This is a genomic window from Vibrio sp. 10N.261.55.F4 (assembly GCF_041470465.1).
Taxonomy (GTDB): domain Bacteria; phylum Pseudomonadota; class Gammaproteobacteria; order Enterobacterales; family Vibrionaceae; genus Vibrio; species Vibrio crassostreae_C.
In genome coordinates this window covers 1-57671 of sequence record NZ_JBFRMM010000045.1, presented here as the reverse complement: position 1 = coordinate 57671, position 57671 = coordinate 1, and the positions used below count along the sequence as shown (strand labels likewise).

56 protein-coding genes and 3 pseudogenes (1 of these 59 running past the window's edge) are annotated in these 57671 nt (G+C 45.0%); 25 read left to right on the top strand and 34 right to left on the bottom strand.

What is annotated here, in order from left to right; all coding sequences use genetic code 11:
• From AB4249_RS20890 to AB4249_RS20875, 4 genes are all read right to left on the bottom strand, one after another.
• Positions 1-638, bottom strand: partial view of a hypothetical protein gene (locus AB4249_RS20890; RefSeq protein ID WP_372057852.1) — the 5' portion only. Its footprint begins 1594 nt before the window's first position; only the first 638 of its 2232 coding nucleotides appear in the window; the start codon lies at positions 636-638; its stop codon lies beyond the left edge, outside the window.
• Between the two features lie 431 nt (positions 639-1069).
• Complete coding sequence (locus AB4249_RS20885) at positions 1070-1408, bottom strand: hypothetical protein (RefSeq protein WP_017060926.1); 339 nt, start codon at positions 1406-1408, stop codon at positions 1070-1072.
• 199 nt (positions 1409-1607) lie between these two features.
• Entirely contained in the window at positions 1608-2582 is a 975-nt protein-coding gene (locus AB4249_RS20880; protein ID WP_372104630.1) for a Gfo/Idh/MocA family protein, read from the bottom strand.
• A 3-nt stretch (positions 2583-2585) separates the two neighbouring features.
• Positions 2586-2909 carry a putative quinol monooxygenase gene (locus AB4249_RS20875; protein WP_372057854.1) on the bottom strand — a complete coding sequence of 108 codons (324 nt, stop codon included), beginning with the start codon at positions 2907-2909 and terminating at the stop codon, positions 2586-2588.
• Positions 2910-3015: 106 nt separating this feature from the next.
• On the opposite strand from AB4249_RS20875, the gene AB4249_RS20870 reads away from it, so the two are divergent.
• The gene (locus AB4249_RS20870) at positions 3016-3873 is read left to right on the top strand and encodes a LysR substrate-binding domain-containing protein (protein WP_017069718.1); all 858 of its coding nucleotides are present in this window, start codon (positions 3016-3018) and stop codon (positions 3871-3873) included.
• A 28-nt stretch (positions 3874-3901) separates the two neighbouring features.
• Here AB4249_RS20870 and AB4249_RS20865 read toward each other — a convergent pair whose 3' ends face one another.
• The 3 genes from AB4249_RS20865 to AB4249_RS20855 all read right to left on the bottom strand — a co-directional run bounded on the left by AB4249_RS20865 (position 3902) and on the right by AB4249_RS20855 (position 6770).
• Positions 3902-5110 (bottom strand): winged helix-turn-helix domain-containing protein, encoded by a 1209-nt coding sequence (locus AB4249_RS20865; RefSeq protein ID WP_372104627.1) that lies wholly within the window; start codon positions 5108-5110, stop codon positions 3902-3904.
• A 34-nt stretch (positions 5111-5144) separates the two neighbouring features.
• Positions 5145-5792: a DsbA family oxidoreductase gene (locus tag AB4249_RS20860; RefSeq protein WP_017060931.1), complete on the bottom strand. Its 648-nt coding sequence runs from the start codon at positions 5790-5792 to the stop codon at positions 5145-5147.
• 180 nt (positions 5793-5972) lie between these two features.
• Positions 5973-6770, bottom strand: coding sequence for a Cof-type HAD-IIB family hydrolase (locus tag AB4249_RS20855; protein ID WP_017069716.1), 798 nt, complete (start codon positions 6768-6770; stop codon positions 5973-5975).
• A gap of 262 nt (positions 6771-7032) precedes the next feature.
• On the opposite strand from AB4249_RS20855, the gene AB4249_RS20850 reads away from it, so the two are divergent.
• From AB4249_RS20850 to arsB, 5 genes are all read left to right on the top strand, one after another.
• A complete protein-coding gene (locus AB4249_RS20850) occupies positions 7033-8196 on the top strand; it encodes a glycosyltransferase family 2 protein (RefSeq protein WP_017064013.1) in 1164 nt (387 codons plus the stop codon).
• Positions 8193-8855: an START domain-containing protein gene (locus AB4249_RS20845; RefSeq protein ID WP_065583761.1), complete on the top strand. Its 663-nt coding sequence runs from the start codon at positions 8193-8195 to the stop codon at positions 8853-8855. The genes AB4249_RS20850 and AB4249_RS20845 overlap by 4 nt, the downstream gene beginning before the upstream one ends.
• A gap of 31 nt (positions 8856-8886) precedes the next feature.
• Entirely contained in the window at positions 8887-9294 is a 408-nt protein-coding gene (locus AB4249_RS20840; protein ID WP_029235181.1) for a glycine zipper family protein, read from the top strand.
• Positions 9295-9486: 192 nt separating this feature from the next.
• On the top strand, positions 9487-9828 hold the full coding sequence (locus tag AB4249_RS20835; protein WP_017064015.1) for a helix-turn-helix transcriptional regulator: 342 nt from the start codon (positions 9487-9489) through the stop codon (positions 9826-9828).
• Between the two features lie 109 nt (positions 9829-9937).
• Entirely contained in the window at positions 9938-10993 is a 1056-nt protein-coding gene (gene arsB, locus AB4249_RS20830) for an ACR3 family arsenite efflux transporter (RefSeq protein WP_017065681.1), read from the top strand.
• An 89-nt stretch (positions 10994-11082) separates the two neighbouring features.
• Here arsB and AB4249_RS20825 read toward each other — a convergent pair whose 3' ends face one another.
• Positions 11083-11973: a LysR family transcriptional regulator gene (locus AB4249_RS20825; protein ID WP_017066099.1), complete on the bottom strand. Its 891-nt coding sequence runs from the start codon at positions 11971-11973 to the stop codon at positions 11083-11085.
• A 130-nt stretch (positions 11974-12103) separates the two neighbouring features.
• On the opposite strand from AB4249_RS20825, the gene AB4249_RS20820 reads away from it, so the two are divergent.
• From AB4249_RS20820 to glpD, 5 genes are all read left to right on the top strand, one after another.
• Complete coding sequence (locus tag AB4249_RS20820; RefSeq protein ID WP_372104624.1) at positions 12104-12535, top strand: PACE efflux transporter; 432 nt, start codon at positions 12104-12106, stop codon at positions 12533-12535.
• 448 nt (positions 12536-12983) lie between these two features.
• Positions 12984-13838 carry an MIP/aquaporin family protein gene (locus AB4249_RS20815; RefSeq protein WP_229649507.1) on the top strand — a complete coding sequence of 285 codons (855 nt, stop codon included), beginning with the start codon at positions 12984-12986 and terminating at the stop codon, positions 13836-13838.
• A gap of 59 nt (positions 13839-13897) precedes the next feature.
• Positions 13898-15421: a glycerol kinase GlpK gene (glpK, locus tag AB4249_RS20810; RefSeq protein WP_004732235.1), complete on the top strand. Its 1524-nt coding sequence runs from the start codon at positions 13898-13900 to the stop codon at positions 15419-15421.
• A 292-nt stretch (positions 15422-15713) separates the two neighbouring features.
• Entirely contained in the window at positions 15714-16499 is a 786-nt protein-coding gene (locus AB4249_RS20805) for a DeoR/GlpR family transcriptional regulator (RefSeq protein WP_004732237.1), read from the top strand.
• Positions 16500-16766: 267 nt separating this feature from the next.
• Positions 16767-18326 carry a glycerol-3-phosphate dehydrogenase gene (gene glpD / locus AB4249_RS20800; protein ID WP_372104619.1) on the top strand — a complete coding sequence of 520 codons (1560 nt, stop codon included), beginning with the start codon at positions 16767-16769 and terminating at the stop codon, positions 18324-18326.
• A 253-nt stretch (positions 18327-18579) separates the two neighbouring features.
• Here glpD and AB4249_RS20795 read toward each other — a convergent pair whose 3' ends face one another.
• From AB4249_RS20795 to AB4249_RS20765, 7 genes and pseudogenes are all read right to left on the bottom strand, one after another.
• A complete protein-coding gene (locus tag AB4249_RS20795; RefSeq protein ID WP_102428071.1) occupies positions 18580-19476 on the bottom strand; it encodes a LysR family transcriptional regulator in 897 nt (298 codons plus the stop codon).
• Positions 19477-19668: 192 nt separating this feature from the next.
• On the bottom strand, positions 19669-19905 hold the full coding sequence (locus AB4249_RS20790; RefSeq protein ID WP_065606862.1) for a YdcH family protein: 237 nt from the start codon (positions 19903-19905) through the stop codon (positions 19669-19671).
• 267 nt (positions 19906-20172) lie between these two features.
• Complete coding sequence (locus tag AB4249_RS20785) at positions 20173-21045, bottom strand: radical SAM protein (protein WP_372057863.1); 873 nt, start codon at positions 21043-21045, stop codon at positions 20173-20175.
• Positions 21046-21244: 199 nt separating this feature from the next.
• Complete coding sequence (locus AB4249_RS20780; protein ID WP_258182976.1) at positions 21245-21367, bottom strand: hypothetical protein; 123 nt, start codon at positions 21365-21367, stop codon at positions 21245-21247.
• A 223-nt stretch (positions 21368-21590) separates the two neighbouring features.
• Positions 21591-22286: an aspartate/glutamate racemase family protein gene (locus AB4249_RS20775; protein WP_372057865.1), complete on the bottom strand. Its 696-nt coding sequence runs from the start codon at positions 22284-22286 to the stop codon at positions 21591-21593.
• Between the two features lie 208 nt (positions 22287-22494).
• Positions 22495-23369: pseudogene (locus AB4249_RS20770) on the bottom strand (HAD family hydrolase).
• Between the two features lie 236 nt (positions 23370-23605).
• Positions 23606-24850 carry an NADH:flavin oxidoreductase/NADH oxidase family protein gene (locus tag AB4249_RS20765; RefSeq protein WP_372057866.1) on the bottom strand — a complete coding sequence of 415 codons (1245 nt, stop codon included), beginning with the start codon at positions 24848-24850 and terminating at the stop codon, positions 23606-23608.
• Between the two features lie 279 nt (positions 24851-25129).
• Between AB4249_RS20765 and nfsA the strand changes: the two genes are divergently transcribed.
• A complete protein-coding gene (nfsA, locus tag AB4249_RS20760; RefSeq protein WP_108111048.1) occupies positions 25130-25852 on the top strand; it encodes an oxygen-insensitive NADPH nitroreductase in 723 nt (240 codons plus the stop codon).
• A 115-nt stretch (positions 25853-25967) separates the two neighbouring features.
• Here nfsA and AB4249_RS20755 read toward each other — a convergent pair whose 3' ends face one another.
• Both AB4249_RS20755 and AB4249_RS20750 read right to left on the bottom strand, forming a co-directional pair.
• Entirely contained in the window at positions 25968-27500 is a 1533-nt protein-coding gene (locus AB4249_RS20755; protein WP_372104616.1) for a phospholipase D family protein, read from the bottom strand.
• 445 nt (positions 27501-27945) lie between these two features.
• Entirely contained in the window at positions 27946-28827 is an 882-nt protein-coding gene (locus AB4249_RS20750) for a LysR family transcriptional regulator (RefSeq protein ID WP_102428076.1), read from the bottom strand.
• A 281-nt stretch (positions 28828-29108) separates the two neighbouring features.
• Between AB4249_RS20750 and AB4249_RS20745 the strand changes: the two genes are divergently transcribed.
• Positions 29109-30296, top strand: a complete 1188-nt coding sequence (locus AB4249_RS20745; protein WP_017062388.1) for an MFS transporter — start codon at positions 29109-29111, stop codon at positions 30294-30296.
• An 88-nt stretch (positions 30297-30384) separates the two neighbouring features.
• On the opposite strand, the gene AB4249_RS20740 is transcribed toward AB4249_RS20745, so the two are convergent.
• The 5 genes from AB4249_RS20740 to AB4249_RS20720 form a co-directional block, all read right to left on the bottom strand.
• Complete coding sequence (locus AB4249_RS20740) at positions 30385-30945, bottom strand: sugar O-acetyltransferase (protein ID WP_017064028.1); 561 nt, start codon at positions 30943-30945, stop codon at positions 30385-30387.
• A gap of 202 nt (positions 30946-31147) precedes the next feature.
• Positions 31148-32146 (bottom strand): LacI family DNA-binding transcriptional regulator, encoded by a 999-nt coding sequence (locus tag AB4249_RS20735; RefSeq protein WP_372104612.1) that lies wholly within the window; start codon positions 32144-32146, stop codon positions 31148-31150.
• A 99-nt stretch (positions 32147-32245) separates the two neighbouring features.
• Complete coding sequence (locus AB4249_RS20730; protein ID WP_102332355.1) at positions 32246-33685, bottom strand: 6-phospho-beta-glucosidase; 1440 nt, start codon at positions 33683-33685, stop codon at positions 32246-32248.
• 169 nt (positions 33686-33854) lie between these two features.
• A complete protein-coding gene (locus AB4249_RS20725) occupies positions 33855-34379 on the bottom strand; it encodes a hypothetical protein (RefSeq protein WP_102332390.1) in 525 nt (174 codons plus the stop codon).
• Between the two features lie 51 nt (positions 34380-34430).
• Positions 34431-34820 carry a VOC family protein gene (locus AB4249_RS20720; RefSeq protein WP_017064032.1) on the bottom strand — a complete coding sequence of 130 codons (390 nt, stop codon included), beginning with the start codon at positions 34818-34820 and terminating at the stop codon, positions 34431-34433.
• 197 nt (positions 34821-35017) lie between these two features.
• Here AB4249_RS20720 and AB4249_RS20715 point away from each other — a divergent pair, with 197 nt between their 5' ends.
• Positions 35018-35917 (top strand): DMT family transporter, encoded by a 900-nt coding sequence (locus tag AB4249_RS20715; protein WP_372104609.1) that lies wholly within the window; start codon positions 35018-35020, stop codon positions 35915-35917.
• On the opposite strand, the gene AB4249_RS20710 is transcribed toward AB4249_RS20715, so the two are convergent.
• Positions 35914-36816, bottom strand: a complete 903-nt coding sequence (locus AB4249_RS20710; protein WP_017059462.1) for a LysR family transcriptional regulator — start codon at positions 36814-36816, stop codon at positions 35914-35916. The genes AB4249_RS20715 and AB4249_RS20710 overlap by 4 nt on opposite strands.
• A 188-nt stretch (positions 36817-37004) precedes the next feature.
• Between AB4249_RS20710 and AB4249_RS20705 the strand changes: the two genes are divergently transcribed.
• Positions 37005-39098, top strand: coding sequence for an alkyl/aryl-sulfatase (locus AB4249_RS20705; protein ID WP_372104606.1), 2094 nt, complete (start codon positions 37005-37007; stop codon positions 39096-39098).
• Positions 39099-39209: 111 nt separating this feature from the next.
• Here the strand turns inward: AB4249_RS20705 and AB4249_RS20700 are convergent, their stop codons facing one another.
• Positions 39210-39620, bottom strand: a complete 411-nt coding sequence (locus tag AB4249_RS20700) for a LysR family transcriptional regulator (RefSeq protein WP_017059460.1) — start codon at positions 39618-39620, stop codon at positions 39210-39212.
• A 9-nt stretch (positions 39621-39629) separates the two neighbouring features.
• A complete protein-coding gene (locus AB4249_RS20695) occupies positions 39630-41003 on the bottom strand; it encodes an MATE family efflux transporter (RefSeq protein ID WP_372104603.1) in 1374 nt (457 codons plus the stop codon).
• 446 nt (positions 41004-41449) lie between these two features.
• Here AB4249_RS20695 and AB4249_RS20690 point away from each other — a divergent pair.
• The 3 genes and pseudogenes from AB4249_RS20690 to AB4249_RS20680 all read left to right on the top strand — a co-directional run.
• Positions 41450-41608, top strand: a pseudogene (locus AB4249_RS20690) (enoyl-CoA hydratase/isomerase family protein); the annotation flags it as partial.
• 210 nt (positions 41609-41818) lie between these two features.
• Entirely contained in the window at positions 41819-42640 is an 822-nt protein-coding gene (locus AB4249_RS20685; protein ID WP_372104600.1) for an SDR family NAD(P)-dependent oxidoreductase, read from the top strand.
• A 217-nt stretch (positions 42641-42857) separates the two neighbouring features.
• Entirely contained in the window at positions 42858-43733 is an 876-nt protein-coding gene (locus AB4249_RS20680) for a radical SAM protein (protein ID WP_102428081.1), read from the top strand.
• A 90-nt stretch (positions 43734-43823) separates the two neighbouring features.
• Here the strand turns inward: AB4249_RS20680 and AB4249_RS20675 are convergent, their stop codons facing one another.
• From AB4249_RS20675 to ascF, 3 genes are all read right to left on the bottom strand, one after another.
• Positions 43824-44441 carry a bifunctional 4-hydroxy-2-oxoglutarate aldolase/2-dehydro-3-deoxy-phosphogluconate aldolase gene (locus tag AB4249_RS20675; protein ID WP_065583747.1) on the bottom strand — a complete coding sequence of 206 codons (618 nt, stop codon included), beginning with the start codon at positions 44439-44441 and terminating at the stop codon, positions 43824-43826.
• A gap of 31 nt (positions 44442-44472) precedes the next feature.
• Positions 44473-45903 carry a 6-phospho-beta-glucosidase gene (locus AB4249_RS20670; protein WP_017067568.1) on the bottom strand — a complete coding sequence of 477 codons (1431 nt, stop codon included), beginning with the start codon at positions 45901-45903 and terminating at the stop codon, positions 44473-44475.
• Positions 45904-45974: 71 nt separating this feature from the next.
• Positions 45975-47453 (bottom strand): PTS cellobiose/arbutin/salicin transporter subunit IIBC, encoded by a 1479-nt coding sequence (gene ascF / locus AB4249_RS20665; RefSeq protein WP_017064040.1) that lies wholly within the window; start codon positions 47451-47453, stop codon positions 45975-45977.
• 242 nt (positions 47454-47695) lie between these two features.
• Between ascF and AB4249_RS20660 the strand changes: the two genes are divergently transcribed.
• Positions 47696-48220 (top strand): gluconokinase, encoded by a 525-nt coding sequence (locus AB4249_RS20660; RefSeq protein ID WP_017059452.1) that lies wholly within the window; start codon positions 47696-47698, stop codon positions 48218-48220.
• A complete protein-coding gene (gene edd, locus AB4249_RS20655) occupies positions 48217-50013 on the top strand; it encodes a phosphogluconate dehydratase (RefSeq protein ID WP_372104597.1) in 1797 nt (598 codons plus the stop codon). The genes AB4249_RS20660 and edd overlap by 4 nt, the downstream gene beginning before the upstream one ends.
• Positions 50014-50086: 73 nt before the next feature.
• On the opposite strand, the gene AB4249_RS20650 is transcribed toward edd, so the two are convergent.
• Together AB4249_RS20650 and AB4249_RS20645 are read right to left on the bottom strand one after the other, a co-directional pair.
• A complete protein-coding gene (locus AB4249_RS20650; RefSeq protein ID WP_017059450.1) occupies positions 50087-51094 on the bottom strand; it encodes a LacI family DNA-binding transcriptional regulator in 1008 nt (335 codons plus the stop codon).
• Between the two features lie 144 nt (positions 51095-51238).
• On the bottom strand, positions 51239-51940 hold the full coding sequence (locus AB4249_RS20645; RefSeq protein ID WP_017059449.1) for a lipoyl protein ligase domain-containing protein: 702 nt from the start codon (positions 51938-51940) through the stop codon (positions 51239-51241).
• 185 nt (positions 51941-52125) lie between these two features.
• Here AB4249_RS20645 and AB4249_RS20640 point away from each other — a divergent pair, with 185 nt between their 5' ends.
• Both AB4249_RS20640 and AB4249_RS20635 read left to right on the top strand, forming a co-directional pair.
• Positions 52126-52410: a hypothetical protein gene (locus AB4249_RS20640; RefSeq protein ID WP_017059448.1), complete on the top strand. Its 285-nt coding sequence runs from the start codon at positions 52126-52128 to the stop codon at positions 52408-52410.
• Entirely contained in the window at positions 52407-52685 is a 279-nt protein-coding gene (locus AB4249_RS20635; protein WP_017059447.1) for a type II toxin-antitoxin system mRNA interferase toxin, RelE/StbE family, read from the top strand. The genes AB4249_RS20640 and AB4249_RS20635 overlap by 4 nt, the downstream gene beginning before the upstream one ends.
• 153 nt (positions 52686-52838) lie before the next feature.
• Here AB4249_RS20635 and AB4249_RS20630 read toward each other — a convergent pair whose 3' ends face one another.
• The 3 genes from AB4249_RS20630 to AB4249_RS20620 all read right to left on the bottom strand — a co-directional run bounded on the left by AB4249_RS20630 (position 52839) and on the right by AB4249_RS20620 (position 54161).
• On the bottom strand, positions 52839-53126 hold the full coding sequence (locus AB4249_RS20630) for a type II toxin-antitoxin system RelE/ParE family toxin (protein ID WP_017064044.1): 288 nt from the start codon (positions 53124-53126) through the stop codon (positions 52839-52841).
• A complete protein-coding gene (locus tag AB4249_RS20625; RefSeq protein ID WP_011080399.1) occupies positions 53123-53404 on the bottom strand; it encodes a type II toxin-antitoxin system Phd/YefM family antitoxin in 282 nt (93 codons plus the stop codon). Before AB4249_RS20625 ends, AB4249_RS20630 begins: the two co-directional genes overlap by 4 nt.
• Positions 53405-53567: 163 nt before the next feature.
• Positions 53568-54161 carry a hypothetical protein gene (locus tag AB4249_RS20620; RefSeq protein WP_372104594.1) on the bottom strand — a complete coding sequence of 198 codons (594 nt, stop codon included), beginning with the start codon at positions 54159-54161 and terminating at the stop codon, positions 53568-53570.
• A gap of 222 nt (positions 54162-54383) precedes the next feature.
• Here AB4249_RS20620 and AB4249_RS20615 point away from each other — a divergent pair, with 222 nt between their 5' ends.
• Both AB4249_RS20615 and AB4249_RS20610 read left to right on the top strand, forming a co-directional pair.
• The gene (locus AB4249_RS20615; protein WP_372104592.1) at positions 54384-55271 is read left to right on the top strand and encodes a tyrosine-type recombinase/integrase; all 888 of its coding nucleotides are present in this window, start codon (positions 54384-54386) and stop codon (positions 55269-55271) included.
• Complete coding sequence (locus AB4249_RS20610) at positions 55268-56320, top strand: transposase (RefSeq protein WP_102332453.1); 1053 nt, start codon at positions 55268-55270, stop codon at positions 56318-56320. The genes AB4249_RS20615 and AB4249_RS20610 overlap by 4 nt, the downstream gene beginning before the upstream one ends.
• A gap of 267 nt (positions 56321-56587) precedes the next feature.
• On the opposite strand, the gene AB4249_RS20605 is transcribed toward AB4249_RS20610, so the two are convergent.
• Positions 56588-57439, bottom strand: coding sequence for a DUF6602 domain-containing protein (locus AB4249_RS20605; RefSeq protein WP_372059124.1), 852 nt, complete (start codon positions 57437-57439; stop codon positions 56588-56590).
• Positions 57440-57546: 107 nt separating this feature from the next.
• Here AB4249_RS20605 and AB4249_RS20600 point away from each other — a divergent pair.
• Positions 57547-57671 (top strand): annotated as a pseudogene (locus AB4249_RS20600) (IS110 family transposase); the annotation flags it as partial.

Here is a 57671-nt window from a genome sequence, read left to right as displayed (position 1 = left end):
TGTGAAACCCTACCCTGAGAATCAATAGCAGTTGGGTATTCAATCCAAAATTCACCGCTGCCAGCAAACTGTGAGAACTTAAAGGTCAGCCGTTCGAACTGTTCAGCATGATAGACATACAAAGCCCCACCCTGTTCGAAATTCTCAAACACATCGGCATCCCACGGAGGCTCTTGATACAACCAAAAACCAGCATGGTCTTCACTGGCTGTATAACCCAAGATCATAGGTTTTCGGTTTAAAAGGGTCTTTTCGCCATGAGTTTTATCAACTTCGGCAATGACAGTATCTTCAGAAAAGTGCAGGAAATAGTCTTCGAAATTGAGGCCTTCTAACTCAGCTTGGTTACGGAGATCGTTCTCCAACCAACCCGAGTTCATCGCCATGACTTGGTTGTACATATAACCAATTGTCGTGGCCCGCTCATTGTCGGCTTTGTCGGCATAAGCTCCGAACACAATATCACTGTTGGAAATTTCCCAATCAATGACGGCATTCGTAGATAGTGGGGAGCCCAAAAGATCAACACCAACTTCATGTTGCCCTGGCAGCACAACCGCTGTACCAACAGCAAAAGCGTAACCAGCGATTAAACATGACGGTATGAGTGCGAGCAGCCCAGAAATGTAGGTTTTCATGATTCAAATTTCCTAATCGATACTGTCATGCCTTAAATCACAAAACGAAAAGTCAGCCAACTTACGTGTCAATTTAGGAATCAAAATACGAAAAAAGTATCGACTACATGGCTCTATTGTTCAAGTGCTCGTCTGTCTTGTTTCATCGGTGGCAAGTAAAACGAGCAAATGCCGATTCAAAATCAATGCATTAAGGAAAATATAAGTTTTTGTGATTTTAATTTTATTTGGAAACCAAGTATCTCCGGCTAACGAGAAATCAGCTCAGATTTTCTCAAAATGAGAATAATACGGTTTGGAAGATGAGAAGTTATCAGAGCCTAGAACTCAGAATAGGACTTGGATTTGCTGTATCGAATCTCAGTTTGAGCGCCACACTATTGAAACTCAATTTGGATAGGCTGTCTAAACAAGAACGATGACAACGCTCCTTAAAGCCTCTTGTTCCACTTCCCTTGATGGTCGCGATCGCAATTTTCTTGCGTATCGTAGCTAACATGCTTATCGATATTCTTCAGTTGAATTCCAACTTGATTGAACGCTTGTTGAATAGCCCCTGAGACACTCTGTTGACCTTCGCCACTTAAGAAGTTCGTTCTATCCTGATTGGTATCGAATACACAGACAATTTTCAAACTTTGCGGAAAAGAGGAAAAGTTGACCGAGTGAGTCACCCACAAAAAACCATCGAAGCCTTTCAGCGTGTCTTCACAAACGTCAGTTAACACGTCTCTGATTTGATTCTCGATTTTCTTATCTGATTTACGCATGCGGCAAAGGTCCTATTTAACACCTTAAAAAATAAGGTTTTTCGGTCAGTTTCGTACTACCTGATATTGGACACTGTGGCGGTTTCAAATGCAAAGTATTTATTGGGGAGAGTCGACTGGAAGATATAGAGGAAACGCCTCATGTTTGATAGCTTACGAGGCGATCAAACATGAGACGAGTATAGAATTTACTAAAACATTAGCTCGCCGCTTGTTCCCAATCAGTTAATAACTTCATGATTACGCGAGAGTCTTGGTGGGTTGCCATTGGCGCAGCAAATTGTGTATCACCTTGCTCAACCGCTTGGCGGATATTGCGCACTTGATAATGGAAACCATCACCTTGCGCTTCGACTTTCACTTCACGTGTCGACGTTTCATAGATCTCTACCGTAAACGTGTTTTCTGCCGTCGGTAGCCATGGATTAGTATCTAGCGTGATACAGCCTTTGCTGCCTAGGATCGTAAAACCATGCTTTAAACCGTGGTCTTCAGCAGTGTGGATTTGTGCGGTAAAACGGTCGTTGAAATGCATCATCGCCGACGATTCACAGATATTGCCATCTTCGCCTCGTCGACCGATTGCTGAGATCTGCACGTCATCGAACACGCTCTCACCAAATTGCTGCTGCGCAACAGAGTGAATCAGCGACATTGGGTAACAGCCAAGGTTGTATAGCGCGCCTTTGCTCGCAGGATTCACGAACTGATCAATCGCCGCAACGTAGGAACCTTGAATTGAACGCACTTCGCCAATCTCACCAGTTGCCAGTTCTTGATGAAGCTTGGTGATAAGTGGATGGTTTAAATACATCAAACCTTCAGCAAAGAATACGCCCGCTTCTTTCACGGCTAGTAAAGCTTGCTCGGTTTTTTCCATATCTACCGACAAAGACTTCTCACACAAGATCGCTTTGCCTTTTTGAGCCGCTTTAATCACATACTCATGATGAACGTGGTTTGGTAGAGCAATGTAGATAATGTCGACCGACTCATCTTCAATCAAGGCTTCATAGTTGTTGAAGGTTCGTGTTGGCTGGTATTGGGCAGCAAACTCATTGAGTGTTTTCTCTGTGCGTCCAGCAACAGCATACAGCTCACTTTGAGCATCGCCTTTAATCGCATCCGCCATTACGCCTGAGATAAAGCTGGTTCCTAGGATTCCCCATTTCATGTCTTAGATCTCCTGCTCTTGTGCTTTGATAGGCCCACGTTGCGTTTCGAATGCTTGAACCAACTCGGTAATATCACGCTCAATAAACACTTGGGTATGAGGCATCACAAAGTGCTGATTGATCGCCTCGCGGTTTACGTATTGCTCAAGCAAGATCACACGATCGCTTTGGCTTTGATCATAGGTTGCAATTGCTTGTAGGCAGCCCGGTTCGCTTTGCATGTCTAAACAAAACTGTTCGATAGCTTCGAGCGCAGCTGCTCGTTCTATGTTGGTTTTGATCTTAAGTTCGGCAGTAACAAAGATAGTTTCATTCGTTTGAGGCATTGCACGCTCTTATTTTAGTTAATTATCGGTTTGCCATTAATATAATTAACCCCTAATAATTGATAAACTCACGTTTTGTTTATTGTTTATCAACCAAAAGTGTTCAATGGATAAGTTAACTAGCATGAAAGTCTTCGTCTATGTGGTGGAACAAGGTAGCTTTCGCAGCGCCGCAAACCACTTCAACCTGTCGGCGACTATGATAAGCAAACATGTCCATTCCTTAGAAGCCAGTTTGAAGTCTCAGCTGATCCACCGCACCACGCGTAAGCAATCGTTAACCGATTCAGGACAACTTTACTATCGTGAGTGTAAGCGAATTCTCGAAGACATCAGCAATGCAGAGAACCTGATTCAAACCTTGGAAAATCAACCACAAGGCACGGTAAAAATAAACTGCCCTGTCACCTATGGAAACAAGGTACTCGCCCCTATCGTAGCTAAGTTTCTCGCGCATCACCCAACCATTAACGTTGAGCTGATGTTGAATAATGACCTTGTTGATCCTTATTCATCTGACATTGACCTGATTGTGCGAATTGGTGACCTATCCGATTCAAGCTTGGTCGCAAGGTATTTAGGGGATTATGAGATGTGTTACTGCGCGGCGCCCGCTTACCTAAACCAACATGCTGAAATCAGAGTATTGGAAGACTTGGCGCAGCACCCATCGCTTGGATTCAGTTACAGCAGCCAAGCTCCTCACGCCACACCGAATAAAGAACGTGTGCGCTTGATGTCGAATAATGGTGATGTGTTGCGGTATGCCGCCCTGCAGGGTGTGGGCGTGTTGTTGCAACCGACTATCTTAGTCGCAGAAGAGATTGATCGTGGAGCGCTGTTGGAAATCCTACCCGGCATGGCGCCGTTACCAAAGCCGATTCACTTGCTCTACAAAACCAAGCAACTGTCGTTGAAGAACAGAACCTTTGTCGAGTTCTTGTTAGCTGCGTTTGCTGAGTAACTAAGCGCTTTCTAAACAACAAAGACCGCTAGACTGTTTGCCATTGGCTCATCAAGCGCTTGCCAAGATCAGAGGGCGTGGTGTTATGGACGATCATCTCATCACATTGGTTGAACACCATGAAGTGTTTTAGTTCATCGCATAAAGCATGAACCAACAACTCATGGTTTTTAATTCGCTCTTCCACAACCAAGTTACGGATATTGAGCAAACCACTCTTCCTGTCAACCTTGCAATCCATTCGTGCCACCAGCTCACCTTGCCACAGAATCGGTAAGCTAAAATAACCAAACTGACGCTTGGCCTCTGGAACATAGCATTCTAGGAGGTAATCAAAGTTGAACAATGATTGCATTCGCTTTCGTTGAATCAGCAGGTTATCAAACGGAGACAGTATCTTAAGCTTGGTTCTGGAAAGAGGTTGATTCAGCAGTTCAAAAGCACCTGGCAGGACATAGTAATCAGAGCCTTGAATCTCTACTTTCAGAACCTGCTTATCTTCAAGCATCTGTTGGAGTGTTTTCTGAATCAGAGGCTTAGTGTTCTTAAGTAGGTAACTCATTTCGGACGCTATTCCAACTCCGTTAGCCTCTAAATAACGTGTTATCAGATGCTCGATGTACTCTTGTTCTGTCGGTTCAGAGGTATCAATTCCGCTCGGTAAAACTCGCTCGGTTAGGTCATACACCTTATGAAAATTCACTCGGCTTGGCACCATTAAGTCGCCTTGCATGAACAATGTTTCTAATGCTTGCTTGGCCGGTTTACCGCCCCAACCGCCGGGGTTTGGCCTATCCCCTTCAAAATCTTTCGCCATCAACGGCCCTTCATTCTCAATACGTTTGAGAACATGAGCCATCAGTGCGTCATCCTTTTTATACCAATGCTTTAGCTTACCGCTCGCAAAGCCATTCTTGCGATGTAGGCTGAATCGAAAGTCACGCATGGGTAAATACGCGGCGGCATGAGACCAATATTCAAACACCTCTCGACGCTCTAACAGCTTATCCAGATGGTTCAGTTGGTAATCTTGATTGCGATTCCAAAGCGTGTGGTGGTGAGCTCGCTGAATCACAGAGATGGTATCAATTTGCACATAGCCAAGGTTTTTAATCGCAGACAACGTGTTCGCCAAAGCGCCCCCATTGCGTTGCTTTTTAGGTGGCAACTTCTTAGGCTGCAGCTTTTGCGAAAGCAATACCAGTTTTTGCGCTTGAGCGAGTGACAGTGATTCCATGAAATTCAGACTCTAATTGATAGCAATGATCCGTTTATGATTCAGCAATAAGCTCTTGAAGAATCTGCTTGTAGGTTTCTACCGTCTGCGCGCCCGTTACTGCACTCTTACGGTTGAACACCACAGTAGGAACAGCTGAGATCCCCATGCGTTGCCATTCAAACTCTTGCGCTTCAATTTGCTTCAAGTTGTCGGTGTTCTTTAGGCGCTTCAGTGCCTTCGTTGAGTCTAAGCCAACCGCTTCAAGCTCTTGTGCAATGACTTCAAGATCGGACAGGTCTTTTTGCTCTGTGAAGTGAGCAGCAAAGAAGCGTAGCTTTAACTCAGTCTGTTTGCCGTGCGCTAGTGCAAAATCGAGAAGTACATGTAGATGACGTGAATTGACCATTCTCATACTGTCATAGAAATTGAAATCGAAACCAACCGCTTGGCCGCGAGCCGAAAGCTGTTCTCGTGAACGTTGGCTCTCTTCTGCGCTAGAACCGTATTTTCTCATGATATGGGCACGCAGGTTTTCGCCCTCTTGCGGCATGTCAGGGTTAAGCTCAAACGGCTGCCATTCAAGTTCAATCTGGTCTTCTAAACCAAGTTCCGCAACGGCTAGCTCTAAGTTTTTGTAACCGACTACGCACCACGGGCACATTACGTCAGAAATAATATCAAGTTGAAGTTTCTTGCTCATAATCATTCCAAATATCGTTACTAAGGCGTATCCAATTCAAAGTGAATACCCATCTTTCTGGTTAGACTACAACAAGCTGAACACTCGTTCAAATTTAACTCAATACAACAGCAGCCAACAAAAAAGCCAACTCATTTTCACGAGTTGGCTTTGATAAAAATCGAATCTAGCTTAAGAGCGTTACGCTAGCAACTTCTCAAGTACTTGGAACACACCCGCGTCAACGTTACTTGGCGCGCCAAAACGCGCGATCTCTTTTAACTTTGGATGCGCGTTTTCCATCGCGTAAGAGTGGTAGCTCTCTTTAAGCATTTCCAAGTCATTTAGGTAATCACCAAAGCTCATGGTCTGCTCGTAAGTGAAACCTAATGTGTTCTGTAGATGTTTAATCGCCGCACCTTTTGACGCTTCAGCGTTCATCACATCTAACCAAATTTTTGCGCTTACAACCACTTGGTAGTTCTCACCGAATTTGGCATCAATAGTTGGGTTCACTTTCTCTTGTGAACCGTCGAAGTGACAGATAGCCACCTTGATGAAATCGTCTTCTACCGCCAGTAAGTCTTCTACTTGCTCACGGCGATGGTAGTACTTAGAGATCTCCGCCAGAGCACGCTCATCTTTGGTTTCGATGTATGCCGATTTCTTACCGCATAGCACCACATGCGCGCCTTCAATAGCTCGAGCTTCTTTAATGATCTCTTTAATGGCATCGGTATCAAGCAAGCAGCTGTAAAGTTCTTGGCCTTTGTGCATCACTAATGTGCCGTTTTCAGCAATAAACATCATGCGATCTTTAAGCGGGGAAAATGTTTCTAGCAAGCTGTAATACTGGCGGCCAGACGCGGCAGCAAAAATAATATCTTGCGCTTCTAAGCGCTCATAAAGATTGAAAAACTCAGGGTCGAGCTTTCCATGCTCATCGAGTAAGGTGCCATCCATATCAGTCGCGATAAATTTGATGTTTTGTTGGGGCATGTCGGGCGTACCTATTATTGGATTATGATCATTCGTTATCTTGAGTAACGGTTCTGGGTTCGATTATATCGCTAGAGTCGCTGGTGAATACAATGCTTATTTTACCGCCTGTCAGTCACTGTTTCACATCTTTCCAAGGCAAACGCTAACAGAAGCGCATTCCAGTTTGAAGGGTTAAGTCCTACATACAAGATGTGCGTTAGGTCACACTCCACTATATTCTTTCCTGTCTCTCCATCACTTTATTCCGACCACAGTCATTATGATTTTAGCTATTATTACGACCTTGCTTTGCATCGTTACCGTCAAGTTTCTAATCACACTTGCGAACTTAGAGCGCCATCGTATTCACATTGAACCTAAAATATCGTTCAAAAGAACTGAGTGGCCGACTGTTTCCGTCATTATTCCTGCGCGAAATGAAGAAGACAATATTGAAATCAGCCTTGGCTCTCTATTGAAGCAGAGCTACCCAAAAGACAAGTTTGAAGTCATTGTTGTTGATGACTTTTCTACTGACTCAACCCGTGCAAAAGTAGAAGCATTGATCAGTAAGTTCGACGTTAACGCGCGCTGTATTTCAGGTAGAACGTTACCGACCGGATGGCTTGGTAAGAGCAATGCATGTATGGCTGGCGCACTCAACGCGAGCGGTGAATATGTGTATTTCATTGATGCAGATACCGATTCAGCACCCGCGATGCTACAGAGCGTTATCGACTTTGCTATCCAACAAAAAACTGATCTCTTATCGTTTAATCCAAAACAAACTTTTGCGTCTGTGGCAGAAAAAGCGACCTTGCCGGGCATCTTTCTATCGATCGCATCTTATATGAACTTTAAAAACTCGAACGACATGACTAAGGAAGAAGCGATTGCTAACGGTCAGGCGATGTTGTTTACCCGAAAATCCTACGACGCAGTCGGTGGACACGCCGCAGTAGCAAACGCTATATCGGAAGACATCGCCTTTGCAAAAGTCATGAAGGTCAATGGATTTAAGATTTTCTGGGCATTTGCAGACAAACTAATGAGTACGCACATGTATTCAGACTTCAACTCAATCTGGGCTGGCTTTTCCAAAAACATGAATCTTATTGTGAATTGTCAATCGCAAGCACAAGCTTTAAAAGTCTTCATCAAAGCCAACATCATCGCATGGGCGGGACCGCTTTTGATGCTGGTATCGGCGAACGCCTTCATCAGTGACATGTCTGCCATTCATGCTTATTCGCTCATTGTCAGCTCTGTGATGCTCTTGGTGTCGATCGTCACCTACTTCATTTTGGTTAAGGAACTGTTTGTTCCCGCAAAATTTGCGTTAACCGTACCCTTCGGTATTTGTGTTCAAAGCCTACTCGTGCTGAACAGTTACCGCTTATCTAAAACCAATAAAATCAGCTGGAAAGGGCGCTCATTAACATGATGAATAAGATTATTACTTTGCTTCTTCTTGCTTGTTCAGTTTCGGTGTTTGCATCAGACACCGATGGCTGGTCACTGGCACGCGATAAAAAAGGCATCGAGGTTTATAACCGTAAAATTGAAGGCAGTCACTTTAAAGAATTTCGAGCAGAAGGCGACATCAACGCGTCCCTCACTTCTATTATCGCACTCTTTATCGATACCTCTGTTGGCACGCAATGGGTAGAAAACATCGATGACATGGAAGAAATAGAGCATTTTAGTGCGGCGCACACGATCACCAAAACCTATACCAAGGCACCTTGGCCAGTTGCCGATCGTGAAGCTATCGTAGAGAACGTCATCACTCAAGATCCAGAGACGATGGTTGTCACCATTGATCAGCATGGTAGGCCTGATTACCTGCCAAACAATAATAAAAAAATCATCAGAGTGGCTGAATTAGAGGCGAGTTGGATCCTGACACCAATCGACGAAAACACCACCCATATCTCTTATCGAGTATTGAGTGATCCAGGTGGCGATATTCCGTATTGGCTCATTAACATGGTGGCCGTTTCTCAGCCTTACAACACGCTTCGCGGGTTATCTAAGATGTTGGATTCTGGTGAGTACACCGATCGTCGCCTTGATTTCATCGAGAACTACACGTCACTTTAACAATGCAATGAATACTCTAGAGGTCTATATTGTGAAATTTCCATTCTCTCCAATCGCAGCGATATTGCTTGTAGCATCAAGTTCAGTATTTGCTAATCAAATTATTGTCGATACTAAAGGTGTTGATGAAACACAGTATCACGCCGATCTGTATGAATGTGAGCAATACGCTCAACAAGTGAAGCCTGAAGAGGTCGATTCTCTTGGCAGCGATATTGTCGGTTCAACCGCTAAGGGTGCAGCGCTGGGTGCGGTTGGTGGAGCCGTCTCTGGCGGGAGTGGTCATGATGGTGCAAAAATTGGTGCTGGCATCGGTATTATCAGCGGCGCTTTAAAGCACGGTGCTCAAAAAAGACAATCCGCCGAGCTATCTGAGCAGCAGAAGTTTCAAGTGAATCGTAACTGTATGATCAACCGAGGCTATACCGTTCTTAACTAGCGGATAACCGAGCAAAATGGCGTTTAATCGATGTTCACGCCATTTTGCGTAGCTGAGTCAAAGCAGAGTTCAACCATAGTTCCTGAATCGCCACCTTAAAGTTCGTTCAAATAGACAGTGAGCATTGACCCCTATTTAAAATAGGCTTATCATTAATCGTCTTTTAACGATTAATGAAAGTGAGACGTCAATATGAACTCAACTTGCTCGACATCTGGTGGCTGTTCTCTGCCCATCGAACACGGTGATGCTAAAGCAGAAAAGCAAATGGCCGCACTGGCGAAAGCACTCGCTCACCCAGCAAGAATACGTATATTGAGTATCCTTTCCACGTTAGAAAAATCGGGCGGCTGCTTGAACAGTGATCTGGTGAGTGAATTGGGTTTAGCTCAATCAACGGTATCAGAGCACTTAAGAATATTGAAAGCCTCAGGTTTTATTACGGCTGAGTCGATTCCGCCGAAGATGTGTTACCGCATCGACCGCGACAATATTCAACGCTTCGAATCGATATTTAACAGCATTTTAAAATAGAAGTTCACGCTTGAATGATCGGCTTTGATAGCCTTTACTTTTAAGCGTGTTTTTTTGCCACAACCAATCGTTTTTCGACGATTTACGATATCAACTAAGAGAGATTATCATGAAACCAAAGTTAGGTTTTCTAGATCGCTACTTAACACTGTGGATTTTTATTGCCATGGGCCTTGGTGTACTACTCGGCACCCTATTCCCACAGATCGAACAGTGGAACGATTCAATGTCTGTTGGCACCACTAACATTCCGCTTGCGATTGGCCTTATCTTAATGATGTACCCACCTCTGGCTAAGGTTAACTACAACCTGCTAGGCACTGTGGTAAAAGATAAGAAAGCCATTAAGCTCTCTTTGATCATGAACTGGATCGTTGGTCCAATTCTGATGTTTGTATTGGCACTAACTTTCTTGGGAGACCACCCAGGTTACATGGTTGGGGTGATTCTGATTGGTCTTGCTCGTTGTGTGGCGATGGTTCTGGTTTGGAACGACATCGGCGGCGGTAACAAAGAGTACGGCGCGGCATTGGTTGCTCTAAACAGTGCATTCCAAGTGGTGAGCTACAGCTTTATGGCGTGGTTGTTCATCAGCGTTCTTCCACCAGTATTTGGTTACGAAGGCATGTTGGTTGATATCTCGATGATCGACATTGCACACAGTGTACTTATCTACCTAGGTATCCCATTCCTAGCGGGCTTCCTAAGCCGTAAGATCCTTGTGTCGATGAAAGGCGAGCAGTGGTACAACGACGTATTTATTCCACGCATCTCTCCAATCACACTGATTGCACTACTGGCGACTATCGTTCTGATGTTCAGCCTGAAAGGTGAAATGATTGTTGAACTGCCAATGGACGTTCTATTAATTGCGGTTCCACTGACTATCTACTTCACTGCGATGTTCTTCATCAGTTTCTTCATCGGTAAAAAGATGGGCATCGAGTACGACAAGAACGCATCAATTGCATTTACAGCAACAGGTAACAACTTCGAGCTAGCGATTGCCGTGGCTATCTCAGTATTCGGTATCAACTCAGACCAAGCGTTTGCAGGCGTTATCGGTCCACTGATTGAAGTCCCTGTGCTGATTTACCTTGTGAACGTGGCGCTTAAGATGAAAGACAAGTACTACAACGGTCAGACGGTTAAACCTAGCGTATAGCATCTACGTCTACACCTAGAACTAGAACTAACAAAAAGCAGCATCACTTTGAACAGAAAGGCTCACACGTTAAACGGTGAGCCTTTTCTTTATTCAGTTTCGTCTAATAGGCCTTTCAATGCTTGTTCAAGCCAAAGTAATGCAGGACCTTTTGAGCGTGTTTTAGACAGAACAAGATCAACCGGAGGCGACCAAGTTTTATGGTCAAATGACACATTCACCTCTACCAAGCGCTGTTTAATAAGCTCTTCTTCAACAAGGTGTTTCGGTAAGTATGCCCAACCGATATCGCTACCAAGAATCATCTCTTTAATGACGATAAAGCTGTTTGACCACCATACCTTTCCGGCAATCAGCGGAAACTGATCCATCACCTTACCTTTGTCTCCCCTCAACATTAACTGACGATGCGGGAGTAAGTCAGAGAGTTTCGCCACACCTGTTTTTGCGAGCGCATGACTTGGATGACACACAGCAATAAACGGTAAGTGACCGATAAAGCAAGGCTCAGAACCGACATCAAAAGCCAAGTTGGTAAACATCAATCCAATGTCGGCCCTCTCTTCGATAATTAACGGATTGACCTCTGTCGTGGTACACGCAACCAGTTCCACTTCAGTCGCAGGGAATTGTTGACTGAACTGACTAAGGATCTTAGATAGATTCGGGACCAATAGTGAATCATCTAATGCAATTTTGATGAGCCCCTCTTCACCACTGCCCATCGCACTAACCGTCACATTCAGATCTTCAACCTGAAGCACGATCGCTTTCACCTGTTTAAATAACTGCTCGCCCGCTTTGGTTAGTGAAGGCTTTCGAGTCGAACGATCAAAAAGCTCAACATTAAAATCGATTTCAAGATTACTGATGCCTTGGCTCACCGCCGACTGCACCTTCCCCAAATGACGAGCACTGGCAGAAAATGACCCTAATTCAACGGCATACACAAACATTTTTAGTTGTTCAATGTTGTACATTCGGTGTCTCCCAAAACTTACTATCACCGTATGTGATACTAACCATCTTTATATTATCACTTAAGTGGATATTATCTAGCCAAGTCATTAGCCCATCGGCGGCTATTTAATCGTAAAGAGAGTTAGAAAAATGTCACATAAAGAACGCATGTTGCACATGGTGCTATTTGAATTGGTTGCTTTGGTTTTAATGGCAGGGCTTGCAACCTATGTTACAGGAAATGGCGCAGGTGAAATGGCAGGCTTAGCGCTCGCAATATCATTGATAGCGATGGCTTGGAACTACGTTTACAACTATGGCTACGACAAAATTTACGGAGCAGACCGAAGCAAAAGAACCAAGAAAACACGTGTTCTGCACGGATTAGGTTTTGAGCTTGGCTTAATGACAGTGACTCTACCTGTCTTGATGTGGGTTCTACAACTCGATTTCCTAACCGTACTGATCATGGACATCGGCCTAGTTATTTTCTTCGTACTTTACGCGATAGCGTTCAACTGGGCGTATGACTCGGTTCGATATCAATTGGTTGCGAAAGGAAAAGTGGCAGCTCTGGTTTAGAGCGGTAAGTTCGTCTCGTATAACAAGAACATACACCCAAATGAAAACTGCCAAACTACAACATAGTTGGCAGTTTATTCATTTATGCATATAAGCTCATTTGTTAACGCCCTTGTTACATAGCAAAAACATCACACAGCCCTCCCTAATTAAGTCTAATAATCCGCCACTCACGAAGTAGCATCACAAATCCAAACATAAACTCCTCGTACCAGTTGCGCATTCATTTACATATAGGTAGTTTGAGCGGCTTCGCAACCTATCAATTCGAGCAATGACGTTCATGCGAGCATCTTTTTCGAGCAAAAGTGTTCGGATTAACATTTCAAGTGACTTTAATTAACAATTTTATGCTCAAACGCTCACTTTTGATGTTCGTTTATTTTCGAGTTCGCAAATATATGCACAATACACGTGCTAGATAAGCAAAACTAAAAAGGACTCGAACATGACAACAAACAAACACCCTTCTTTATTTGGGCAATGCTTGGCTGAATTTATCGGTACAGGATTACTCATATTCTTTGGCGTTGGCTGTGTGGCCGCTCTGGTATTAACCGGTGCGACATTCGGACAATGGGAAATCAGCATCATCTGGGGCTTCGGTGTTGCGATTGCAATTTACTGTACTGCCGGCGTTTCAGGCGCACACATCAACCCAGCCGTAACGATTGCACTGGCCATGTTCCATGGTTTTGATAAAGCGAAAGTGGTGCCTTACATCATTTCGCAACTGCTTGGCGCTTTCTGCTCTGCAGCATTGGTTTACAGCCTGTACAGCAACCTATTTACTGACTACGAAATCGCACATAACTTTGTTCGTAGCAGCCAAGACGCACTATCAACTGCTGGTATCTTCTCGACTTACCCACATGCTTCACTTTCTTTCTTCGGCGCTTTTGCTGTGGAATTCGTGATTACTGCAGTGTTGATGTTTGCCATTTTAGCGTTAGGTGATGAGAACAACGGCGCATCTCGCGGTGCAATGAACCCTCTACTGATCGGTATTCTTATCGCGGTTATCGGTGGTTCTTTAGGTCCACTGACGGGCTTTGCAATGAACCCTGCTCGTGACTTCGGACCAAAACTGTTCGCTTACTTTGCAGGTTGGGATTTCGCACTAAGCGGTGCACGTAATATTCCTTACTTCATCGTTCCAATTCTTGCTCCAATTGCTGGTGCGTGTTTTGGTGGTTGGTTGTACCCACGTGTTATCGGTGCTTACCTACCAGTAGAAGGCCAAGGCTGCACAATTCCAAACCAATGTGAAACAGAAGAAGAAGCTGAACAAGCTCAAGCTTAATCCCTAAGCGACCTTACATTTACTAAAATATAAATAACGAAAGAAAAAGGATTCTTACCATGACCGAGCAAAAATACATTGTTGCCCTAGACCAAGGCACCACAAGTTCTCGCGCTGTAATCCTCGATCACGATGCAAACATCGTTAGTTCTTCTCAACGAGAATTCACTCAGATTTACCCGAAAGCGGGTTGGGTTGAGCATGATCCAATGGAAATCTGGGCGACTCAAAGCTCTACATTGGTTGAAGCTCTTGCTAAAGCAGGCATCCGCAGCGATGAGCTAGCGGGCATTGGTATCACTAACCAACGTGAAACCACCATTGTTTGGAACAAAGAGACAGGCAAGCCTGTTTATAACGCAATCGTATGGCAGTGTCGCCGTACTGCAGACATCTGTGAAGACCTAAAAGCGCGTGGCCTAGAAGACTACGTACGTGACAATACAGGCTTAGTCCTTGACCCGTATTTCTCAGGTACAAAAGTAAAATGGATTCTAGACAACGTTGAAGGCGCTCGCGAAGACGCTGAAGCTGGCAAATTACTGTTCGGTACCGTTGATACTTGGTTGGTTTGGAAAATGACTCAAGGACGTGTACACGTTACGGATTACACCAACGCGTCACGCACTATGTTGTTCAACATCAACGACCTATGCTGGGATCAGAAGCTACTTGATGAAATGGGCATTCCAGCAATCATGATGCCTGAAGTGAAGCGCTCTTCTGAGGTTTACGGTCAAACGAACCTTGGTGGTAAAGGCGGTACTCGTATCCCAATCGCGGGTATTGCGGGTGACCAACAAGCTGCACTTTACGGTCAAATGTGTGTAGAAGCAGGCCAAGCTAAGAACACTTATGGCACAGGTTGTTTCCTTCTAATGAACACAGGCCAAGAGAAAGTAACATCAAAGAACGGCCTACTAACAACGCTAGCATGTGGTCCTAAAGGTGAGCCTGCATACGCACTTGAAGGTGCAGTATTCATGGGCGGCGCATCAATCCAATGGCTACGTGATGAAATGAAGCTACTGGCTGGCGCAGAAGACTCTGAGTACTTCGCAACGAAAGTGGATTCTTCAAACGGCGTTTACGTAGTCCCTGCGTTTACTGGTTTAGGCGCACCATACTGGGATGCTTACGCTCGCGGTACGATTGTTGGCCTGACTCGTGGTGTTAACTCTAACCACATCATCCGTGCAACGTTGGAAGGTATTGCTTACCAAACGCGTGACGTACTAGACGCGATGCAAGCTGACTCAGGCATCAAGCTAGCGAAACTACGTGTTGATGGCGGCGCAGTAGCGAATAACTTCCTAATGCAATTCCAATCAGACGTGCTGGATACTGAAGTTCACCGCCCTGAAGTAACGGAAGTAACCGCTCTGGGTGCCGCTTACCTTGCTGGCCTAGCGGTTGGTTTCTGGGACAGTATTGATGAGCTTCAAGACAAAGCCGTTCTTGACCGCACCTTCATGCCGCACCACGACGAAGAGAAGCGTAACCGCCGTTACAAAGGTTGGAAACGTGCTATCAAGTGTGCACAGGTTTGGTCTGAGCTGCACGATGACGATGACAACGAGTAATACTAAGTACTCAGCTAATCGTTAATCATTAGCCGCTGATCTAGGAACTCGAGTAATCTAATCGACTAGATTGTTCGAACCTCAGCAAACGAAACTAAAAAGAGCACTATTTTGTGCTCTTTTTTGCGTTTCAGGCTAAAATTCCGCGTTTTGCGCAGCGTTTTTGCGGTTTAGACATGATTCCTTACCATCATTACTTCTCTCTTTTCATCAATTCGAGCACAATAGCGTGAGTTTATATTTTCGATTTTGACGCGCTAGAGCCCTTTGCGCGCAGGGAGTGGTAAGTTAAGTGAAGCAGATACCAAGACACCAGCAGATTGTAGATCTGGTAAAAACACAAGGATATGTGAGTACCGAAGAGCTCGTTGAAAAGTTCGATGTCAGCCCACAAACCATCAGACGAGACCTCAATGAACTTGCCGATAGCAACAAAATTCGTCGCTATCATGGTGGTGCAACCATTCCTTTAAGCTCGGAAAATACCTCGTATAACACGCGTAAAGCGCTTAACTTCAACGAAAAAGACGTGATCGCAGACGAACTAGTTAAGCACATCCCAGATGGTGCAACCCTATTCGTTGATATCGGTACCACGCCAGAATCGGTAGCACGCGCCCTCAACAAAAACCACAAACAACTAAGAGTCGTCACCAACAACATCAATGTTGCCAGCATCCTTCTGCCTAACCCAGAGATCAAGGTTATCCTGGCGGGTGGCGAAGTACGCAACCGTGATGGTGGCATTGTTGGTGAAGCGACACTCGATTTCGTGAAGCAGTTCCGCCTCGATTTCGGTATCTTGGGCATCAGTGGCATCGACTTTGATGGCTCACTGCTCGACTTTGATTACCACGAAGTTCGTGTGAAACAAGCCATCATCGAAAACAGTCGCAGCATCTTCTTAGCCGTCGACCACACCAAGTTTGGCCGTAACGCGATGGTTAAGCTCGGTAATATCTCTCAAGCGCACATGGTCTTTACCAATAAACAGCCACCAGAAGAGATTCTCAACATCCTTAAAGATTCAGCAATACCATTAGAAGTGATCGATACCGCTCGTCCTGTGAGCGAATAACTCACATAAGTGCTCGGTGAGCCACTTTCTATAATGAATCACGATTCTTTATAGAAAAGTTAAAAAAGTAAAACTTGCTCACTACCACTGTCGCTTCTATGCTCGAATTAGACTTATTTGAACCTCTGCTTTCATAAGCAGAGGTTTTTTTATGCCCAAATCACATAAAACGCGCATAAACGAAAATAATAAATGACCGCAAACGAAAGTTCATATAGGATTCAATTATGTTCTAAAATGCTCGTTCGCTCAGAAGAGGTCAAAACCATGAGTGCTCAACAAAATAATTCAAACAACAGTACATCCTCCACTTTAGACTTGATCGTGATTGGCGGCGGCATCAATGGTGCAGGCATCGCGGCAGATGCAGCAGGTCGTGGTCTAAACGTTGGCTTATACGAAGCAAATGATTTCGCGTCTGCGACGTCTTCTGCTAGCTCAAAGCTTATCCACGGTGGCCTACGCTACCTTGAACATTACGAATTTCGTTTGGTTTCGGAAGCACTCGCTGAACGTGAAGTCTTGTTAAGAAAAGCACCTCATGTTGCTCAACCAATGCGCTTCCGTTTACCTCATCGACCATTTTTACGCCCAGCTTGGATGATTCGCTGTGGCCTATTCCTTTACGATAACTTGGGTAAGCGCACCACTCTTCCTGGAAGTAAGACCGTCAACCTAGCAAAATCAGGGCTACTGAAACCAGAAATGAAGACAGGCTTCGAATACTCAGATTGCTGGGTGGATGATGCTCGTATGGTATTGCTCAACGTGTTGGCAGCAAAAGAAAACAACGCAGAAGTACGTAACTACTGCCGTGTTGAAAAAGCGCACCGTGAAGGTGGTGTTTGGCATGTAACGATCCTTGATGTGATGACAAACCAACGCTTTGAACGCAAAGCAAAGGCGCTTGTTAACGCTGCTGGTCCTTGGGTTAAACAGTTCTTTGATGATGGATTAGAGCAGGCTTCGCCTCGTAACATTCGTCTTATCAAAGGCTCACACATTGTTGTGCCACGCATTCATGACGAGCCACAAGCGTACATTCTGCAAAACAAAGACAATCGCATTGTGTTCATGATCCCTTACCTAGATAAGTTCTCGATCATCGGCACCACCGACCTTGAATACAAAGGCGACCCACGTAACGTCGCAATTGATGATGTCGAAGTGGATTACTTGATTGATATTGTTAACCAACACTTTGTTAAACAGCTTGGCCGTGAAGACGTGGTTTGGACATACAGTGGCGTAAGACCACTTTGTGACGACGAATCTGATTCACCACAAGCGATCACTCGGGACTACACATTGGAATTGGATGCAGAACTGGATCAAGCACCACTGCTTTCGATCTTCGGTGGCAAACTAACCACTTACCGTAAGCTCGGCGAAGCGGCACTTAAAAAGTTAGAACCACACCTAACCAACATGGGTGCACCATGGACAGCGAACGACACGCTTCCAGGTGGTAACTTTAGTTGCAGCAGAGAGCAGCTTGCGAAGATGATCCACACCAAGTACCCTTGGATATCAGAAGCACTGTTACTACGTTATGTGACTCAATTTGGTACTTACACTTGGAAGCTGCTGGAAGGTGCAACGAGCGAAGCTGATCTTGGTACCCAATTCTCAAGCGAAGCACACGGCGTTTATCAAGCTGAGATCGATTACTTGATCAATGAAGAGATGGCGATGACTGACGAAGACATCTTGTGGCGCAGAACCAAGCTTGGCCTGTACTTAAGTGAAACAGAGCAGCATGCAGTTTCTAGCTACTTAAAAGAGAATCTTGAAAGCACTGTGGTGAACTTTTCTCAAGTCGGTTAGTTCTTCTAGCAAAACCATCCGCTCCTGAATATAAATAATGACAAAGCTTAGCGCTCCCCACGCTAAGCTTTTTTATTGTCTACTATTCCGCTCAGCCTGAGACTTTATTCACACCTCTATTTTCAACAAAAACTAAATAGTGTTTTATTAATCCGGTTGATTATCAACTTCACAAAAGGTTGCTATTCTTTATCTCAACGAAACAACACATTTAAAAACGCTCACCATGTCAGCGCTTTAATAACGTTTGTCTCTATGTTTTCTCCCAATACGGCGGATTACCATAATATTCAGAGAAGTAGTCAATGAAGGCTCTCACCTTTGGTGCAAGTAACCTTGTGCTTGGGTACACAGCCCAAATTGCAGGCTCTGATGTTAATGGGTAATCTTCTAATATTTGAACCAGCTGACCGCTTTTCAGTTGTTCATAGGCACACCAATTCGATGTCACCGTGATACCCATACCACCTGAGGCTGCGTCACGCAGTGCTTCTCCGTTATCTGCCCTGAACGACCCAGATGCCTTAATCGTCTTAGGCCCGCTTTCAGTATTGAACGTCCAGTTTTCTAAACCAATTAAGCTAATACACTGATGATCATTAAGATCTCGAGGTGTGGCTGGCTTACCATATTTGATTAAGTAATCAGGCGATACACACACAATACGCTTGTCTGTCGCAAGTTTTCGGGCAATCAGTGTCGAGTCTTTCAGCTCCGAGATGCGAATCGCGATATCAAAGCCACCCTCAACAACATCCACCATCGAATCTGATAGTCTGAGATCGACTTTTAACCCAGGGTAGCGCTCTAAGAATCCAGGTAAAGCAGGGACAAGATGCAAACGCCCAAAAGACGCAGATGCGGTAACTCTCAGCGTTCCGGTTGGAGAGTCACAGCCCACACCAACCGCCGATTTGGCAGCATCGACGCTCGATAACACCTCTTCAGCATGAGGCAAGAACGCTTCCCCCTCTTCGGTTAAAGAGACCTTACGAGTGGTTCTATGCACCAAGCGAACGCCTAAATTGTCTTCCAGTTTACTAATGTGCGAGCTTGCAACAGCAGGAGACAAACCAAGCTCTTGCCCAGCCATGCTGATGTTATGTGTGGAAGCTAAACGAACAAACAATTTGAGGTGTTCAATATTCATGAGATTACCAATAAAATCTTAAAAATCGTGTACCAGTAACCCTCATTATGCGTCATTAACATAACAATACAACGTATTAACTCAGTTGAATTGTGAAGAAGTGATTGAGCCAAAACGAAAAAAAACTCCCGAAGGAGTTTTTGTCTAAGTCTGTAATTCGCCATTTAGCTAGTCAGCAAAATTGCCAACTCACTAGCCAGTTAAACGAGCATGCAGTGAATCTTTAAGCTCAGAACGATCATGTTTCAATTGGTGCATCGAGCCGTCATCAATGGGTGAATCTTTCAGCTCTAGTTTACGAATCTCTTTATCAAGGTTGTCGTATGTCTTCATATCTTCTGCAAAGCCATCGTCAGTTTTAGCAAGCTCAGCAATTTTGTCTTTCATTTCAGGAAATTCGTGAACAAGAGAGTGATTTTCACCTAGCATAGAAACCTCTTAAGTTGAGTAAAGTGATTGGTAGTACACATTCATTATTTACCTTAGCAAGGGACTCAAATAACAAATGAGATCCAGTACACAGCCTAGAATATAGACAGTTCAGATTCACAAATTTACAACATCCACCAAGAAAATGGCTTTGCTGATTTTGAATTGTCTCAGCAACGGAAGTAGGTTTATGGCGATTATCCCGCCTCGAAAACAATACTTCTTTCGATTTTTACTTAGCCTGCAAGTATCGTTTTTAACTAAACGCTACCAAGCAAACGTCTGAATAACACTGTCTTTAGCCATTGGGTTTGATGCTATCGCATGGTTCACCTTAGCCAAAAATTGCTCTCTTGAATCAAGCAGGAAACCTTTCTGAGTCACGATGTTATTACCATGGTCGCCCCAATAGAAAGTGTCGATGTTTAGATTCTCAAGCAGATACTTTTCTTCTTCTAAGATCTGAAGTTGCGTCGGCATAACGAACTTGCCATCTTTTACTTCTTGTTCCATCACGGTTCCTGGCTGAATCGCTAACGCCATTGGCGCTATCTGCTCAGGCTTCATGATATTCAGTAATCTTGTGGTCTCGACAATATGTTCACGTGATCGATCACGACCGCCAAGGCCGAAGATAAACGAAAGTAAGGTTTCAATGCCGGCTTCTTTGGCTAATTCCATGCCTTCGATCGCTTGTTCTGGTGTCATGCGCTTTTTGATGTTGTCGAGTACAACCGCATCGCCTGACTCCAACCCCGCATAAGCCATAGTGAGACCGGCACTTTTAAGCTCTTTAAGTTCGCTCAAGCTTTTACGACGGAAATCGTTCAAACCACTATAGAGCGATACTTTTCTGCTTTCTGGAAAGGTATGACGAAGCTTATCCAAAATCTTAAGGAGATAATCCGTGCGGGCGGCCATCACGTTGCCATCGATAAGGAAAATTGATTCAACATAAGGATAAATCAGGCGAGCTTCTTCGATATCTTTAAACACATCCTCAATATCACAAACCTTGAATCGTTTATCGCTGAACATATTACAGAACGTGCACGTGTTGATACTGCAACCTAAAGTGGTTTGAATCAGAATGCTCTTCGCCTCTGTCCATGGACGATATACTTTTCCCTCGTAATTCATATTGGTTTCTCCGGTCTATAAGCACGAGAGCGTGCTTTAATAAAACAGAGTTTATCAACACCAGTATTCATTGATAATTCGCGATATAGTCGAATCAGTTTTTAGATTTTGTATAAAATAAAAGCCTTGTGACAACACAAGGCTTTGTAGGGGTAACTCTCTACCGGAGCAGCTGAAAATGTGTTTCCACAAAAGAAGATTAGCTGCTGCACCCTTGGGTATGAACTCGATTCATGTCGTCACCGACTTGTGCTTCTTGAGACCCCGTCGATTGGCATCCTGCCACGAATAACAGCGTTACAGATAAGATAAGCCATTTCATAATAAATCCTCTTTCGGTCATGACTAAAGCATAGTGCTTAAAAGCGCGGATACCTCAGTCATTAACTAAAACCTTACCTACCGATAAGGCCTTGGTTAATGAACAAAGCATCGCTTCTTTAACTAACGACCTGCTTTTGTACAAAAAACTTTCACTTCAACGAATGAAAATCGTACAAGAGCGAAAATAGGACAGCTATGGAACTAAGAATAAGAACTAGAAGTCAGTCACTCGTCGCCAAACGTACAGCCGCTTCTGCATGAATGGCTGTGGTATCAAACAAGGGAACATCAGTGTGTTGCTGCTGAATCAGGAGGGCGATTTCAGTACAGCCCAGAATAACGGCTTCTGCACCTTGTTGGCCTAGCTTCTCAATGATTTGACGGTATACATCTCGAGATTCTTCTTTTACTTGGCCTCGACACAGCTCTTGATAAATGATGTTGTGGACTTTCTCTCGGTCACTCTCATCAGGAATCACCACATCGATACCGAATTTGTTAGTCAGACGGCCTTTATAGAAATCTTGTTCCATGGTGAAAGCGGTACCGAGTAATCCAACTTTCTTTACACCCTGTTCAAGCAACTTCTGCGCTGTGGTATCAGCGATGTGCAAGATAGGAATCGTGACCTTCTCTTCGATCTCAGGAACGATCTTATGCATGGTATTGGTACAGATCAGGATGAAGTCCGCTCCGGCTTTCTCTACCGATAAAGCCGCGTCCGATAAGATATCCGCCGTCTCAGCCCAGCGACCTTGATGTTGAAGCTTTTCTATCTCATCGAAGTTCACGCTGTACATACAAACCTTTGCAGAATTGAGCCCGCCGAGTGTGGCTTTAACGCCCTCGTTGATGGATTTGTAGTAGCTCACTGTCGACTCCCAACTCATACCGCCGAGCAAACCGATCGTTTTCATTTTGCTATTCCTTTAATTTCCGACTAACTCGATTAAACCGTCATGCATTGAAAATTTATAGTACGTTCTTGCTTAAAGCGAACCCATAACACCTTATTCCTTTCAAACGATTGCTTTCAAACCGTTCATTCCCAAAACCTCCGCTCACAAAAAAGGCTCGAATTTAAAATCCGAGCCTTTGAAGTTTTGACCAAGGGTATACTTGGCGTTAGTACACCTCACACCAATCGGATTTCATGTCGATCAGTGTCCAATCCTCTCTGGAATTCGCCTCATCTAGCGCTTTATCAAGCTTGCCAACGTGAGACTCACGATCGTACTGCCACTCGCGCTCAGCATCAGTGTGATAAACAATCATAGCCATTGAGTTGGGTTGGCTCGTAGCCCATTGCATCATCGCTTGGTCACCGTTGGTTTGCCATCGTTGTAGCTGTAGTTGTATTTAAGCGCACTACCGATGATTTGCTCTGTAGGAATATTGTAAGCTTGTGGAGCCCACGCCCTCATGAAGTCAACGCCTCCGCCCGACACAATATAAGTATTAAAGTCATGCTCTTACAGGTAAGTCAGCATCTCTTTCATTGGCTGATAAGTAAGGTCTGTGTAGGCTTTGTTGAAACGTTTATCTTTTGCTACCGTCAGCCATTGCTCAACGTCTTGCTGGTATTGCTCAACAGTCATACCAGAATGTGTCGCCATGATGATTTTCAATAGCCCTTCTTCACCGCTGCCCAGAACGCTCTCAATATCATCTTCGAGTACAAACTTAAACGGTGCTTCGGTTTTCCATTCAGGGTGATCAGGCGCCATCTCTTTTACACGATCTAGTGCAAAGGCTAATTGGAAGTAATAAGGCTTTTCCGACCAAAGCGTACCGTCGTTATCGAACACGGCAATGCGATCTTCAATTGCCACGAACGTATCAGACTCAGCTTTAGTGGCTTGCCCAACAAAGTCGACGATAGCGGATTTGCTCTCGCTGTCCTTCCAAGAAGGCAGCAAGTTGGGATCACAATCTTTAGCAAAAGATGAGAAAGAGAGACTGGATAAGATCGCGACAGATAAGAGGGTTATTTTCTTCATAGCAACTACCATGTTGTTGAATTAATTGTAGGGTTTAATTCAATTCATCCTAGTTGGTCTACTCTGATTTGCCACTTATGAACACTATAACCAATGCTCATGTTGGTATTAGATTAGTACCACAGCTAAGCTGGCTGAGGGTGCTCTGCGATGTATTTATCGAGAACTTAAAAGGAGACAAACAAAAAAGCAGAACTTCAATTCCTCAAAGTTCTGCTTTAACAATCCATGACTGCTTACGCTCTGCGCTTTTTGAAAGCGTGCCAGCCAGCGCTGAAAATTGTTTTTAACACCACACCGAGTGCGCTTAATTTAGGGTCGGCATTCTTGCCAGAGGCGATGCGCCACATTTGATGTTCATACCAAACCAGCCCGACCATCGCCATCTTGTCTAATGCGGGCTTTCCTGTGGTTGGCACCGTTAGTGGCATGCCGTGGCTAGGGTCTTCAATTAACTTGTTAGGGAAATCAGGATCAACCGCCATTGTGCGTGCAATACCAATAAAATCGGTCGCCGAGGTGTTTAATGCTTCATTCATTGCTTGCGCGGTTCGAAAACCACCCGTGACCACCAGCGGAGTGCTGACGAGTTTTCTCGCCTTCACCATGTAATCCATAAAATACGCTTCACGTTTTACCGTGCTGGCCTTGATTGGTTCAGCTTTGCTCTTTGAACCCATCATTGATGGACTTTCATAGGTGCCGCCAGAGATCTCAATCAGGTCGATACCGTTATCACTCAGTGTTTGAACAACCTGCATCGACTCTTCTTCAGTGAAGCCACCTTTCATAAAGTCAGCGCTGTTGAGCTTAATTCCGACAGGGAAATCTTCACCGACCTCTTTTCGAATCGCGCGATAAACCTCAAGCACGAAACGAAGTCTGTTTTCGAGTGACCCACCCCATTTGTCTTGGCGTTGATTGTGTCTAGAAGACAAAAACTGACTGACAAGATAACCATGAGCACCGTGAATCTGCACGCCAGTAAAGCCTGCTTGTTTTGAAAGCTTTGCACTCAGCGCAAATTTATCAATGATTGCGATTATTTCCGTCTCAGTCAGAGCTCGTGGCGTATTGAAGCCTTTTTCTAATCCGCGCTCTAAAGAGATAGCTGAAGGGGCAACCGGGCTATCACATAAGAATTTAGGGATTTGCTTTCCTGGGTGGTTCAATTGCATCCATATCTGCGAACCATTTTGTGTTCCAGCCTTCGCCCACTCACGAAATACGCTTAAGTCACTTTGCTCATCTAACACCACGTTTTTAGGTTCACCAAGCGCACCTCTATCGACCATCACGTTGCCCGTCATGGATAGGCCAATTCCTCCTCGAGCCCAACGCTGATAGAGCGTGACTAAACCTTGCTTAGGGTTATGGTGTTTATCACCTAGCTGTTCACTCATTGCCGATTTGAACAGGCGATTTTTGATCACTTGACCATTAGGAAGAAAAAAAGGGTCGTTGAGGCAGATTAGATTCATGCGCGTGGTTACTTTCTTGGGTTTATACATTCAGTCCAGTATGCCCTATTTTATCCGACAGTTCTGAGCATTTAGTGCCTATTTCGAAGCAAGTTTCACTCAATAATAAAATGCCAGCGGCATAGCAGCTGGCATTAATCGATTATAAATAGAATCTCAAAAACTGGGCTGGCGCTGCTGAAATATGTCAACCAGAAAGGCTCAAACACTCTTTACGCTCATGGTAATTGTCGTTATTGTGATTCTCTACGCCATCATCACAAGGACTGTCTGAGAGTTATGAACAGCACGATTGAAACTATTCTGGGGCACCGCTCCATTCGTCAATATACAAATCAACCGATTGAAAAAGCACAACTTGATGTGATTATTCAGGCTGGTCTCGCGGCTTCATCATCGAGCTTACTGCAGGCTGTTTCTATCGTGAGAGTGACAGACACAGAGAAGCGTAAACTGCTAGCAGAATACGCAGGTAACCAAGCTTACGTTGAGAATGCGGCTGAGTTTTTAGTGTTCTGTATCGACTATCAGCGCCACGCTCAAATCAACCCTGAAGTGAAAACCGACTTTACTGAACTGACCCTAATTGGCGCGGTAGATTCTGGCATCATGGCGCAAAACTGCATGTTGGCTGCTGAGTCTCTAGGTTTAGGTGGCGTATACATTGGCGGGTTACGTAACAGCGCACAACAAGTGGATGAACTGCTAGAACTGCCACAACACACCGCCGTATTGTTCGGAATGTGCTTAGGTCACCCGGCACAACAACCAGAGGTTAAGCCTCGCCTTCCTGCTCACGTAGTTATGCACGAAAACCAATACCAACCGCTGAGCCTAGATGACATTGCCAGCTACGATGATTCAATGCAGAGCTACTACGCAAGCCGTTCAAGCAACCAAAAGCAGATCAGTTGGTCACAACAGATCACTCAAAAGCTGTCTGGCGAATCTCGCCCGCATATCCTGCCTTACTTGAACAGCAAGCAGCTGACCAAGCGTTAAGCCGTTAAGCCGTTAAGCCGTTAAGAGCTTGCAACAAACCACAGCAAACAACAGTACAAACAAAAATGTCAGCGTAATATACGCTGACATTTTTATTTATCCGGAGGCGGCTAGCTTACAGATATTTCTCAATCGGTAGCAATTGCAAAAAGCCTGACTGCATTCGTTCCCACTTACCCGTTTCTGGTTCGCTGTCCCAGCTTTGATCGCCTGAATACCAATACACATCACCGTCTTCCAGTTCCAAACGCCAGCTATTGTCGTCACTCATTGCTTGCTCAATAGTTTTTGCTAACGTTTCAGCAATCTCTTTATTCTCGATGATCAAAACCGATTCAGTATTGAGGTAGGTAGAACGCAAGTTGAAGTTAAATGAACCGATGCTCGCGATGCTGCGGTCGAATACGACTGATTTTGCGTGCAAGCCATAGGCCGTCTCAGGTGCACATTTCGACAAGTCCTGAGTCGATGCTTCACAAAGCTTAGATTCTGGTTTTAGCTCAAACAGGTCGATACCATGCTCCAACATATCGTAACGTCTGCCCGCATAAGCGGAGTGATTGGTCACCAGATCATTAGACGCCATAGAGTTCGTTAGCGCTTTTATCTCAACGCCCTTGTTATTCAATACCTGCCACTCTTCAAGCTGACCATCATCGAATACAAGGTAAGCCGATTCCAATAAGATCTCTTGTTTCGCTTCGCTCGCTAACTTACCTAGAAGAATCGCGGTCGCTTTTGGTTCATCAGTATTATCGGAGTCATCAGGGATGGGTTGATCATAAACAAAACGCGCATTCACCCAAGTCATCTCACCAACCACCTCTTTCAGTAAACTATCAGCAGCCTTACGATCTAATGGTAATTCAGGATAATTTTGATAATGCGGAACGACAATATTATCTATCTTCGAGAGATCAGGTTGTTCGTCATCACCCAGCATATCGACAGGGTAAGACCAACGGCTGTTCCAGTATTCAACAAAACTGGTTTGGATGGTGTTAACTACCGAGCCCATAACTAATACATCGCGGTCTCGGAAATTGATTTCATCAGAAAGGTCAAAGTATTCATCACCGATATTACGGCCACCCACCACAGACAAGGTACCATCTACGGTAAACGATTTATTGTGCATGCGGCGATTTAAGCGAGAAAAGTCACCAACAAAGCTCAGCCATTTACTGAAACCACGACGTGTCGGCGTTGGGTTGAAGATACGAATCTCGACGTTCGGGTGCGCATCCAGTGCCGACAGCAAACCTTCACGTTCGTTGAGGTTGATATCATCCAACATTACGCGCACCTTAACACCACGCTCAGCCGCGGCTAATAAACGGCTAGCGAGATAGCTTCCCGATTCGTCAGAGTTCCAGATGTAGTATTGAATGTCGATGGTGTGCTCGGCACTTTCGACCAGTGCTAATCGCTGTGCCAAAGCATCCCAACCGGACTCTTGCAGACGAACCGCAGTGGTGCCTTGCTCTAAAGCTTCAGGCTGAAATTCATTGGTTAGAACCGATAAAGTGCTGGGTGCAGGAGAGGTTGGCGGTTCTGTTGGATGATCGATGCCTTCAGGAAGTGAAGAACACCCACCTAAAACGGCGATTAAGATTAACGTTAAACTGATGCGTTCGAGCACAGGCATGTATCTGACTTCCTTTTCACGATGGCGTCTTTAGAAACTTTCCGTACAGCTTTTCAATGAACAAGCTATTCCGATCTATTCATTGATTATTACTGCTAAAGCCTGAAATTTATAGGTAATTATCCAGTATAAATTTAAAGGTCGGTAAATTGGCCCACAAATCACTTAAGTTGGGTGAGTGCCAAACAGTATAAACTCAGCGGCTTTTCGACCATGTCAATGGTGAGCTCTATTCGGTCTGGGTGATGCTTCACCATTGTTTGGAGATCTAGTTTCACCGCTTGATTTCACACTAACAGGCGTGTCGACTTACTTATATGAGATTGTGCAAACGCATTACTTACGTAAGCGCTAAAGCTGTTGTTCATCTAAGGGACATGTAAGGATCAACACCGAAAACATTGTTCACGCTACATAACGTTTATCGTCCCTACACAAGCCTTCCCTACAAGCTCAAACGGGGCTGAATAAAGTCGATAAACGCCGAGATACGTTTAGAGACCGATGACGACTTGTAGTAAACCGCATTCACTCGCTCTCGGTCTGTGTTGGCAAGTTTGTCTTGTTCCAGAATAGGGATTAGACGCCCTGCTGCCATATCTTCCTGCACCATAAACCCCGATAAACAAGCAATCCCATTTCCAGCTAAGACTAGTTGACGCACGGTTTCACCATTACTGGCTGTCACAGTAGGCGCGACATCACTTTGGTTTGGTAAAGGCCAATGGTTAAGCACTTTGTTACCCGCAAACCCCACAATTTGATGCGAACTCAAATCTTCAGGTCTGGTGGGCAGCCCACGCTTAGCGAGATAATCAGGTGACGCAACAATATGGAGTAAACTTTTTCCTAACGGGCGAGCGTGCAGTGTTGAATCGGACAACTTACCGATTCGAATCGCAACATCAGTTCTCTTTTCGAGAAGATCAACGAAGCCTTCGTTGGAAGTGAGTTCCAACTCAATGTCTGGGTAAGCCTCTTTGAATGACTGCACCAACGGCACTAGCTGATGGAATACGAATGGACTGGCGGCATCGACTCTTAAACGACCTTTTGGCAACTCTCCGCGCGACACGATTTCTTCTTCCGCGCTCTGAATCATCTGTAATCCCACCCTGACTGAATCGACAAACTGCCGTCCTTCCTCCGTCAATTCCACGCGTCTCGTTGTTCGGTTGAATATTGAGACGCCGAGTTGCGACTCAACCTTACTCACCGAACGAGACACCTTGGCGACCTGCACATCCAGCGCCTCTGCCGCCGCAGAAAAACCACCAGCATCGACAACGGTGAGTACCATTTCTAAATCATCTGAACGGGTTAACATGAGGCTCCTTCGCTATCTTCATTTTGTTTAATGTCATCTCGCTTGTACTCATCACAGCTCAAATCATCTGAGTCTTTTCGATCTCATCAGCTTAACCCAATGATCGGCTAACTCTTTAATTATTGCAAATTTCACAAAGGTTATTTGTGAATAGCGGCATTTTTCACAAATATATTTTGCTAGATAATCCTCGCCATCAAACGAAGCGCTCCTATTGCAGTCACAAGCTGCCCCATTTTATCGCGCTCGGTATTTAACAAAGAACAGTAAGAGAGATGATTATGCCATTAGCATTACTTGCATTGACGCTCAGCGCCTTTGCCATCGGAACCACAGAATTTGTCATCGTAGGCTTGATTCCTACCATGGCGAGCGACTTGAATGTATCTCTGCCATCGGCAGGCCTATTAGTCAGTTTATACGCGCTTGGCGTTGCTATTGGCGCACCAGTATTAACGGCATTAACCGGAAAGTGGAATCGTAAAGCGGTATTGCTAACCGTGATGGCATTGTTTGTCATTGGTAACTTATTGGCGTGGCAAGCTCCAGGCTATAACACGCTGATCGCCGCACGAATTTTGACTGGCCTTGCCCATGGTGTGTTCTTCTCGATCGGATCGACCATCGCGACAGGTTTGGTTTCAAAAGATAAAGCAGCCAGTGCCATTGCGATCATGTTTACGGGTTTAACGGTTGCATTGGTAACTGGAGTACCACTGGGCACTTATATCGGCCAAACCTTTGGATGGCAAGCGACCTTCTTGATCGTTGCTCTGCTTGGCCTTATTGCTCTTATCGGTAGTGCTATCTTGGTTCCAAGCAACCTTAAGCAACCACCTGCGGCGAAGATTTCGGCACAACTAAAGGTTCTAACTCAACCACGCTTACTGTTGGTTTACGCTATCACAGCACTAGGTTATGGCGGTACGTTCACAGCGTTTACGTTCCTTGCTCCAATACTGGAAAATGTATCAGGGTTTGATTCGAGCTCTATCAGTCTCATCATGTTGGTTTACGGTGTGTCAGTGGCGGTAGGTAACATCTGGGGCGGAAAAATGGCCGACAAGATGGGCCCGATTAAAGCGTTGACCGTTATCTTCTCTGGTTTAGCCGCAGTACTGGTGGTATTCAACTTTACCGCAGTAAACCCTTACGCAGCTGTTGCTACCATTTTGGTTTGGGGTGCATTCGCATTCGGTAACGTTCCGGGGCTACAAGTGTATGTTGTGAAACTGGCTGAGAAATACACACCAGACGCAGTCGATGTCGCTTCTGGGTTGAACATTGCAGCCTTCAACGTCGGTATCGCATTAGGCTCATGGGGCGGTGGTTTGATTGTCGCGAAATCTGGATTAATGAACACCCCTTGGGTAGGTGCTGTGATCGTTCTGATCGCTCTTGTTCTGACTCGATTCAGTGGTGCGTTAGATAAGAAGCAAGCACAACAAGCTGTTCCATCTAGCATCTAGCATCTAGCATCTAGCATCTAGCATCTAGCAAGAATAGAAAAAACAAAGCCCGAACCTAGGTTCGGGCTTTATCAATTCAATCTGATTATTACTCGTTATCGATCGCTTTCAGCACTTTACATGGATTACCGACTGCAACCACATTGGCTGGGATGTCTTTGGTTACGACACTGCCCGCGCCAATCACACTGTTTTCGCCAATGGTGACACCGGGGCAGATAATTACACCACCGCCAAGCCAAACATTGTTGCCAACATTAATCGGTGTGCCAAACTCAACGCCTTCTTCTACACGGCCTTTCACATCGAGTGGGTGACCTGCAGTCAGGATTTGAACGTTCGGACCAAGCAGCACATTGTCGCCAATAGTCACTTCAGCCACATCCAAAATCACGCAGTTAAAGTTAGCGTAGAAGTTCTTGCCTAGCTTGATGTTCGAGCCGTAGTCACAACGAAATGGAGGTTCTAAATGCGCATTTTCACAGTCCGGAATGAGCTCTTGCGTTGCTGCTTCCCATTCAGATGTGCCAGGAATACTGTTATTGAGTTTTTGAAGCACCTTGCGACATTCGATACGAGCTGCATAAAGCTCTTTATCCCAAGCCTGATAAGGTTCACCTGCTAGCATTTTTTGTTTTTCTGTTTTCACGTTACTTACCTGTTCTCACATCAATTAGCTATTTTCATATTACTTATCTAGCTTCACATTACTTAACTAATGGTGGTCAATTCATCGACCAAAAACGCAATATCGCACATCTAAATAACAGTGAATAAGGAGTGTTTGAGCTTGGTTTAAGAGATGCGCAGCTCGTCACTTTTTGTAGGTAAAATATGAAATTCGAACAGTGCTAATTTAGCTTCGCTATCGAATCACGTAACACCAAACTACCAGTGGTTTTGATGGTGGTCGCTTGCTCTGTTTCACCGACAATTTGCAGGATCGCCTTTTGCGTCATTTGCTCTAATGGCACACTCACAGACGTTAAGCTTGGCGTTAAAAACGCCCCCACTTTGCTGTTATCAAAGCCGACGATCGAAACATCTTGAGGCAATGAGTACCCAAGTTCGGTTAACGCCTTAATCGCACCAATCGCCATATCATCGTTTTCAGACAAGATAGCAGTGAATGTGGTTCTGCTTTTTGCCAAAGCCTGAGCCGCGTGATAACCGCTCTCCATCGTCCAATCACCTTGAACAACGTTGGACTCATCCAATGCAACACCATGTTTAGTTAACACATCTTGATAGGCTTGGTAACGCAGCTCATCGGTCGAAGAACCGGCTTTACCACGAATCACTGCAATATCGGTATGACCCTGCTCGATGATGTGTTCAACCATCAAACAAGCGCTCTGATAATGGTCGGTGGTAATAGCATGATTGGGCTTCGACGGCATTTCTCGGTTGAGTACCAGAATCGGAGTGTCAGTGCTTTCGATGATCTGAGCTATCTCGCTTTCGGTTAAACATTGCGGATAGATGATGATGCCCGCGCACTTCATATCCAGCAGGAAATTGATCGCCTTTCTTTCGTCTTCAGCGCTGTGTTTGCCATCGGTGATCACCAATTGGTGATTCGACTTTTCGCTATAAGAAGCCGCGTGATACATCAAGGAAGAGAAGTAAGGGCCATTGAACAACTCATTGGTAATTACAAAGCCGATGAAATTGGTCTTCTTGGTCGCCAATTGCTGAGCCAACAAGTTCGGTCGATAACCTGTTTCTTGAATCGCATCAAATACCTTTTTCACCACATCTGGGCGCACGATGTTCTTGCCATTTAAGACACGAGAAACGGTCGATTTAGATACGCCTGCGCGGTTTGCGACATCAAGCATGGTTACCATTCGCTTCTTTTCCTTTATAAAAAATTAGCCGACATAGGCCGACTAATTCATTGCAAAATGACAGCTCACAGTTCACATAACTGCGCTGGGGAATGCATTCTAAATAGTGGCACCGTTAGATGCAATCACACCTTTATACCACTCGAAAGACTTCTTGCGCTTGCGTTCTAGTGAGCCAGATTGATCGTTGTGCTTATCTACGTAAATGAATCCGTAGCGTTTTTTCATCTCGCCCGTGGTGAACGAAACTAAATCGATACAGCCCCAAGGGGTATAGCCCATCAAATCAACACCATCAATCGAAACGGCTTTTTTCATCTCTTTGATGTGGTCGCCAAGGTAAGCAATGCGGTAATCGTCATTAATGCTGCCATCTTCTTCAATGGTATCAACCGCGCCAAAACCGTTCTCAACGATGAACAATGGCACTTCATAACGTTCATACAGAGACGCTAAACAGAAACGCAAACCCGTCGGATCAATTGGCCAGCCCCAATCGCTAGACTGGATAAACGGGTTATCGACCGAATTTTCATGACCGCCGTCCATCGCTTCTTCTGTAGATTGGTGAGAAGAAGAATCCAAGGTATTCGACATGTAGTAGCTAAAGCCTAAGTAATCAGCCTTACCTTCTTTTAGGATCTGCTCATCTTCAGGCTGCATCTCAATGTTGAAGCCTTTGATTGCCCAGTCACGCGTAGCGTAATTTGGGTAATGACCGCGAACCATCACATCTGAGAAGAAGTAACGGTCACGCATCGCTTGTTGTGCCACCATAATGTCTTCCGGTTTAGAAGAACGTGGATAGAAAGGCACCATCGCACACATTGCGCCGATTTGAAGATCTGGATTGATCTCGTGACCTTTCTTAACCACCAAAGCACTTGCAACAAACTGATGGTGAACCGCTTGATACATCGCCTCTTGCGGCTTTTCGCATTGTGGAAACTTCACGCCTGAGCATAACCAACCGAAAATATCTGCCGAGGTGTTCATCTGGTTGTTGATCTCGTTAAACGTCATCCAGTATTTCACTTTGTGTTGGTATCGTTCCATCACTGCAGTTGAATACTTAACGAAGAAGTCGATCACTTTGCGGTTCATCCAGCCGCCATATTCCTTAGCTAGATGGTAAGGCATTTCAAAGTGGCTCAGTGTTACCACAGGCTGAATGTCGTATTTCAACAGCTCGTCAAACAGATCATCGTAAAACGCTAAACCCGCTTCACACGGTTCAGCTTCATCGCCATTTGGGAAGATACGCGTCCACGCGATACTGGTACGGAAACACTTAAAGCCCATCTCAGCGAATAACTTAATGTCTTCTTTGTAGCGATGGTAGAAATCCACTGCGACTTGGTTAGGATAGTTTTCGCCATCAATCACGCCATCGGTGATTCGACGTTGTACACCATGAGCGCCCGCTGTTAATACATCAACAACACTGACACCTTTACCATTCGCATCCCAGCCGCCTTCTAGTTGATGCGCTGCTACTGCACCGCCCCATAAAAAATCGTTCGAAAATTCGTTGTTCATACCATTACTCACTACAAGTTATTCGTGAAAAAGATCAGAATTTGAGCTGCAATTACAACTCTGAAATCGATTTCAATAAAAGCAAAGATACAGATTGAAACCGGTTTCAGCAACAGTTAAAAGATCTTTTTTGATCGATCTAAAGACTAATCAACAGTCAGCATTACGATCAATGCTGTTCAAAATACTGATCATGCAGTGATTTGCCAGATTGGTCTTGAGTGCCAGGGTAGAACTGAACGAGTGTCTGATCGGCTAGTGTGAGGTGAATCCAACCCTCTTTGACTTTCAGCCAATTGGTACCGTTGGTCTCATAGACGGCAGGAAACTTGCCCCAGCCAGACTCTGATACCTGCAGCTCTTGAAATAGGTTAATCGGGGCTAGCTTATTGCTGTCGAAGTTTGCGTCGGCATAGACAGATAAAGGCTCGATGGCATCGTTTGGCTTAAACGTATAACAGCTCACAGAGGCTGAAGTGCGATCAAACCACTGGTAGGGTTGTGCGCCTGTTAAATCGTAGACCGTGCAATCGTTAAATTGAATGGCCCACTCTTGATGGGCTTTGAAGCCAAGGTAACCTATGGGTTGGGATGGTTCAGGCTTTGAGTCCGCCTCCTGCTCATACACCGGTTCTGAGGTAGCACATCCCATAAGCCCAAGACTAAAAAGGAAAGTCACAGCAAGCTTCATCATTGTCATACCTCAGTTCCGTTAGTAGATGAGTAACTCAATTAAGTCTCTACATTAAACGGTAAGTTCCAAACGATTACCATCCGGATCGAGTACACAGCTCTCATAATAGCCATCGCCTGTTCTTCTTGGGCCATCTAAGCGCTCATAGCCGTCTTCGACCAAGTGTTGAGTCAGTTGATCGACCGCCTGTTCCGAACCTAATGATATCGCCATGTGAATGAAGCCTGTGAACTGGTCATAGATGTCGTCTTTCGATTCAGGGACAGAGTCCATTTCCATAATCTCTAAACGACTTCCCGTATCAAACGAGAGGAAGTATGAAGAAAACCCTTTAGTTGGGTTGTGATATTTTGAGTTCAATGTCGCGCCGAAATAATCTTCATAAAATCGCTTCAGTACTTCGAGTTGTTTGGTCCAAATTGCGATGTGTTCAATCTTCATTTTGTTTGCCTAAGTTTGATGTCTAACGCTAGATTACTCATCAAATAAGGAACAATAAACAGAACGAAATTCATCGAAATTGTTCCTGATTAACGGGCTCGATTTTATGTCCATAACTGCACAGTATTGGCATCTATGTTTGTGTAATAGTTATCTTTCCTCCATAGTCAGGTTTTACACAATCTGAGATTCAAACTGTGAGCTTTTTAAAACTGATACTACTTGCGGCTATATGGGGAGGCTCGTTTCTTTTCATGAGAATGGCCGCCAATCCATTAGGGCCCGCAGTCTTAATTGAAGCGCGAGTTCTGTTTGCAGCACTTACTCTGCTTTTAGTTTCTTTCTATTTAAAAAAGAAGCTCTCTTTTCATGATCACGCAAAACACTTCTTCATTCTCGGCCTGTTTAACACCACACTTCCTTTTTTGCTTTTCGCTTATGCCGCGCAGACACTTAACGCCTCGACACTCGCCATCTTGAACTCTACCGCGCCAATATGGGCAGCAATCATTGGTGCAATATGGACCAAAACAGCACTCGAGGCGAAAGTTCTATTGGGACTTGGGATTGGGGTAACAGGAGTTGGCGTGTTAGTCGGTTGGGATGCGATGAACATTGGCCGTGAGGCTGTGCTTCCTATCTTTGCAGCAGTGATGGCGGCCTTTAGCTACGGAATAGCGTCAAACTATACCAAACAAGCCCCTAAAGTTGAGGCATTCAACAATGCTCATGGCAGCATGTGGGCTGCGGTATTGCTGGTTTTGCCGTTTGTATTCTTTATTCCGATGAGAGAAACACCCGACGTTACGATCACTACATCGGTTGTCTTATTAGGCGCGGTATGTACTGGGTTAGCGTATCTACTTTACTTCAATCTCGTCTCTGAACTCGGCGCACCTTCAGCCCTGTCCGTGACCTTCATCATTCCGGTATTTGGTATTCTATGGGGTAACTTATTCTTAGATGAAGCAATTGGCATCAATACGATTGTTGGTTCAATTCTGGTTATCACCGGCACCATGTTGGTGACAGGAATGACGCCTTCTAAGACGATAGAGAGCGCCAAACAGAAACGAGCAGCAAGAGCGGCTCGTTAATCAGCCATATATTGCTGAATCTTGTTTCTCAGCCACTGATGAGCAGGGTTCAAATCGGTTCTTTTATGCCAAATCATGTATTGCTGCATAGGTAAGATTTCAAACGGCTGATCAAGGACTTGAAGCTGGAAGGATTCGGAAAATTGATTGGCAAAATCACGCGATGTACTGCCGACACAATCTGAGCCCGATACCAGCACACACATGGTCATCAGCGAGTCACACTCGGCACTCACTTTTCTCTGTTTCAGTGGCGACTTGGTAAAATAATCTGCCGTGTATAAACGGGTTCGACGCATTCTAAAAGTAACATGCTTTTCGTTGTAATATTGCTCTTGCGTCACAGAGCCATTGATTCTCGGATGCCCCTTTCGAGCTATCAGCACCAACTCATCTTCAATCATCGGCTGCTTCATGTAGCCGTTAACTTGCGGGTAATGGATATCAATCGCTAAATCAGCTTGTTGCATGCTCAAGCCTTGCAATAATTCTTCTTCGTTGTTCGGCACCATATTGAATTCAATCGAGATATTGCCCAACGTCTCATCTTGCTCGACGAGAGGTTGAAGCTTGGTTAATCCAATCTCATTCACCAGGATACGAAACACATGATGCTGCTGATTATCAAATGTCTTTAAAGTGCTTACTGCGCTGCTTATCCCTTCTAGAGCAGGCTCTACTCGGTCTGCCAATTGCACCGCAGCGTTAGTCGGAATAATCCCACGCCCTTCACGAATAAACAGGTCGGTATCAAGCTGAGATTGCAATCGCTTCAATGCCCCACTAACCCCAGGCTGAGTCATACCAAGCGATTCTGATGCAAGCGTGATCGACTTTAATCGATACACTTCTAAGAACACGCTCAATAGATTTAAATCCAACTTTTCCACGTCGCTCACCGTTACTCTCCCTGTCAATGTGGCCTAAATCAATCATAGGTCAGGATTCGCCTTCGTTCCCCAACCATTGCATGACTCAATACATAGCCAATCGTGATGTATTAAATAAAGCTTACTTTATTTTTTGCTATATGTCTTATTCCTATAATCGCCTCAACGAAACAAAATTCTGAAATGAAGAGGCTCTTATGACGACTTCACGCACGTTCAAAAATGCATCACTGTTCCTAGCTATCTCGCTCGTATTCCCTGCAGTTGCAGCTAACCATGACCACGCACACTTCAGCGAAATTGGCGACCAAGGTGGCAAAAGCGCAACCGAGATGACGACTAAGGCAAACCAAGAGTTCGCAAAAACACTTAACTTTGCCGACACTCGCGCTTTCGACAATAACAACAAGGGCCTTATTGCTAGCTTCGACCAAGAGACGGGCGACATCATTCGCAATAGCTTTAACTTTATCGACCCAAGTGTGACGAATGCAGACCAAGCACCAGATTCAGTAAACCCTTCACTGTGGCGCCAAGCGGTATTGAACCAAGCAGCAGAAGGCTTATATGAAGTTGTTCCGGGTAAAGTTTACCAAGTTCGAGGTGCTGACTTAGCGTCTATCTCTTTCATTCGTAGTGACAACGGTTGGATCGCTTACGACGTTCTTCTTACCAAAGAAGCGGCCGCTAAATCACTCAAATTCTTCAAGAGCAATGTGCCTGATGGCGGCGAACTGCCCGTCGTTGCTATGATTTACTCTCACTCGCACGCTGATCACTTTGGTGGCGCAAGAGCAATCAAAGACGCATACCCAGATGTAAAAGTGTACGGTTCGAAAAACATTACTAAAGAGATCGTCGACGAAAACGTATTGGCGGGTAATGCAATGTCTCGTCGTACCGCTTATCAGTATGGTGCAACCCTGAACCGACACGAGCACGGTATTGTTGATGCTGCACTGTCGAAAGGCCTATCAACCGGTAGCATTACTTACGTCCTGCCAGACTACGAGCTGAACCATAACGAAGAGATTGAAACTCTGGTTATCGACGGCCTAGAAATGCAATTCATGGATGCTTCAGGTACCGAAGCGGCCTCTGAAATGGTGACGTATATTCCAAGCATGAAAGCACTTTGGACTGGCGAGCTGACTTACCAAGGCATGCATAACCTGTACACGCTGCGTGGCGCTAAAGTACGTGACGGCTTGAAATGGTCTAAGAAGATCAACGAGATGTTAGTCACTTGGGGTGAAGATACTGAGGTGCTGTTTGCGTCTCACTCATCGCCAATCTGGGGCGAACAAGAGATCTCTGATTACCTAAAAATGCAGCGTGACGCTTACGGTTTTACTCATAACCAAACGCTTCGCTTAGCCAATAACGGTGTGGTTCTACAAGACATCGGTGACGAGATTTACAAGGTCATGCCAGACAGCATTCAACAGTCTTGGCACACCAACGGTTACCACGGTACTTACTCTCACAACGCCCGCGCTGTGTACAACATGTATCTTGGTTACTTCGACATGAACCCAGCTAACCTAAATCCACTACCAATCAAGCCAGAGTCAGTGAAGTTTGTTGAATACATGGGCGGCAGCGACGCTGTGATTGAAAAAGCGCAGCAAGACTTCCAAGAAGGTGAATATCGCTTCGTTGCAACAGCACTGAATAAGGTGATTCAAGCAGAACCAGAGAACAAAGTTGCACGTGGCTTATTGGCAGATACGTACGAGCAATTGGGTTATCAATCAGAAGGTGCAGGTTGGAGAAACATCTACCTAACCGGCGCTCAAGAGCTTCGTATTGGCACACAACCGGGCGCACCAAAGACTGCATCTCCGGATGTGTTGGCTAACATGACCATTGAGAACTTGTTAGATTACTTAGCAGTTAAAGTGGACTCGCTAAAGGCACAAGAAACACCATTTACAATGAATATTCAGTTGCCTGATGTAAAAGAGTTCTACTACGTTGAAATGTCTAACGGCAACTTGAACAACATCCAAGTATCAGAGCTGCAAGATGCGGATACAACACTGATCATCAATAAGTCTGACGTGTCTGATATCGTGCTTAAGAAAACAAGCCTAGGAAAACTGTTAGAAGACGGACAAGCAGGCGTGAAAGGTGATAAGACATCGCTTAACAAACTGCTGTCTTCACTGACAGAAGCTGACACCTCTTTTGAGATTGTACCGCGCCCAAGTAAAGGCGAAGAAGTTGATGCAGAGCTATACCAAGATTCAGCGGTACACGCTCAGCTCATTAAACGCCGGATACACTAAATAAAAACAACAGCAGTTAGCTAGAAAAACGTTCTATAAAGAACATAAAAACAAGCCCCTCCCTTTTGGTTGGGGCTTTCTTATTTGTTCTCAATATATGCTTCTGAATCGCTATTGAGTTTGCCCGTTTACGTCGCAATCCCAATAAGAAGGTGAACCATAATATTGAACAAAGTAATCGATAAATACGCGCACCTTTGGTGCAAGTAACTGAGCACTCGGGTATACCGCCCAGATAGCCGCCTCATCCTTTAAAGGGTAATCCGGCAACACCTCAACCAGCGAACCTTCCGCGAGCTGCTTGTATGCTATCCAACTCGCGCACATGGCAATGCCCAAGCCATCGACACATACATCCCTTACCGCTTCACCGTGATCGACGCGGATAGCACCTAGGCTCTCTTCGAGTTTTCCGATATGAATACTGGCTACCGGAGGTGACAACCCAAGCTCTTGTCCTGCTTGACCTATATTGTGCGTAGACGCGAGTCGCACAAACAATTTTAGATGTTCAATGTTCATCAATAATGGCTAGCCTGCGCTGAGTACACGCTGCTTATTGGCCGCAGCGGCACGAGGGATAATGTGAGTTTTAATATAGGCATTGAGCTTAAACCATGCAAAAGCGCCTGCTAAAGCATTGGCGACGGTCGCAGCAATAACCGCATTGATCATGTCTCCGGTTATCGAGCCAAGCCATAAAGCGGGAATGTAGAAAACAAACAAGCGTAGGAAAGAGACATTCAAAGCTTTACGCGGCACACCCAAGGCATTAAAGACCGACGCAACCAACATGCAAAGCCCAAGCGGCCCATAGCTGAACGGTATAAATAACAAGGTCACTTCAAACCAGCTGCGTATGCTTTGTTCTTCCGAGATAACAGGAATAATCCAGCCACTAAACAGCGCCAACAATGTTGCCATCACGGTGTGGAAAACCAATAAGAACTTCGCTGTTGTATTCAATAGCTCAGGGATTTTGCATCGCTGCTGCGCCCCTAGGTAACGACCAATCATAGGCGGGATAGACATCGTCAGAGCAAGAGAAAACACCAGCATAAAACTTTCAACACGGGCGAGTAAGCTCCAAAAAGCCATCTCATCGGTTCCGATTCTCGCAACCAATAGCATTGAGAAGAACGCGCTGACCGCAGGTAATATCTGATTCGCAGTGGTTGGCATTACCGTCTTGAATAACTCAAAACTGTAGCCTTTGATTCGGTTACTGCACGCGCCATTGAAGCCAAACCAACCTTTGCCGCGAGACTTGATTAGCATGTAGATTGCGCCGAAAGCGTAGCCAATGCTCGATGCGATCGCCGCCCCTGCGATGCCCATATCCAATCCAAAGATCAGAATAGGGTCGAGAATTAGGTTAATCACGCTAGCAGCCAAGAACATGCTTCCGGTTGTTTTGGTATCGCCATTGGCACGATAAACGCAGGTGGCCAGATAAAGCACCGCCACCATCAATGCACTGAACAACCACAGTGGCCAGTACACATTAAAAATAGACAGCATGGATTGGTATTGAGCGTCAGAGACATGATTCACAAACGACGCGAAAACAGAATCGCTAAAAACAATCAGGCCTAAGCAGATCAAAGCTATTACCACAACACCAAACCCGACCGACAACGTGGCAATTGAGGTAGATTTACGTTGCTCCTTTGCCCCTACCGCTTGAGAAATAATGGACGTTGCCGCCACACTGATGCCCACTTGAACCCCGGTAAACGCCGCTTGAAATGGCAAGGTGATACCGTGAACCGCCAACTCATTCACCCCTAGCTGACCAATAAAGATCGAATCGACCAATTGCACCATCATGATCGCAAACACACCTAGCGTCAGTGGCAGCGTTTTCTCAATAATGGTTTTCAAAGTCGCGGATCTCATCTGCATAAGTCGGTTCACTCTTGTCTGTACCTTGGGGCTAATTACCTAGTTGAGCAGTATACGAAGCTAAATGAAAAGGATAAGAGCGCCAGACAAGGAATGAGTTTTTAGATTTCGTTGACAATCGAATTAGCAAGATACCTTCAACGTTAAAATATCCATCTAAGACACTGAATAAATTGAAATTATCAAACGCGCCAACACTCTTAATAATTCGTTAATAGTGTTTCGTTTAATGGTTAATTGTTGGTTCGAACATTCCTCGCTAGCCTGAATTTAGGTCGCATTCACACTGAATAGGCTGAAATGAAATCTCTCAGAAGGAATATGGAAATGGTATATCAAGGTTATACAACGTTTAAAGCTCAAGCCGAGGATGGAATTCTTACCGTCACTTTTGACTTCGGTACTGTGAATGTTCAAGGGCAAGAGACTTTGATGCTGACGAAGCCGAAGCACTCAAAGCGGAAGCTTATTGGTTGTATCAAGCTACGAGCAAAACCCCTGCGGTTAAGCGCTTCCAAATTGCCGATGAGCAAGGCCTAGAGCACGATATGGAAAACCAACGTAACTGGGAAACTCTGGTTATGAACGTTCAAGACATCAAATAACTCGGTCACTTCTCTTAATTTGGGTCAGTCACAAACTGACCCATTGTCTTACTTAATCGTTAAACGCCAACGGTTAACCACCAAGTGTTAAAATGGTCATTATTTGCCCCATAGACTCACATTTGAGTCTTCAGCTTGTGAGCCAAATGCAACTATGTGTCATTAATCTTTGTTATAACGTTGTTCAAACTATTTTTTGAAGGACGGAATATGCAAAAAATAATTCTGATCACAGGTGCCACGGATGGCATTGGTTTAGAGACCGCAAAAGCACTAACGCAGCAAGGGCACCATGTTCTGATTCATGGCCGCAACCCAGTTAAGGTCAATAAAGTCGTGACCGCTTTGTCTCGCCTGTCTAAGAATGCAATCATCGAAAGCTACATCGCAGATCTATCGACGCTCTCTGAAGTTGAGGTGCTCGCAACCCAAATCAAAAGCGATCACAAACGACTCGATATACTCATTAACAACGCAGGTGTGTATAAGGTGTCGGACATCACCACTCCAGACAATCTTGATGTGCGTTTTGTCGTAAACACCATTGCGCCGTATCTACTGACACAAAAGCTGCTTCCTCTTTTTGATGCGACAGGTCGTATCGTCAACCTATCTTCAGCAGCCCAAGCACCCGTAGATCTAGATGCATTAATCAGTCCGAATGCGGGCGAACTTGATGGTCCGGTTTACGCGCAAAGTAAGCTGGCGCTAACGATGTGGTCCATCGAATTAGCCAATACTCTTTTAGACAAAGGCACCGCAATTATCCCTGTAAACCCAGCTTCTTTCCTTGGTAGTAAATTAGTGAAAGATGCTTATGGCGTTGATGGCAACGACCTTGCGATTGGAGCCGATATTCTTTGTCGTGCTGCGCTCAGTGATGAGTTTGCCAACGCTTCTGGTCAATATTTTGATAATGATTCTGGGTTGTTCAAAGACCCGCACGCCGACGCATTAGACAACACTAAGAACCACAAGCTGGTGACAGTGCTTAATCAATTACTCGAAGAAAAGCTGTGCGTTACGCACTGATCATTCATTAGTAAAAAACGACCACTAACACTCCCCCCCACCACCACACACACAATCCAAGCCGCAGTTCTATCTATACAGACAAAGAACTGCGCGCTCTTTCGATTATTAAGATTTCTTTAATACTGATTCCCCGCTTTGCCCAATTATCACCCAAGATGCAGATTGCTAAACTTGCCCCCGTCGAAACAACACAGGCTACGGCCGAGGAGCATTTATGCGTTTTGAAGGTAAAGTTTATCGTCCTTGGATGGAAGCAGAGAGCGTACTCATCCAGACAACATTGGGGTGCAGTAATAACCAGTGTACCTTCTGCACGATGTTTGATGATAAGCGTTTCAAAGTAAGAGACATCAAAGACATCTTTGAAGATATTGATGCGGCGAGAAAAATCTACCCGCATGTTGAATCTATCTTTTTGGTCGATGGTAACGTGATGGCTATTAGAACCGAGATGCTGATTTCGATTCTGGATTACATCAAGATCACCTTCCCAGAGAGCAAGAACATTTCTCTGTATTCGGGGTTCAATGACTTCCGTCGTAAGAGCTTGTCTGAATTAAAAGAGATTAAGTCGGCAGGTTTAAGCATGGCCTATTCTGGCTTGGAGTCCGGTGACCCAATTGTGCTTGAACACATTCAAAAGCGCATGACGCGTGAGCATGCAATTGAAGGTATGAACCTAGCCCGTGAAGCAGACATCAAGGTGCTGGCTTCATTTATCTTTGGCCTTGGCGGCAAAGAGCGTTCTATAGAGCATGCGATTAATACCACCAGCTTGCTGAACATCATGCAGCCGGATGCGATTGCACCAATGGCTTTAGCCGTTCAACCGGGATCGGTATTGGAAAAAGAAGTAAACCGTGGCGAGTTTGTTTTACCAACGCCATTGCAGATTCTGGAAGAAGAAAAATACTTGCTCGAAAACCTAGAAGATTTCGATTGCTACTACTGGGGTGACCACGGCAATAACATCTCACCAATGCGTGGCATGTTGCCTCAGGCTCGTAAGCCGTTTCTTGATAAGATAAATCAAGACATCGCGCATAACCCAATCACTAAGCAAAACGTCATTAAAACCTTTGCTTGGTAACGAGTAACCTCTACATCGTTTGAAGCAGCCACAAAAAGGGCCAGTGTCAGCTGGCCCTTTCATTTTCTAGCTATGTATCTCTCTATCGAACTATCTGGAGCCGACCGCTCGGACTAATTCTGCGATTCCATCCCAATCACCCTTGTCCATTTTGTCTGTCGGTACCATCCAAGTTCCACCGCAGGCAACGACTGATTTCAGTGCTAAGTAAGACTCAACGTTCGCTGGGCTTACACCGCCTGTAGGCATAAAGTTAACCGGGTAAACAGCCGTCAACGCTTTCAACATTGCGACACCGCCAGATGGCTCGGCAGGGAAGAACTTTAGTGTCTTAAGCCCCATTTCCATTGCTTGTTCAACCAAGCTTGGGTTACTCACTCCAGGAACAATCGTAACCCCTCTTTGCTGACAGTATTTGACTGTGGTTGGATTCAAACCTGGGCTGACAATGAAATCAACACCCGCATTAATGGCAGTATCCACCTGCTCTGTAGTCAGCACAGTACCTGCGCCAATCAGTAACTCAGGGTAAGCTTCACGCATCAAACGAATCGACTCTGCTGCCGCTTCTGTACGAAATGTCACTTCAGCACAAGGCAAGCCATTTTCAACCAGTACTTTCGCAAGCGGCACAGCCTGAGCAACGTCATTAATGGCGATCACCGGAACGATGCGAATATCTCTGAGTCGCTGTTCAATTGTTTTCATTGTTCATTTCTCTCATTATCAAACAGACAAATTAAGCCAAGTCGCTGCCGTTGCTTGCGATCACTTTTTTGTACCAGTGGAATGACTTTTTAGGAATACGATTTAACGTACCATTGCCTAGGTTGTCTCTGTCCACGTAGATAAACCCATAGCGCTTGCTCATCTCTCCGGTCGACGCCGCAACAAGATCGATACAACCCCAAGGTGTGTAACCCATCAATGGTACACCGTCTTCCATTGCTTCATGCATCGCAACAATGTGCTGACGAAGGTAATCAATGCGGTAATCATCGTTCACTTCTCCATTGTCATCCAAGGTATCACGAGCACCTAAGCCATTTTCTACCAAGAAAAGTGGTTTCTGGTAACGGTCATAGAGTGTGTTCATCGTAATTCGAAGACCTGTAGGGTCAATGACCCAGCCCCAATCACTTGCTGGAAGATGAGGGTTTTTGATGGACTTAACGACGTTCGCTGCACTCGTATTTCCTGCATTCATATCAGCGGAAGCACAGCGTGAAGCGTAATAACTGAAAGAAATGAAATCGACAGTATTTTTCAGAATCTCGAAATCTTCATCTTGTGTTTCAAGCACCACACCTTTGTTATCAAACACTTTTTGAGCATAAGATGGGTAGTAACCACGCGATTGAACATCGATAAAGAACAGGTTCTCGCGGTCTTTTTCCATAGCCATCAGCACATCTTCTGGCTTACATGAATATGGATAGAAGTTACCGCCCGCCAGCATACAACCCACTTGGTTTTGCTCATCAACTTCATGGGCAATCTTGGTTACCAAAGCGCTTGCTACTAGCTCATGGTGAGCTGCTTGGTACTTCACTTGATCGTGATTTTCGCCTTCCTGAAACAACAATCCAGCACCAGAAAACGGGCTCGCTAGTAAAATATTGATTTCGTTGAAAGTTAACCAGTATTTCACCAAGCCTTTGTAGTTTTCGAAACAGGTTCTCGCGTAACGGCTAAAGAACTCAATCATCTTACGATTACGCCACGAACCATACTCGTTGACCAAGTGCATAGGCACATCGAAATGGCACAAGGTAACGAGCGGCTCAATACCGTATTTCTTACACTCTTCAAAAACATCACGGTAAAAATCTAAGCCAGCTTGGTTCGGCTCTAGCTCGTCACCTTTTGGAAAGATTCGGCTCCAAGCGATGGATACGCGGAAGACTTTAAATCCCATCTCTGCCAGCAAGGCGATGTCTTCTTTGTAACGGTGATAAAAGTCTATCGCGTTATGGCTTGGGTAGAACTCGTCTTCGCTGAGCGTCACCTTATCAACCTGACCAAGCTTAATTGGCATGCGGTTCTCACCATAAGGGATCATATCTACGGTTGTTAGGCCTTTACCACCCGCTAAGTGAGCGCCTTCAGACTGGTTTGCAGCAATAGCGCCGCCCCATAAGAAATCTTCGGGAAATTGAATGTTTGACATCGAATACCTCGGAAACAATAAAAGTCACCTTACGCTGAAGTAAGGTGACTGAATAAATTAATCAATTCTAATTAAGACGCGGACACTACTGTCGGCTTGTCTTCTGCCTTACCAGCTTCTTTGTTTGCTGACTCTGAAGTTGCTTTCTCATCGGCATCATCTTCTGGAACATCTTCAAAGCCTAAAACTAGGGTTAGAACAAATGACAGAACAATAGACAATGCGATCAGACCGAACACCCAAACGATACTCATTGGGTCATTCACATCGAAGAACTGAACACTCGTAAACAAGCTTGGTGCTGCCATCGAGTGACTCGCAAGGCCACCCATGCCCGCTAATGCACCTACGATAAAACCAGTAATCATTGTTGCGATAAGTGGACGTTTCAGACGAACAAGCACGCCGTACAATGCAGGCTCAGAGATACCGGCGAAGATAGCTGAAGCACCTGCGGCTAATGATGTCTGCTTTAGTGCGCTGTTTTTGGTTTTGTAAGCAACAGCCAGACACGCACCACCCATACCGAGGTTGGCACCGATTTCTGAAGGCATAACCATACCTTCACGACCCGTCTCAGCAATGGTTTGAATAATCGTTGGAGTAAATACACGGTGCATACCAGTAAGAACAAGTAGAGGCCACAGTGCGCCCATGATAGCAACCGACAACCAACCTAATGTGTCATGAATTGTGTAAACAAGCGCTGAAAGTGCAGTACCAACCCAAATACCAAATGGACCGATAAGTACGATAGCAACCGGAGCTGCAATCAATACGATAAGCATAGGTTTCAGGAAGTTTTTAGTCACAGCAGGGGTAATGCTATCTACCCAACGTTCTATGTAAGAAAGAGCCCAAGTCATCACAAGTACAGGAATAACCGTGTAGGTGTATTTCACTGACGTGATTGGGATACCGAAGAAATCAACGTGCTTGCCTTCTGCTGCTTGCGCCATCAATTCCATAAAGTTCGGGTGGATTAAGACACCGGCAATCGCAATGGAAAGAGACATATTGGTCTTGAATTTGATCGATGCGGAAGCGGCAACCATAACCGGTAGGAAGAAGAAGGCGCCATCGCCAATCGCTTTCAAGATAATCAAGGTAGGTGCATTTGGCTCAACCCAGCCCAGCATCTCAAGTACCATGGCGAGCAGTTTGACCATTGAAGCGCCAATGATTGCTGGGATAAGAGGCGACATGGTACCAACCAGTGCGTCCAACATTTTCGCACCAATTGACTTAGCCGTTAGCTTCTCTTTTTTAGCAGGAACCTCTGACTCAGATACAGTGGATAGCTCACAAAGCGCCATCACTTCTTTGTATGCATACGATACCTCGTTACCAATGATAACTTGTACTTTGTCTCCATTATCAACAACACCCATCACACCTTTCAGTGCTTTTAGCTTGTTAATATCGACGCCATCTTGGCTGTGTAAAACGAATCGTAGTCGAGTCATACAGTGTGTTAGGGCAGCCACATTTGTCTTGCCCCCAAGATGCTCAACAACAGATTTCGCAATTGCGCGGTAATCGTTGGCCATTTTATCCCCCAAAGATCTCTTTCCAGTGATTTTTAAACGCGAATATAGTGAGATGTGACTAATTTTCCGTCAGTAGGATGCAAAAACAATCACACTTGTTGTGAATTGTTGTTTTGTGTCCTTCATCACACTTCCTTAAGTTACCGGTAACATGTTACCGGTAACGCTTATAAGATAAAGCCATATTTACAAGCGATGTTCAAAATTGAGATCACGCGCAAATTTGTTAAGAGGATTGAGTTATGGCTGGTAGTAGTGTCATCGTCATGGGTGTCAGTGCTTGTGGGAAAAGCACGATAGGCGAGCAGTTGGCAAAAAAACTTGGGCGTAAGTTCATTGATGGTGACGACCTTCATCCTCGAGCAAACATTCAAAAAATGGCGTCAGGCCAACCTCTTAATGATGATGATCGCATTCCATGGCTGGAACGCGTTCGTGATGCAGCGTACAGCCTAGAAAGTAAAAATGAGCACGGCATTATTGTGTGTTCTGCGTTGAAGAAGAAGTACCGCGACCAAATTCGCGAAGGGAACAAAAACCTCACCTTTCTCTTTTTAGATGGCAACATTGACCTGATCTTGCATCGAATGCGTCAGCGCCAAGGCCACTTCATGAAAGAGAACATGATTAAAAGCCAGTTCGAAACATTAGAAAGACCCGATCACGAGCCAGATACGGTTGTCATCAGCATTGATGGCGATATTGATGACGTTGTGGACTGTGCTGCGATTGTGCTTTCAATGACTGATGAGGCAGAAACAGCATGACCCTTCCAACCATCCAAGCGGTGACTCAACGATTAATTGAACGAAGCAAAGAGACTCATAAAGCGTTTCTAAACCGAACCCAACACCAAGCCTCTGCTGGCAAAGGTGGTAAAGGGCTTTCTTGCGGCAACTTGGCTCATGCTGTCGCAGCTTCTTGCTCCGATGAGAAACGCTCGATTCTTGATCTCACTAAATCCAATGTGGCGTTAATCAGCTCTTACAACGATATGTTAAGCGCTCACCAGCCGTATCAACACTATCCAGATCAGATCAAAAAGGCGTTAGCTAAGTTCGGCCACACCTCTCAAGTAGCAGGCTGTGTTCCTGCGATGTGCGACGGGGTAACTCAAGGGCAACCAGGCATGGATATGTCTTTGTTTTCAAGGGACTTGATTGCTCAATCGACCGCTCTTTCACTGAGTCACAACGTGTTTGATTCAACCCTATTACTTGGTATTTGCGACAAGATAGCTCCAGGACAACTGATGGGCGCGCTCTCTTTTGCACATCTACCCACCGCTTTTGTTCCGGCGGGCTTGATGGCAACGGGCATCAGCAATGATGAGAAAGTACATATTCGCCAAGAATACGCGGCTGGTAAGGTAGGAAAAAGTGCCTTACTGGATATGGAGTGCAACGCTTATCACTCAGCAGGCACCTGCACTTTTTACGGCACAGCCAATACCAATCAGCTGGTATTTGAAGCGATGGGGCTGATGCTTCCGGGCTCAGCGTTTATTCACCCTGACTCTGAATTGCGCGCATCACTCACTCAGCATGCCGCCATTGAAATTGCTTCAATGACACCACAAGCCGCAAACTTCCGCCCACTTTCTGAAGTCTTTACCGCTAAAAGCTTAATCAATGGCATTGTTGCCCTACTCGCATCAGGTGGCAGTACCAACCACAGCATTCACATGGTCGCGGTAGCACGCGCAGCAGGATTTATTCTGACTTGGCAAGACATCAGCGATCTATCCGATGTGGTGCCTTTAATTGCTCGAGTTTATCCCAACGGCCCAGCAGATATGAATGCGTTCCAAGCGGCAGGAGGAGTTCCCGCGCTGTTACGCCGTTTAGATCAAGCCAACTTACTGCACCGAGATGTCACACCTACCTTTGGCTCGTTTGAAGATCAAATGAGTATTCCAGAGCTTGAAAATGGAAAGCTAACGTGGAAAAAATGCAAACAGTCGGCAGATGCAGAGGTAATTGCAGGCCAAGAACAGGTATTCCAAAGCACAGGCGGAACGCGAGTCCTTTCAGGGAACCTTGGCAACGCAGTGATTAAGGTGTCAGCGGTTGCAGAAGAGCAACGTGTAATAGAAGCACCTGCGGCAGTTTTTGATTGCCAACATAAGGTAGAAGCCGCGTATCAACGAGGTGAACTCAACAAAGATTGCATTGTTGTGGTAATAAACAATGGCCCAGCTGCGAACGGTATGCCTGAACTGCACAAGCTTATGCCGATTCTAGGTAATGTTCAGAAACAAGGGTTTAAAGTGGCTCTGGTTACTGATGGGCGCCTTTCTGGAGCCTCAGGAAAGATCCCATCCGCGATTCATGTCTCACCAGAGGCCATTCGAGGAGGAACTATTGGGCTTGTTCGCGAAGGCGATATCCTGCGCTTAGATTGCGCGAGTGGCGAACTCAATAACCTCAACGACATGCAGTCTCGCCAAGCGAAGGTGTTTGAGGTAGACGCTAACCAGCAAACCATGGGGCGCAACCTATTTAGCGTGATGCGCCAAAGCGTTTCGAGTGCAGAACAAGGGGCGAGTTTTATCGTCTAACTGTGTCATCGCTTAAATGTAAAAGCAAAAGGGGCATCATTTCGATGCCCCTTTCCGTTTCCACCATACTTGGTTAAACGCTTTCGCCATCCGTGATGCGATAGCCCATATCCACTACCGTTTCCGTGACTGGCTCACCTTTCAATCGGGCAAGCAGTAGCTCGGCACTTTTCTTACCTATTTCATAACGTGGCGTATCCACGCTAGTCAGTTTTGGGCGTATGGTTTGACCGATATCTAACGCGTTATAGCCCACCACAGATAGCTGTTGCGGCACTTGGATTCCACGTTGCTGGGCAATGAGCAAGGTACCTATCGCGATGTCATCATTGGTGCAGAACACGCCATCTAGATCTGGGTAATCCGCAAGAGCGCGATCAAGCAGATCTTCAGCCAAAGAGAAGTTAGAGTGCTGTTCAGTCAACACGTGTTTAGGCTCTAATCCAGCCTCATACATCGCTTTGTCATAGCCTTGCAAACGCAACTTGGTTCGCGCATCCAATCGAGCGCCAAAGTAAGCAATAGAGCGTTTACCAGCTTCAATCATTCGCTTCACGACATGGTAAGAAGCATCAATATGGTCCAAGCCAACAACCATATCGATCGGATTGGTTGGGAGTTCCATCGTTTCAACAACAGAAACACCTGAATTCTTGATCATCTGTAACGTGCGGGGGGTGTGGTGGCTTTCCGTCAATATCAACCCATCAACTTGATACGAAAGCAGCGAAGCAATCTTTTCCTCTTCTTCCACAGCATCATAGCTAAAGTGAGCAAGCAACGTCTCGTAGCCATTCTCTTTAGTAACCGTTTCGATACCTTGAACAAACGCGGCAAAGATTTGGTTTGATAACGAAGGGAGCAAGATACCGATCGCTTTACTCGACGATTTAGAAAGCATAGCTGGCGCTTTGTTTTCGATGTATCCCATCTCTTCAATAACCGCTGCAATTTTAACGCGAGTTTTGGCTGCGACTGAATCGGGATTGCGCATGTAACGAGAGACGGTCATCTTTGTGACCCCCACTTTGTCTGCAACATCTTGAAGTGTGGTTCGAGTTTTCTTCTGCTGTTCTGTCATAACTATTTGAACTCTTTATTATGTTACAAGTAACATTATAAAGTTCTCACCGCCTCAAGTTCAACCCATTCGTTGTCATCGACACATAGTATTGAAATCGTTCTACCATCGGCAAATTAGTTTGGCGTTAACGAAAGGTTGGTATCACGCATGCTTGATGAAAGCTTGGCTTAACTGCTGAAAGAGTGAGTCTACGTTGGGTAGAGTTGTCAGATGTGCGGACAACGGAGTATGAACTTGCGCGTCCACCACGGTTGGATTGCCACAAACTTGATTATAAAAATTTACGGGTGCAACGATGTTCTCTAGGTCGACATCCAACAAGATACAAGCTTGCGAAAGTACGATTTGGCCGCCCCCTTGTTTAAGCAAAACACGCTGCGCCGTGCCCACTATTTTTTGTTTATTGATATTGAGGTTGTAGTCACCATCACAATAAGAACCGGGAGTCGCGTGTACATCCACATCGATGCCCAGTTCTTTAAAAAACAGGGTTAAGACATTGCACAGATGTAGATACGCTTTTTGGATGTTGTAGGCTTCATCACGAGGCCAATGGTAAATGTGCGATAAGTTAATGATCCCCGGCAGTTGGGGAACGGGAGCGCCGCCTGTTTTACGTGAGGTGAGTTGCCAACCTTGTGCCGCGAGTTGTTTTCTAGACTCTACGGTCACAGGCCACTTTTTACCTGCGGGCAAAACAAGTGTCGGCGCTTTTGCTTGCCACAACATTAAGGCTTGCCCAATCTCACCCGCCTGAATTTGCTGCAATAATTCAGCTTCTTTTTCAAACGCACGATCAACATCAATGTGCGGGTAACGTACGAGTTTATTGGTTAACTTCAATGCACTTTCCTCTACAGATTGTGGTGACCTATCATTTAACGTTCTGCAATGGTTGATGAGATATGGGACTATGTGCGATGAAACATAGCACCAAAAGTTAGTTATTGGCGCCATAGTAGCTTGTCAGTTGCCCATCTCAAAGGTGAGTGCTAACATTTGTACACACACCAATAAAGGAATACATCATGGACACTAGAATTCAATTTCGTGTTGATGAAGAAACAAAACGCCTAGCTCAACAGATGGCTGAGAGCCAAGGTCGCACACTGAGTGGTGCTTGCCGTGAGCTTACTGAGCAACTCGCTGAGCAACAAAGACAGACATTATCTCACGATGCATGGCTAACTGAACAAGTAAACCTAGCATTTGAGAAGTTTGACTCAGGAGAATCCGTTTTCGTTGAACACCAAACTGCTAAATCTCGAATGGAAGAACGCAAAGCCAGAATACGTAATCGAGGTAAGCAATGATTTTATGGGAAGAAGAATCACTCAATGATCGTGAAAGGATCTTTGAGTTTATCTATGACTTCAACCCTGATGCGGCAGAAAACGCTGACAACCTCATTGAAACAAAAGTAGAAAACTTGCTTGAGCAGCCTCTAATGGGTGTACAGAGAGACGGCATTCGTGGGCGATTACTTATAATTCCTGAGATTTCAATGATCGTCTCCTATTGGATCGAAGGCGACATTATCCGAATTATGCGCGTACTCCACCAGAAACAAAAGTTCCCAATGGATTGATTACTTCCTCTGGGCAACTAACTAGCCCAATTAAGGGGTGAACAACGCCTCCACCCAACCTAAAGCATTGTGCCATAAACACTAAATTTGAAGTAGAAGCAAAAATGCCAAGCGTTGGGAATCCCTCTTAAATTGATTGTTATAACACAATTGCTACACGTCACTTTCCGTTAGTATCTGACGACAATTTCGTACTGTGAGGACGCGAATTTCATGGCTAAGGCTATATATGATGCGATAGTGACCAAACAAAATTTCACGGTAATTGGTATGAGGCAGCTCAGGAACCATTCGCCCCATGTCAGGCATACTTGAGAGTAAATCAGTTTTATCAAAAACCTCATTAACCCAGTTTTCTGCCGCCACTGGATTATCCAGTGAAATAAACTCGGCTGCATCACCTAACTTTTGTAATGCTAGTGGTGACCAGACTACTTTCATTTCTTAATGCGCCCCAATACTTGAGCACGAGCGTCTTCATTGGAAACACCTAAACCTGAAGCTAATTGTGCTTCAGCAGTACGCATTTCTTCCAGTAACTCGATCTTCTCTTGCATTGCTTCATATTCTGCAACATCAAGGACAACCGCAACACCCTTACCACGTTGTGTGATAACTAGTGGTCTGCGAGTTTCGTTAATCTGTTTAATAAATGACGTCACGCCAGCACGAAATTCAGACAAAGGCTGAATATCTTGATCAAAATGGATGCGGCTCATGTTGAACTCCCTATAGTACAATTTAATGTACAAATAATAGTTCAAATAGCAATTTTGAGCAATAGCCTGATTTTGTGTAGCCGCATTAAGGTGTGAGCGACGCTTGGCTATACTTGAGCGAAGCGAAACTGCCAAGCGTTGCGAATCACTCTTAAATGCTTTGTTATGTTTTTGTTTTCTTGAGCTTTTTGTACGATTCAGACCATTCAAATGAGATATGTATCATAGCCAACGGACTAAACAAAGCAGAAATAAAACCAAAGCTAGTATCACCTGTTAATTCATCAACAATTGGGGCACACAAGAAGCAAAGATAGACCCAACCGTAATGTTTACGAAAGTGCTTGCTGTTAGTGAAAACAACTCGGAAATGATTTGAGAACAAAGAAAAACTAGCAACGATACCCAACACACCAACCACTATATTTCCTTGTATCACAGCTAAGGAAAGAAGGGCAGCACCATAAACTGAAAACCCAATTAGACCCGCTTTATGAGTTATTGAGTAAACTTCCCATTGTAACCTGTCTTTCTCAACGTTACTGCAAGGACCCAAAACGTCAAAACCAGAGTCATTACTTTTCGACAAGTTAACACTTAGAACGCACAATACTGCGCCACATATGAACATCAATAATGGTGGCACTATCACCCCAAAGAAATTAGTATTAATCAAATCTAAAGAAGCAAACAAAGCACAAAAAACCAGCACCATACCCGTCCATAGAGCTAGATTTCTAAGCAGTATTCTCATCATTCCTCCTCGGAAACATAGCCCTGTTAAGGGGTGAGCAACGCAATACCGAAGCCGCCGCATACCTCCTTAATCACTTAAACCAACGCATAGTGAAAATGCCACGCGTTGCGAATTCCTCTTGAACAGTTTGTTGAACGAAGCCGCTACGCGGCAGAGTAAAACGAGTGCGAACCATACTCTTGTAACACCATCACCCTGATGGTCGTTCACAGGAGTAACCCCATGAAACCCTATGACTTAAAACGTTACAACACCCCTTATGAACAACACCTTACCAACCTAAAGCTGCAAGGTAAACGACCTGCGACCATTGATGCCTATTCCCGTGCGGTTCGTCGGATCACCGCTCATTTCGACCGAGCCCCTGATACATTAACTACCTCTGACCTCAAACAGTTCTTCGCGTCTCTTATTCAAACCCACTCGTGGAGCACCATAAAACTCGATCGTAATGGCTTGCAGTTTTTCTATCGCTACACGCTCGATAAACAGTGGGAGTGGCTCAATATCGTCAAGCCGCCACAAGTAAAACGACTGCCCGACATACTGACACCACAGCAAGTCAGCTCGCTGATTACTCACACTCGACAAGCACGTTATCAGGTGTTTTTTCTTACTCTGTACAGCATGGGGTTACGACTCAGTGAGGGATTAAATCTTACGGTTCATGATATCGACAGCCAAACAATGCGCGTTCACATACGGGAAGGAAAAGGCGGAAAAGACCGAATGGTGCCGCTTCCGCAGCGAACGCTTAAGGCACTCCGCACGCACTGGCTTACCCATAAGCATCCTTGCTACTTATTTCCTGGACTTGGTACATGTCACGACACCCCCATGGATCGTGGCGGAATTCAAAAGACGATGAAACTTGTACTTAAAGAGTGTGGTATCAAAAAGCATGCGAGTCCTCATTCACTCAGACATTGCTTCGCAACGCACTTACTTGAGCAAGGAGTCGACCTGCGTTCACTGCAATCACTGCTCGGTCATGCAAGTCTCAACACCACGGCACGATACACCCGAATGACTCAGATAAAGCAGCGTGATGCGGCAATGGCCATCAACCAATTAACGGATGATCTAGACTTAACATGGAGCATAAAATGAGTACTTTCATTGAACTGCTTCGCCAGCATCATCGTGCGCTTAAGCATCACTATCATGCGCAGATAAATGGCGATATGCATCGAGCTATTGGGGCGATGCTCCGTTGCAAAACAGAGCAACAAGGACGCTCACAATGGTTCTGCAGTCACTGCCATCACGATGACCGATTGCCTCTTTCTTGTGGTCATCGCCATTGCCCTCAATGCCAACAACGCACCACTTCTGACTGGCTACAGCGTCAACAGCAAAAACGGTTACCTGTTCACTATTTCATGGTGACCTTCACTTTACCGTATCAATTGAGAGTGCTGGCAAGACATCAACCTAAAGCGATATATAACGGTATGTTTAAGGTGGCATCAGGGGTATTAAAGGATTTTGCCAACCGACAACGGCAAGGTGAACTTGGTTTTACCGCCGTGTTGCATACTCACAGCCGACAACGAAACTTGCACCCACATCTGCACATTATCGTGGCGGCAGGCCAATACGACGCGTCGAGGCAAACGTGGCACAAAGGCAACAAGCATTACCTCTTCAACGCGTTTGCTTTGGCCAAAGTATGGCGAGCAAGAATGCTAGAGGCCATTAATCAACACCCAACGTTGTGGCTGCCGAGTGGCATACCCAAACAATGGGTGGTCGATTGCAGACAAGTAGGATACGGTCAGGCTGCACTCAACTATTTGGCGCGCTATCTCTATCGCGGTGTGCTGCCTGATGAAGACATCATCAGTATCACAGATGATACTGTCACCTTCCGCTATAAAGAGAGTCAGACCAATGCATGGCGAACGCGCACCTTGCCCATTCTGAAGTTTTTGCTGCTCATTTTGCAACACGTGCTGCCCAAAGGGTTGCAGAGAGTACGAGACTACGGATTTTTACGTGGTCAAGCTCACGCCTTAAGAGCCCGCATTCAACTGCTGTTATTGAACTTGGTCTATATGATGCCGCCGCTAACGGCACCGATAAGGAGCAAAGCGATAAGAATCTGCCCTTGCTGTGAGCATGAGATGGCGTGTGTTGGAGTGAGCCGACCCATGTAGCCGAAAGGCATTTGATAATAAGGAGAATGGCATTGACGAAATCAAAGGAGATGTGACGACGAAAGAAACGAAAAATAGCTAACTGGTTGATAAGATTGCTATCGCAACCTTATCTTGACCCCGCTCGCCTTGAGAAAAGCCTCAAAGCGATGTGCCCTTCAAGTTCAATCGTACAATTTACTTAACAAAGTGGCTTCGGGCTTGTTCAACACTCGGGATTTAGTGTTGGCTGCGCAACACCTTAATCCTTATTTGTTAGGCAAATTTTCAACTGAACGACACTACCTCGATTACTTCGATTGATTTCTTGTGGGCGTCACCAATTATGTAAGACTCCGTCGGGACTGCATCTGTTGACCTCCAATTACTCGCAACCGATATGATTTTATGCAATAGATACTGAAATTCACCTTCAGGGTGCTTATACAAGATTATTTTGTTTGCATCATGCATATTCTCAGCACTAGTGTACCCGTCCCAAAACAGAACCAAACCATCATTCAATGAAATTAAGGCGTTTGGAGAAAGATGCGGTGGATGATTCCTACATGCCTCCAAATAGTTTTTTAGCAGTGTATCTTTGTTTAAAGTGAAATTTTTACATAGAATGAAGCCAAATATTTGGTCATAGTAATTGTTTACCTGATCGAACCTTTGTTCGAATTCCCCCTCAACAGCCATCGTGGTGTTGAGTCTTCTGAAATGAAATGGATTTTCTGTATGCCTGTTCAATTGCTTGACCGATGCTATTTTATTTACGGCATCATTAAGTTCTTTGGTTCCTAAACTACTCTTTATCTCTCCCACAGCAATGACACTTTCGCACGGAAAGTAGGTAGCTTGTGGATCATCGTTAACTGAGAATATTGGGCAAATATCCTTTTCATATAAAACGATGTCGGTTTGATTTGATGCTGTTCCTGAAGTGTCTATAATGCAGCCAGATCCAATACCAATCATCTTAGGTAAAACAGATTCAAGTTTCTTCTTTACTCCAAATTCTCTCAAACCACCGATGATACCAGGAGTTGTAGCTCGACTCGCTTTATCAAAGTCTTGAATTAAATCACTCCCCAGCTCTCTTAGAAAATCTTGAGTACTAAATTTATTTTTCTGCATACCTAAACCCAATGATAAATTTATATTATTTGCCTAACGAATGACATGGATTCCCCCTACCGAGGATCTGCCACACTTATGTGGTACTTAATTGCACCGGAGGCACCATGTCTGATTTTTCTTATTTCTGCGGTATCGACCTAGCTAAAAACCACTTCAGTCTTCATGCCGTAGACCAAAATGGTAAGGTCATACTTCATAAGTCGGTAACTCGCTCTAAACTACTGACTAC

Bases quoted from the DNA above. Each gene is read 5' to 3' on its own strand.
- AB4249_RS20885 (WP_017060926.1), bottom strand. From the start codon at position 1,408: ATGCGTAAATCAGATAAGAAAATCGAGAATCAAATCAGAGACGTGTTA.
- AB4249_RS20880 (WP_372104630.1), bottom strand. From the start codon at position 2,582: ATGAAATGGGGAATCCTAGGAACCAGCTTTATCTCAGGCGTAATGGCG.
- AB4249_RS20875 (WP_372057854.1), bottom strand. From the start codon at position 2,909: ATGCCTCAAACGAATGAAACTATCTTTGTTACTGCCGAACTTAAGATC.
- AB4249_RS20870 (WP_017069718.1), top strand. From the start codon at position 3,016: ATGGATAAGTTAACTAGCATGAAAGTCTTCGTCTATGTGGTGGAACAA.
- AB4249_RS20865 (WP_372104627.1), bottom strand. From the start codon at position 5,110: ATGGAATCACTGTCACTCGCTCAAGCGCAAAAACTGGTATTGCTTTCG.
- AB4249_RS20860 (WP_017060931.1), bottom strand. From the start codon at position 5,792: ATGAGCAAGAAACTTCAACTTGATATTATTTCTGACGTAATGTGCCCG.
- AB4249_RS20855 (WP_017069716.1), bottom strand. From the start codon at position 6,770: ATGCCCCAACAAAACATCAAATTTATCGCGACTGATATGGATGGCACC.
- AB4249_RS20850 (WP_017064013.1), top strand. From the start codon at position 7,033: ATGATTTTAGCTATTATTACGACCTTGCTTTGCATCGTTACCGTCAAG.
- AB4249_RS20845 (WP_065583761.1), top strand. From the start codon at position 8,193: ATGATGAATAAGATTATTACTTTGCTTCTTCTTGCTTGTTCAGTTTCG.
- AB4249_RS20835 (WP_017064015.1), top strand. From the start codon at position 9,487: ATGAACTCAACTTGCTCGACATCTGGTGGCTGTTCTCTGCCCATCGAA.
- arsB (WP_017065681.1), top strand. From the start codon at position 9,938: ATGAAACCAAAGTTAGGTTTTCTAGATCGCTACTTAACACTGTGGATT.
- AB4249_RS20825 (WP_017066099.1), bottom strand. From the start codon at position 11,973: ATGTACAACATTGAACAACTAAAAATGTTTGTGTATGCCGTTGAATTA.
- AB4249_RS20820 (WP_372104624.1), top strand. From the start codon at position 12,104: ATGTCACATAAAGAACGCATGTTGCACATGGTGCTATTTGAATTGGTT.
- AB4249_RS20815 (WP_229649507.1), top strand. From the start codon at position 12,984: ATGACAACAAACAAACACCCTTCTTTATTTGGGCAATGCTTGGCTGAA.
- glpK (WP_004732235.1), top strand. From the start codon at position 13,898: ATGACCGAGCAAAAATACATTGTTGCCCTAGACCAAGGCACCACAAGT.
- glpD (WP_372104619.1), top strand. From the start codon at position 16,767: ATGAGTGCTCAACAAAATAATTCAAACAACAGTACATCCTCCACTTTA.
- AB4249_RS20795 (WP_102428071.1), bottom strand. From the start codon at position 19,476: ATGAATATTGAACACCTCAAATTGTTTGTTCGTTTAGCTTCCACACAT.
- AB4249_RS20790 (WP_065606862.1), bottom strand. From the start codon at position 19,905: ATGCTAGGTGAAAATCACTCTCTTGTTCACGAATTTCCTGAAATGAAA.
- AB4249_RS20785 (WP_372057863.1), bottom strand. From the start codon at position 21,045: ATGAATTACGAGGGAAAAGTATATCGTCCATGGACAGAGGCGAAGAGC.
- AB4249_RS20780 (WP_258182976.1), bottom strand. From the start codon at position 21,367: ATGAAATGGCTTATCTTATCTGTAACGCTGTTATTCGTGGCAGGATGC.
- AB4249_RS20775 (WP_372057865.1), bottom strand. From the start codon at position 22,286: ATGAAAACGATCGGTTTGCTCGGCGGTATGAGTTGGGAGTCGACAGTG.
- AB4249_RS20765 (WP_372057866.1), bottom strand. From the start codon at position 24,850: ATGAATCTAATCTGCCTCAACGACCCTTTTTTTCTTCCTAATGGTCAA.
- nfsA (WP_108111048.1), top strand. From the start codon at position 25,130: ATGAACAGCACGATTGAAACTATTCTGGGGCACCGCTCCATTCGTCAA.
- AB4249_RS20755 (WP_372104616.1), bottom strand. From the start codon at position 27,500: ATGCCTGTGCTCGAACGCATCAGTTTAACGTTAATCTTAATCGCCGTT.
- AB4249_RS20750 (WP_102428076.1), bottom strand. From the start codon at position 28,827: ATGTTAACCCGTTCAGATGATTTAGAAATGGTACTCACCGTTGTCGAT.
- AB4249_RS20745 (WP_017062388.1), top strand. From the start codon at position 29,109: ATGCCATTAGCATTACTTGCATTGACGCTCAGCGCCTTTGCCATCGGA.
- AB4249_RS20735 (WP_372104612.1), bottom strand. From the start codon at position 32,146: ATGGTAACCATGCTTGATGTCGCAAACCGCGCAGGCGTATCTAAATCG.
- AB4249_RS20730 (WP_102332355.1), bottom strand. From the start codon at position 33,685: ATGAACAACGAATTTTCGAACGATTTTTTATGGGGCGGTGCAGTAGCA.
- AB4249_RS20725 (WP_102332390.1), bottom strand. From the start codon at position 34,379: ATGATGAAGCTTGCTGTGACTTTCCTTTTTAGTCTTGGGCTTATGGGA.
- AB4249_RS20720 (WP_017064032.1), bottom strand. From the start codon at position 34,820: ATGAAGATTGAACACATCGCAATTTGGACCAAACAACTCGAAGTACTG.
- AB4249_RS20705 (WP_372104606.1), top strand. From the start codon at position 37,005: ATGACGACTTCACGCACGTTCAAAAATGCATCACTGTTCCTAGCTATC.
- AB4249_RS20700 (WP_017059460.1), bottom strand. From the start codon at position 39,620: ATGAACATTGAACATCTAAAATTGTTTGTGCGACTCGCGTCTACGCAC.
- AB4249_RS20695 (WP_372104603.1), bottom strand. From the start codon at position 41,003: ATGCAGATGAGATCCGCGACTTTGAAAACCATTATTGAGAAAACGCTG.
- AB4249_RS20685 (WP_372104600.1), top strand. From the start codon at position 41,819: ATGCAAAAAATAATTCTGATCACAGGTGCCACGGATGGCATTGGTTTA.
- AB4249_RS20680 (WP_102428081.1), top strand. From the start codon at position 42,858: ATGCGTTTTGAAGGTAAAGTTTATCGTCCTTGGATGGAAGCAGAGAGC.
- AB4249_RS20675 (WP_065583747.1), bottom strand. From the start codon at position 44,441: ATGAAAACAATTGAACAGCGACTCAGAGATATTCGCATCGTTCCGGTG.
- AB4249_RS20670 (WP_017067568.1), bottom strand. From the start codon at position 45,903: ATGTCAAACATTCAATTTCCCGAAGATTTCTTATGGGGCGGCGCTATT.
- ascF (WP_017064040.1), bottom strand. From the start codon at position 47,453: ATGGCCAACGATTACCGCGCAATTGCGAAATCTGTTGTTGAGCATCTT.
- AB4249_RS20660 (WP_017059452.1), top strand. From the start codon at position 47,696: ATGGCTGGTAGTAGTGTCATCGTCATGGGTGTCAGTGCTTGTGGGAAA.
- edd (WP_372104597.1), top strand. From the start codon at position 48,217: ATGACCCTTCCAACCATCCAAGCGGTGACTCAACGATTAATTGAACGA.
- AB4249_RS20650 (WP_017059450.1), bottom strand. From the start codon at position 51,094: ATGACAGAACAGCAGAAGAAAACTCGAACCACACTTCAAGATGTTGCA.
- AB4249_RS20640 (WP_017059448.1), top strand. From the start codon at position 52,126: ATGGACACTAGAATTCAATTTCGTGTTGATGAAGAAACAAAACGCCTA.
- AB4249_RS20635 (WP_017059447.1), top strand. From the start codon at position 52,407: ATGATTTTATGGGAAGAAGAATCACTCAATGATCGTGAAAGGATCTTT.
- AB4249_RS20630 (WP_017064044.1), bottom strand. From the start codon at position 53,126: ATGAAAGTAGTCTGGTCACCACTAGCATTACAAAAGTTAGGTGATGCA.
- AB4249_RS20625 (WP_011080399.1), bottom strand. From the start codon at position 53,404: ATGAGCCGCATCCATTTTGATCAAGATATTCAGCCTTTGTCTGAATTT.
- AB4249_RS20620 (WP_372104594.1), bottom strand. From the start codon at position 54,161: ATGATGAGAATACTGCTTAGAAATCTAGCTCTATGGACGGGTATGGTG.
- AB4249_RS20615 (WP_372104592.1), top strand. From the start codon at position 54,384: ATGAAACCCTATGACTTAAAACGTTACAACACCCCTTATGAACAACAC.
- AB4249_RS20610 (WP_102332453.1), top strand. From the start codon at position 55,268: ATGAGTACTTTCATTGAACTGCTTCGCCAGCATCATCGTGCGCTTAAG.
- AB4249_RS20605 (WP_372059124.1), bottom strand. From the start codon at position 57,439: ATGCAGAAAAATAAATTTAGTACTCAAGATTTTCTAAGAGAGCTGGGG.